The organism is Gordonia sp. PvP123 (assembly GCF_040547295.1).
In the GTDB taxonomy this organism is placed as follows: Bacteria; Actinomycetota; Actinomycetes; order Mycobacteriales; family Mycobacteriaceae; genus Gordonia; species Gordonia terrae.
The window spans coordinates 459,973-515,775 of sequence record NZ_JBEPPN010000002.1; the positions used below are offsets into that span (position 1 = coordinate 459,973).

Here is a 55,803-nt window from a genome sequence, read left to right on the forward strand (position 1 = left end):
GCCAGCCCGAGGCCTCGAGATGCCTTCGGACGCGGGCGATGTCGTCCTCGTGGGGGAGGTCTTGGGTGATCGCGGTGATCTTGACCCCGGCGTCGATCTTCGAGATCGGTTCGGGCGGCGGCGGTGCGTCCCCTCGATCGCGGATGAGGTCGGCGGATACGCTCTCCGCCTCTTCCTCGCTCAGCTGACGACGCAGGAGCGCGAACAACGGGACGTAGTCCTCGCGGGGCACCCCGTCGGGGTAGCCGACCCGCAGCCAATCCACGATCCGCTTCAAAAACTGGCCTCGGTCCGCCACGGCGCCTCTACTTGTAACCGAACGGGAAGATCTTCACGTCGAGGTAGTAGTAGATGGTCTGGCGGGTGATCCACAGCAGCGCGGTGACGATGACGAGTGCGACAACCGCGAAGATCACGTAACCGAGCAGTCGCAGGGAGGCACTGCCGTTCGAGATGGTGCCGTCCGCGCCGACGCCGGGCGCACCTTGGGCATGACAACGCAGGCCCACGGCGAACAGCGCGGGGAGTCCGGCGCCGAAAACCAGGCCCACCAGCAAGACCTTGATGATCGATTCGACGATGTCCATCGGTGTTCGAGTCCTTTCGGGATGCGTCGGTGACCGTCAGGCGATCGTGGTGGGCTTGGCCTGATCAGCCGGAATGATCGAGTCGGTGGTGTCGTCCCATTCGGCGTTGACGTTGTGCGAGTCGATCTTGTTCTGCTGCGCGCGCCAGTACAGGTACCCGGACGCGGCGAGCAGGAGGACGAAGATGGCGATGCCGCCCGCGACGTCGCCCAACAGATTGGCGATGAAGTAGCAGAAGGCACCGACGAGTCCCGCGGCCGGCAGCGTCGTCATCCACGCGACGGCCATACGCCCCGCGACCGACCATCGGACCTGCGCACCCTTCTTGCCTACACCCGAACCCAGGATCGAACCCGTCGCCACCTGCGTGGTCGACAGGGCCATCCCGGCCGCACTCGAGGTGAGGATGATCGCGGCCGACGAAGCCTCGGCCGCCATGCCCTGGGGTGAGCTGATCTCGACGAGACCCTTGCCCAACGTCCGGATGATGCGCCACCCGCCGAGGTAGGTCCCGATCGCAATGGCTGCGGCACAGGAGAAGACGACCCAGAAGGGCAGGCCGTGGCTCACCGTCGAGGCGTCGAGGTGGCCGGTGACGATGAGTGCCATCGCGATGACCCCCATCGTCTTCTGTGCGTCACCGGTTCCGTGAGCAAGCGACACCAGGGACGCGCTCGCGATCTGGCCGTACCGGAACCCGGCCTCTTTGCGGTTCGCGTCGATACGACGGGTGATCGCGAAGACGAGCCACGTGCCGCAGGCCGCCACGATGCACGCGATGACGGGCGCGAACAGCGCGGGAACGATGATCTTCGAGAGCACACCGTGCCAGTTGATGCCGGAGAGGCCGATCGCCGCGATACCGGAACCGATGAGCCCGCCGAACAGTGCATGGGACGACGAGGACGGTAGGCCGAACAGCCAGGTGAACAGATTCCAGAGAATGCCGCCGATGAGTCCGGCGAAGATGATCAGCAGGGCGGTGGTCGGAGTGAGTCCGGTGACGACGTCGCCCGACGTCTGCTGGATGTTGAGGACGTCCTTGGTGATGGTGGCGGCCACCTCCACGGACAAGAACGCGCCGACGAGGTTGAGGACGGCGGATATCCCCACGGCAACCTTGGGTTTGAGAGCTCCGGTGGCGATCGAGGTGGCCATCGCGTTGCCGGTGTCGTGGAATCCGTTGGTGAAGTCGAAGCCGAGTGCCGTGATCACCAACAGCACGAGGAGGAGCATCTCACCGGTCATTGCCCAATCATGCTGCCGGACCGCCGGTTTCACCTAGAAAGCGAATGCCGGAATTGCCGGTTTCGTCCTGGGGCTTTGCCGGTGCAGCGTCAGGTGTTCACCAAGAATTCACCAAACGGCGTCGACGGGTGGCGGTCGGTGGCTTCGAGGCTCATCCGATCTCGCGCTCGATCGGGGTCTCGACAGCCAGTTGTAGCGCACCCTCGGCGAACCGGGAGACCGGTCCGATCGCGGCATCCAGCGCCTCGTCGTAGCCGTCGCGCGCCTCGCCCCAGAGCCGGCCCGACGAACCGTCTCGCGTCACCCCGATCACGGCGATGAGCTCACCGGTGGTCGGGATGCAGACCGCCCAGACGAACCTCGTCTCCGACTCCCAGCCGTGATGTGCCGCAGTGACATACGCGGTGGGGTCGTCGACCTGGAGACGAGACAACGCCGGGACGTCGGTGATCCGCTCGTCCGCACGAAGCGCACGTAGATACCACGTCCCGGCGTTGATCTCGACTGGCTGCATTGTGTTTTCTGCCCGTTGTCCTTGCCCTTCGAGGCTCGTCGCTTGCGCTCCTCGCACCTCAGGGAGCAGAGGGGGCTCGTCGCTTGCGCTCCTCGCACCTCAGGGAGCAGAGGGGGCTCGTCGCTTGCGCTCCTCGCACCTCAGGGGGCAGGAAGGGTCACTTCAGCTCGAGCAGCACCGTGCCCTGGGTGACGGCGGCGCCGGCCTCGATGGTGAGGCCGGTGACGACGCCGTCCTTGTGGGCGGTGACCGGGTTCTCCATCTTCATGGCCTCGAGCACGACGACCAGATCGCCGGCAGCGACTTCCTGGCCCTCTTCGACGGCGACCTTGACGACGGTGCCCTGCATCGGAGCGGCCACGGCGTCACCGGAAACGGCTGCGCCGCCGCCCTTCTTGCGCGAGCGTGCCTTCGGCTTCTTGCGGACGACGCCGTTGGCCGAGCCGCCGCCGCCACCGAGCGCGAGATCGCCGGGCAGCGACACCTCGACGCGACGGCCGCCGACCTCGACGACGACGTTCTGCCGCGGTGCGGCCTCGTCCTCGTCGATCGGCTTGCCGCCGGTGTACGGCTCGATCGGGTTGTCCCAGTCGGTCTCGATCCACTTGGTGTAGATGTCGAACTTCTCGCCGTCGCCGATGAAGGCGGGGTTGGAGACGATGTGCCGGTGGAACGGGATGACCGTCGCCAGGCCTTCGACCTGGAACTCGGCGAGCGCGCGACGCGACCGCTCGAGAGCCTGCTCGCGGGTCTCGCCGGTGACGATCAGCTTCGCCAGCATCGAGTCGAACTGTCCGCCGATGACGTCACCCTCGACGACACCGGAGTCGACGCGCACGCCGGGGCCGGTCGGCTCCTTGTAGACCGAGATCGGCCCGGGGGCGGGCAGGAAGTTGCGACCCGCGTCCTCGCCGTTGATCCGGAACTCGAACGAGTGGCCGCGCGGGGTCGGGTCCTCGGTGAACTCCAGCTTCTCGCCGTTGGCGATCCGGAACTGCTGACGCACGAGGTCGATGCCCGCGGTCTCCTCCGTGACCGGGTGCTCGACCTGCAGGCGCGTGTTGACCTCGAGGAACGAGACCAGGCCGTCGCTGCCGACCAGGAACTCGACGGTGCCGGCACCGTAGTAACCGGCCTCGCGGCAGATGGCCTTCGCGGACTCGTGGATCTTGGACCGCTGCTCGGTGGTGAGGAACGGCGCGGGGGCCTCCTCGACCAGCTTCTGGAAACGACGCTGCAGCGAGCAGTCGCGGGTGCCTGCGACGATGACGTTGCCGTGCTGGTCGGCGATGACCTGGGCCTCGACGTGGCGGGCCTTGTCGAGGTAGCGCTCGACGAAGCACTCGCCGCGACCGAACGCGGCGACGGCCTCGCGGGTGGCCGACTCGAACAGGTGCGGGATCTCCTCGATGGTGTACGCCACCTTCATCCCGCGTCCACCGCCGCCGAACGCCGCCTTGATGGCGACCGGCACGCCGTGCTCCTGGGCGAAGGCCACGACCTCGTCGGCGTCCTTGACCGGGTCCTTGGTGCCAGGGGCCATCGGGGCGTCGGCCTTCAGCGCGATGTGGCGCGCGGTGACCTTGTCGCCGAGGTCGCGGATCGACTGCGGTGACGGACCGATCCAGATGAGTCCGGCGTCGATGACGGCCTGGGCGAAGTCGCCGTTCTCCGACAGGAAGCCGTACCCGGGGTGGATCGCGTCCGCGCCGGACTTCTTCGCCGCGTCGAGGATCTTGTCGAAGACCAGGTATGACTCCGCCGAGGTCTGCCCGCCCAGTGCGAAGGCCTCGTCGGCGAGCTTGACGAACTGCGCGTTCGCGTCGGGCTCGGCGTAGACGGCAACGCTCGCGATGCCTGCATCCCGGGCGGCGCGGATCACGCGGACAGCGATCTCGCCGCGATTGGCGATGAGGACCTTGCTGATTGCGGACGGGGTGTTCGCAGAGGTACTGGGCACTTGTTCTCCTGGGCCTTACTCGTACTCGGGTGCTCACGACGCGGTAGCGCACGCGACACGGTTGTCGGACGTCGGTCAAGTCTGGTGGTACGCCGTCACCGGCCGGGATGAGGACGGCGAGGGCGATGCGACACCTTCGAGGTGCAGGTGTCGCGACCTTCCGGGCAATACCCTAGCCCACCGAGCAATCGTTCGGTGGAGCCCTGGGTCACAACGCCGGAGAGAATGTGCTCGCCTCACCGAGGTCGCGGATCAGTTCGGCGAAACCGTGCAGGTAGGCGTGGACGGGACCGGCGGAGGCATCGATGTCGCGAGCGGAAGCACCCGGACCTCCGGGCTCGGAAAATGTGACGATTCCCTCACGTTGTGCCTCCAGGAGCGTCCCCGACGACGGGCGGGCGGCAGCCCGGCCTGACGGGACGCTTGGTGTCGGGACGTCGGTCGCCGAGGCGGCGACGCCCAGATCGCGCGGCCGGGACTCCCGCGGGAAGCGGGCGGAGTACCGCAGGCCCGACGGCGTGCGATTGATCCAGATGTACACCTCGTCGGGGGAGTAGCTGTGACTCCGGATGACTTTCGCGCGCCCGGCGTCGGCCGCACCGGCGCCCGGGGCGTAGCGGGTGTCGATGAACGAGATCACGAACCTGGGTCCGCCCTTGTGACCGATCAGGTCGGCCACGCGCAGGAACGGCAACGACGCCCCCTGACGACCGCGTTTGAGCGCGGCGGTCGACCGGGCGACGGTCTGGTCGAACGTGGGGGAGTCGGACATGTCCACACAGAAGGGGGCGACCCCCACGAACCAGCCGAGCGACGTCAGCCAGCGGGCATCGTTGCGGGTGTGCCGAGGCAGCACGCAGCGGAACTCCCGGTCGCCGGTCAGTTCGTGATGAACCACTGCGAAGGCCGCGAGCACCCCCGCGGTCAGGGTGCCACCCGCCTCCGAGCAGATCGCGGTGAACCGGTTGGCCGTCTCGTCATCGGCGATGACACCCCACAGTGACTCCTGGGGTTGTGCGGGGTCCGCGGCGCTCTCGTCCGGGGTGGGCTCTGCTGGTCGGGCGGGCTCGGTCGTGAGCAGGCCGGGCATGTCACCGGCCCCGGCGGCCAGGAACTCCGACCACAGGCCGACGGCCGGGTGGTCGCGGCCGGTCTGGTCGGCGATCCGGCGTTCCTCGGCGCTGAAGTCGACATAGCTGCCCACCTCCGGCAGATTCGCGCCACGATGCTCTCGCGCCGCGCGGTACAGCGAGACCAGTTCCTGCTGCGCCATGATCAGGGAGTATCCGTCCACCAGCGAATGGTCGGCGGCGAAGAGCAGGGTGAACGACCGCTCGCGACCGACGGTCGCGAACCGGTACGCCGGCCAATGCAGCGGCGCGGTGGCGCGATCGAACGAACCGGCCAGCTGCTCGACGAGCGGGCCGGACTCGGCATACCAGCCGATCCGGCCCATCTTCAGTTTCACACTGCCCGGTGCGGTGGTGAGTCGCTGCAGTCCGGATCCCTTGATCACGACGTGACTCCGTAGGACCTCGTGCCGATCGATCCACTGGGTCAGCACCGAGCGGATGGCCGGGATCGACAGCGGCTCGTCGAACTCGATGCTCAGCCCGAGCCACGCCTCGCGTCCACCCTCACGACGGTTGCGGATCCGGAACTCGAACGCGTCGCGGAGATGCTGCTCGTGGTTGTGCGAGGTCAACCGGGGGTCGTAATCCCAGGTGCCCAGCCCGCCCGGCACATACGGGGTCCATTCGACGAGGCCGCCGGGCTCGATGGGTTCGTCGCGGATCTGGATGAATTTCATGCCCCGGAGAGGTCGGGCACCTGGTGACGCACCTGGGCCTTGATCCGGCCCAGCATTCCCGCCATCCCCCGCAGACGGAGCGGGCTCACCGCGCTCCCGAGTCCGAGGTCGTAGTAGAAATCCGATGGCACGTCGAGGATTTCGCGCGCCGACGCAGTGTCGAGTCCCTGGTGCAGGATCGCGGCGAACCCGCGGGTCGTCGGCGCCTCGCGCGGCGCACTGAAATGCAACCGCACCGACGCCGGGTCGGCGGCGTCCACCGACAGGAACACCGGCGACTGGCACTCGGGTACCGGTTCCATCGCATCCTGCTCGAGATGCGCAGGCAGATCGGGCAATTCGCCGGCGAACTCGAGCAGGAGCGTGATCTTGTCGGAGTCGCCGAGCGCACCGAAGTCGTCGACGATCTCGGCCAGGGCTGGGGGCAGGCTCATCGTGCGGTCGGGCTCACTCGCTGCCGGGTACGGCGCCCGGCTCGTCGCCGACGGCGATCGGAACCCGCACGGCATTGCCCCACTCGGTCCACGAGCCGTCGTAGTTGCGGACCGCGGAGTGACCGAGCAGGTGCGTGAGCACGAACCACGTGTGGCTCGACCGCTCGCCGATACGGCAATAGGCGATGGTGGGTGTCTGCGGATCGAGATCGGCGTAGATCTCGTCGAGCTCGGCGCGGCTGCGGAAACGGCCGTCGGGCGCCGCGGACTTCGCCCAGGGGATGGAGATGGCGGTGGGGATGTGCCCGCCGCGCAGCGCGCCCTCCTCCGGGTAATCCGGCATGTGGGTGCGCTCGCCCGTGTACTCCTGCGGCGAACGGACGTCGACCAGCGGCTCGGTGCCCAGGGCCTCCAGGACCTGCGGTGCGAACGCCCGGATCGCGGTGTCGTCGCGCTCAACGACCGGGTAGTCCGACCGGGGATAGTCGGGAACGTCGAAGGAGGTGTCGCGGTCCTCGGCCATCCAGGCGTCGCGTCCGCCGTCGAGCAACCGGACGTCCTCGTGACCGAACAGGGTGAACACCCACAGCGCGTAGGCAGCCCACCAGTTGCTCTTGTCGCCGTAGATCACGACGGTGTCGTCGCGCTCGATTCCCTTGCTGCGCATCAACTCCGCGAACTGCTCGCCGTTGATGTAATCGCGCGTGACCGGATCGTTGAGATGCAGGTGCCAGTCGATCTTCTGGGCCGTCGGGATGTGGCCGATGTCGTAGAGCAACACATCCTCGTCGGACTCGATGATCTTGAGTCCCTTGGCGCCGAGATGCGCCGAGAGCCACTGGGTCGTCACCAGCCGTTCGGGGTGGGCGTATTCGGCGAAGGCCGGATTCGGGTCGGTGTCAACGCTCACGGTGCTCTCCAGCTCGCTGTTCGGACGTTCCTCGTGGATCACGCGGACCATCTGCGGTCCCGCTGATAAAGGGTAGGGCATCGGCCGGAGCGTGCTTCGATCAGACGACAAACCGCAGGTGAAGCGGGGCATCGCCTGCTAGGTTCGCCGAATGATCGATCGACGTGGCCCCCTCGCGGTGCGGTGGGCGGTCTCCCTGGCCGCGGTGGCGGCGCTGACCGTCGGAAGCGGATGTTCGCTGATCCCGTCCGACGATTCGGGGCGGGTTCCGGGGTCGTCCGCGTCGACGAGCGCCACCCCGAGTCCGACGCCGTCACGCCCGCCGGGTTCCGCGGGTTCGGATTCCTCTCGGCCGTCCGACGCCGACCCGGCCCAGTGCCGCCCCGACGACTGTCCGAAGCTGCCGACGCCGACCGCGGAACTCATGACGAGCGGGGTGACCCCGGCCAACGTCGACACCGCGGTCCCCGAGTACCTCACGACGCTCCTCGACGACCTCGACCAGACGTGGGGCGGATGGTTCGACGAGCTCGGCTGGGGGGATCCCGCGCCAGGCCGGGTGCTCATCGGGTCGGGCACCTCGTTCACCACCGAATGCATTGTCGGTGACGAGGATTCGCGCCCCGTGCCGATTCCCTCCGACGAGGCGAACGCGTTCTTCTGCGGCGCGGACACCGAGCCGAACGGGCAGGGCACCCCCACCGAGGGCAGCGTCGTACTGCCGGTCGAGACCTTCGCGGCCATCTGGGACGGCAACGTCTTCGGGGTCCCGTCGCCGATCGTCGGCGACTTCACCGCCGCGATCGTCGTCGCGCACGAATACGGCCACAACGTGGTGTTCCGGATGGCCGAGGCCTTCGACATCCCGGACCGCCGACTCCCGGCCGGCAAGAACAGCGAGCTCATCGCCGATTGCCTGGCCGCGAACTGGGGTGCCACCGCCTACCAGCGGGATGCGCTCGGCGCCAAGGAGATCCTGCAGGTCGCGAGCCTGCTGCCGATCATCGGCGACACCGGGGGCGCCTCCGGACACGGGTCGGCGCGCGAGCGCGCGGTGGCCCTGACGGTCGGCCTCACCGGCCCGCAGTTCAACCGCCAGGGACAGCCCGTGGACTGCATCAAGCGGTACTGGCCGGAGTTCTTCGAGGCGGAGTGATTTCGACAAGCTCAATCAGCGGTGGGGTGCGCTCGATCAGCGGTGGGGTGCGCTCGATCAGCGGTGGGGTGCGCTCGCTCAGCGGTGCCAGAAGTCGGTCACCGACAGGCCGACGTCGCGCAGGAGGGTGCGGACCAACGGCAGCCCGATGCCGATGACCGACGACGGATCACCCTCGATGCGCTCGACCAGCCAGCCGCCGAGGCCGTCGAGGGTGAAGGCGCCCGCGACCTGCAACGGTTCGCCGCTGGCGACGTACCGGTGGATGACGTCGTCGTCGGCGTCGGCGAAGTGGATCGTGGTGGAACTCGTGCCGCCGGCGGTGGCGCGCCGGTCCAGCCGGATCAGGTGGTGTCCGGTCAGCAGGTCGGCGCTACGACCGCGCATGTCCGACCACTGCGCGACAGCGCGCTCGGGCGTGTGCGGTTTACCGAGGAGCTGATCGCCCAGGTGGAGCATCGAGTCACAGCCGATGACGACGACAGGATCGCCGGAGTCGGCCAGTTCGGCGATCTCCGGGAGCGCCGCGACCGCCTCGGCCTTGGCGCGGGCCAGTTCGGCGACGACCACACCGGCCGGCGTGGAGCCGGGAAGCCGCGCGAGGAGCGCATGCTCGTCGACGTCCGATACGCGAACGACAGGTTCGACGCCGGCCGCCCGCAGGATGCGGAGCCGGGCCGGCGAGGCCGAGCCGAGCACGAAGATCGGGCCGGTGGGACCCGGCCCGATCTCGGATGAGCGTGTCACCTCAGTAGCGGAGGTTGGTGAAGCTCCCGGGACCGCCCCACTGCGGGCGCAACCGGTCGATGGGCCGGCCCCAGTCGTTGCGCGTCGCGGGCTCGGAGTCGCCGCCGCCCGAGCCGGCCCCGGCGAGGACGGTCACCAGCACGGCGAGGTCCTCGTCGGTCGGCTGGCCGCCGACGACGGTCAGGAACGGATGCTCGGACTTCGTCGACTCTTCGCTCACGGAATTCTCGCTCTCGGGACGACCGGCTGATGTCACAGGGGGATGTTGCCGTGCTTCTTCGGCGGCAGATTGACCATCTTGCGCTCGAGCAGCTTGAGCGCGGTGGCGATCTGTCCTCGGGTGTGGCTCGGCGGGATGACCGCGTCGACGTATCCGCGTGCAGCGGCCACGTACGGGTTGACGAGGGTGTCCTCGTACTCCTCCTGCAGTTGCAGGCGCAGGGCGTCGACGTCCTCGCCCTTGGCGGCGGCGTCCTTGAGCTGACTGCGGTAGACGAACCCGACCGCGCCCGAGGCGCCCATGACCGCGATCTGGGCGGTCGGCCACGCCAGGTTCACGTCGGCACCCATGTGCTTGGAACCCATGACGTCGTAGGCGCCGCCGTAGGCCTTGCGGGTGATGACGGTGATCTTGCCGACCGTGGCCTCGCCGTAGGCGTAGAGCAGCTTGGCGCCGCGGCGGATGATGCCGCGATACTCCTGGTCGGTGCCGGGCAGAAAGCCGGGGACGTCGACCAGGGTGACGATCGGGATGTTGAAGGCGTCGCAGGTGCGGACGAAGCGCGCGGCCTTTTCCGAGGCGTCGATGTCGAGGCAACCCGCGAACTGGGTGGGCTGATTGGCGACGATGCCGACGCTACGGCCGTCGACGCGTCCGTAGCCGATGATGATGTTGGTCGCGTATTCGGCCTGGACCTCGAGGAACTCGTCGTCGTCGAGGATGCGGCGGATCACCTCGTGCATGTCGTACGGCTGGTTCGGCGAATCCGGGATCAGCGTGTCGAGTTCGAGGTCCTCCTCGGTGAGGGTGTCCTCGATGGAACCGGCGGCCGGCTGCGCGACCGGCAGACGCGGTGCGTCCGCCCGGTTGTTGCTCGGCAGGTAGCCGAGCAGCTCCTTGACGTACTCGAGGGCGTCCTCCTCGTCGGAGGCGACATAGTGGGCGGTGCCCGACTTCGACATGTGCGTGTGCGCACCGCCGAGCTCCTCCATCGTCACCTCTTCGCCGGTGACCGTCTTGATGACGTCGGGGCCGGTGATGAACATCTGGCTGGTCTGGTCGACCATCACCACGAAGTCGGTGAGCGCGGGGGAGTAGACGTGACCGCCGGCCGCGGCGCCCATGATCAGCGAGATCTGCGGGATGACGCCGGAGGCGCGCACGTTGCGGTGGAAGATCTCGCCGTACAGACCGAGCGAGACCACGCCCTCCTGGATACGGGCGCCGGCGCCGTCGTTGATGCCGATCAGCGGACGGCCGGTCTTGATCGCGAGATCCATGACCTTGACGATCTTCTCGCCGTAGACCTCGCCGAGGCTGCCGCCGAAGACGGTGGAGTCCTGCGAGAAGACGCAGACCTCGCGGCCGTCGATGGTGCCGTAACCCGAGACGACGCCGTCGCCGAGCGGACGGCGCTCAGCGAGTCCGAAGTTGGTGCTGCGGTGCCGGGCGAGGGCGTCGAGTTCGACGAACGACCCCTCGTCGAGCAGGTGCGTGATGCGCTCCCGCGCGGTCAGCTTGCCCTTGGCGTGGGTCTTCTCGACGGCGGCCTCACCCACCGGGTGCTTCGTCTCGTCGAGACGATTACGCAGATCGGCGAGCTTTCCCGCCGTGGTGTGGATGTCGGGAGCGGCGGCGTCGTCGCGAGAAGCAGTGGTCATGACTGACGATGCTAACTACCCGGGTGTGAGCCACGTCAACCGGATCAACGTGAGATATCCCTCAGGTTTCCGAGCGATCGGTCGGTGGGATGGGCGCACCTCGTCGAAACAGGCGGTACCCGACCGTCCCACCGCGGCGGACAGTAGGTTCGTTGTCCATGAGCCTCGACGCCGATCTGCTCCGTACCCGACTCGCCGACACCCGGTGGCACCGGATCGAGGTGGTCGAGGCGACCGGCTCCACCAACGCCGACCTCGTGTCCCGTGCCGCCGCCGAACCCGTCGGGGGAACTGTCCGCATCACCACCGACCAGACGGCGGGACGCGGACGTCACGCGCGGACATGGACGGCGCCCGCCGGCACACAGCTGGCCATGTCGGCCGCGATCGACGTCGCCGACCACACCGAGGACCTGGGCTGGCTCTCGCTGCTGGCCGGCCTCGCCGCGGTCCAGGGCGTCGACGACGCGATGGGTGTGCGCCCGACGCTCAAATGGCCGAACGATGTGCTGATCGACGGCAAGAAGGTCGCGGGGATCCTCTCGGAGTACACCCGCTCCGAGCACGGCCCGACCGGGCCGGGAGGAGTGGCGGTGATCGGCACCGGACTCAACACCACGATGGCGGCGGGCCAGCTGCCGGTCCCGACCGCGACCTCGCTCGGGCTCGCGACCGGCCGCGACGTGCCGCTGACCGACCTGGCCGCGTCGTACCTACGGGCGCTCTCGGACCTGCTCGACCTCTGGCCGCACGACCTGGACGGGCTGGCGGCGCGATACCGCGACAGCAGCGACACCATCGGCCGCCGCGTTCGTCTGGTCCTACCCGGCGATCGCGAGGTCGTCGGCACCGCGACCGGGGTCGACCATTCCGGCCGGATCGTCGTCGACGCCGATGGTCAGCAGGTGGTGGCCGCGGCGGGCGACGTGACCCATCTGCGGCCGGAGTGACTTCGACTCGGCTCGGCCAGCGGGGGCGGCCGGAGTGACTAGCGCTGCAGGCTCTTGCCGGCCATGGCCGGGATGATCGTCAGGGAGGGCAGGCCGATCACGAGGTGCACGATCGCGGTCTCGATGCCCACCGAGATCTGGTTGTAGGTCAGGATCGGGATGAGCACGGCCGCCACGAGCAGCAGGCCGACGATCCAGCGGTAGAACTGGTCGGGCGATGGGGTGACCATGTGCAGGACGTACCAGAGGGCGCCGGCGGCGAGGGCGCACAGGAAACCGACGACCCCGAACCAGAGCTCGCTGGCGGCGACCGGGTTCCACACGCCGAGCTTGCCCGATTCGTTCACCTTCTCGACGAACGCGGAGATGATCCAGGCCACCAGCCAGGCGGCCAGGCCGGTGACCACACCGGTCATCACCACACCGCCGGCGAACGTGACGGGATTGATGTCCGGGCCGCGACGGGGTTTCGGCGGCCGGCCCTGCCCATAGCCGCCCTGGGGATAACCGCCCTGGCCGGCGTACGGATCTGCCGCGTAGGGATCTCGCGCATACGGGTCGTTCTGGCTGCTGTACGCGCGTGACTCAGGGGTGTAGCCGGACTCGTAGCGCGCGGTCCGCGGGTCACGGGGATCCTGGTAGCTCATGGCATTCTCCTCGCCGACCGGTCGCGAAGCCGATGGTCGGATCTGGTGTCGGGGCCCTGACATGCTCACTGCTCTCCGACGGCGGTGGCCTGTGGTTGGCAGTCTACTCAGGCCGTCCCGCGATCCGGCGGTGTCCGAGCGGCGCGTTCACGCGGGTTGGCCCCGGTCGGGCCGGTGCCGTTTATGCTGGGCCGCATGGCCTATCCGCGGGAGAACCTGGCACCGGGAGAGCGTGTCGTCCTCCATCGACATCCGCACTGGAAGTGCCTGCTGGGTCCGTTCCTGCTGTTCGCGATCGTGACGGCGGCCGCGGGCGTGTTGGTCGGGGTCATCACCGCATCGTCGCTGCGGTCCACACCGCAGACCGTTCTGCTCCTCGTGGTCGCGGTGGTATGGGCTGCGAGCTTCTGCTGGTACTTCATTCGCCCGCTCTTGGCATGGAAGACAACACATTTCGTGCTCACCGATCGGCGGGTGATGTTCCGCAACGGGATCATCACCCGGTCGGGCATCGACATCCCGATCCGCCGGATCAACACGGTCGAGTTCCGGCACGGCCTCGTCGACCGCATGCTGCGCACCGGCACGCTGGTCATCGAATCGGCGTCGGACGAGCCGCTGTCCTTCGACGACATCCCGCAGGTGGAGCGGGTACATGCGCTGCTGTACCACGAGGTACTCGACGTCCACGACGACGAGGATCATCCGTTGGAAGGACGCCGGCGCGACTCCTATGACCAGCCCGCCGCGGGTATCGGTCACCACGTAGACCACTCCGACCGCGCGGCCCGAGACCGATGACCACCGTGCTGCTCGCCGAGGACGACGCCGCGATCGCCGAACCGCTCGCGCGGGCGCTGTCGCGCGAGGGGTACGGCTGCGAGGTCGTCTCGACCGGCGCCGACGCCCTGGAGAAGGCACTCGACACCCGCTATGAGTTGCTCATCCTCGATCTCGGGTTGCCGGTGCTGGACGGCTTGGAGGTGTGCCGGCGCGTGCGGGCCCAGCGGCCCGCGCTCGCGGTGCTGATGCTGACCGCGCGCACCGACGAGGTCGACTTCGTGGTCGGACTCGACGCCGGGGCCGACGACTACGTCGGCAAACCGTTCCGGCTGGCCGAGCTGCTCGCCCGGGTGCGCGCTCTCCTGCGTCGTCGCCAGCCCGGGGACGTGGTGCTCGAGGGCGGCGCCCTGCGCCTCGACGCCCGTGCGCGGCGGGTCCTGGTCAACGGGCACGACCTCACCCTCGCGAACCGCGAGTTCGACCTCCTGCGCTTCCTGATGGAACGTGCCGGCGAGGTCGTGACCCGCGAGGAGATCCTCACCGAGGTGTGGGGTTCGGCCGACCTGCGGTCGTCGAAGACCCTCGACATGCACATCTCCTGGCTGCGCCGGAAGATCGGCGACGACCGCCACGACCGTCCCCGCCACATCGTGACCGTGCGCGGGGTCGGTTTCCGGTTCGACCCGTAGACGCTCATGCGCCGTCGCCTGCTCACGACCATGATCGCAGTCCTGCTGGCGGTCGGTGGTCTGCTGGGCATCCCGCTGAGCGTCGTCGCGTGGTGGTGGGTGGCCGACAACGCGCATCAGGACCTGGACAACCGGCTCAAGATCATCGCCGATCAGCTGATCCGGCAGGAGGGGGCCGACGGCCGGATTCCGCCGGAGTCCCTCGATCGCGAGGCCTTCCAGCTGCTCCTGCCGCCGAACGGCCGCCTGACCGTCACCTTCCCCGATCTGTCGGGGACCCCGCAGCGCACCGTCGTGGGTGCCGAGATCGGCGGTTCCCGACTCTCGGAATCGATCGCGCTGGGTGCCGCGGGAACGCTGACCCTGTCGATCCCGCTGGACGAGGTGCGCAACGACCAGTTCACCGCGGCCTCGATCGTCGCCGTCATCGTCGTCGCGTCCGTGATCGGCGGCACGCTGGTCGCGGCGGTCACCGCGGGACGGATCGTCGATCCGCTCACCGATCTCGCGAACCGCGCGGCGACCATGGGCCGGGGAGATTTCCGGACCCAGTGGAAGATGTACGGGATCACCGAACTCGACCGGGTGTCGCGCGCGCTGGCCGACGCGAACACCGAGCTCGCCCTGCGCCTCGAGCGCGAGCGGGAGGTCGCCGGGGACGCGTCGCACCAGCTGCGCAGCCGGCTCACCGCCATCCAGCTGCGTCTGGAGGAACTGACCCTCCACGACGACCCCGCGGTGATCACCGAGGCCGAAGCCGCGCTCGACCAGGTGGAACGGCTGTCCACCGAACTGGACGAGCTGGTCGAGGCGTCACGCGCCGACGAGCCCGCCCCGGAGTTCGTCGACATGTCCGAGATGCTGACGACCCTGGTCGGAGACTTCCGGCACGCCTTCGAGGCACGGGGCCGGGAGCTGGTCGTGACCTTCGACGGGGTGCCGCATGCACTGACCTCGAATCCGGGCCGGCTGCGCGAGGCGGTCAGCGTGCTCGTCGACAATGCGCTGCAGCACGGCCGCGGGACATGCCGGATCCATGTGGGGACCCTGCCCGCGGGCGATCTGGTGCGCATCACCGTCGCGGATGAGGGCGACGGGGTGGCCGACGAGATCGCCGTCCACATCTTCCGACGGGGATTCTCGGCCGGACACCGACCCGGTGCCGGCCGGAGCGGGGTCGGGCTGTCCCTGGCCCGGGCCCTCATCGAATCCGACGGGGGACGGCTCGAACTCACCGTCCGTCGGCCACCGGTGTTCGCGATCGTCGTGCCCGCCCGGCTGGTCACCGGACGCGAGCACGTCGGGACCGACCGCGGTGATTCCGATCTCGCCGAGGACATCGACGAGAAGACCGGCCGGGCCGCGGAACCACGCGTCAGGCGTGACCGAGTTCCTCATCGTTGAGCTCGGCGAGGGAGGGATGCAGATCGGTCGATCCGGCGTCGCCACCCCGCAGCTGCTCCTCGGGGAAGGCGAACTTCCGCAGCGCCCAGAACCGGAACGCCATCTGCAGGAGGTTGCCGATGATGAAGCCGAGCACGAAGTCGACGACCACGACCTCAGACACGGTGAGGTTCGAGCGCATGTCGAAGACGTTGTTGGCGACGAACAGCGGGGCGGCCTGCAGGATCACGCCGACGCCGCTGATGGCGAAGAACAGCATGGCCTCGTGGTGACGCTCGCGTCCGCCACGGTTCTTGAAGGCCCACTCGCGGTTGAGGATGTAACTGAGGATCGTGGCCAGGACCCCGGAGATGACCTTGGCGATGACCGGTTTCTGTTCGAGCACGGTGAGGCTCAGGCTGTAGAAGATCGCCATGTCGAAGACGAACGTGGTACCGCCGACCATCGCGAACTTGATCAGTTCGTGGTGCCGCATGACGAGCCGACGGACCGGCGCGGGAAGGCGGGCGATCATCTCGTCGATCAATGGCACAAGATCCGAGTGTACGAAACGACAACCGCCGGGCGCTTCCTGGGCGGGGGCGTGCGAATGACGCCGCGCCCATGCCACGATGGTTCGCGTGAATTCACGCGAGCAGGCCGACGGCGCCGTGTCCCCGTCGTCCCAGGTGCCGCCGGTGCCGGACGCCGAACGTACGAACGGCCGGTCGTCGGGGATGCCGACCGTCACCATGATCGGCGGTGGCCAGCTCGCACGGATGACCCACCAGGCGGCCATCGCCCTGGGCCAGTGCCTCCGGGTGCTCGCCGCCTCGGAGTCGGATCCGGCGGCCCAGGTCAGCGCCGACATCGTTCTGGGGTCGCACGACGAACTCGATGATCTGCGCCGGGCCGCGGCCGGGTCCGTCGCCCTGACCTTCGACCACGAGGGCGTCCCCCTGGCGCATCTACGCGCGCTCGAGGCCGAGGGCGTGGCCGTGCTCCCGCCGTCGAAGGCACTGCACTTCGCGCAGGACAAGCTGGCGATGCGTGTCCGGCTGGCCGAACTCGGCCTGCCCGTGCCCGACTTCGCCGACCTGTCCGGCGATCGCGCCGCCGCCCGCGCGCGTCTGATCGAGTTCGGCGAGGCCAACGACTGGGCCATCGTCGTGAAGGCAGTGCGCGGCGGTTACGACGGCCGCGGCGTCTGGCTCGTCGACGGTGCGCAGGACGCACTCGCCGTCTTCGACGACTACCCGGACGACGCGCCGGCGCTGCTCGCCGAACAGAAGGTGCCGATGCGGCGCGAGCTGTCGGCGATGATCGCGCGGTCCCCGTTCGGGCAGGGCGGGGCGTGGCCGGTGGTCGAGACCATCCAGCGCAACGGCCAGTGCGCCGTCGTCCTGGCGCCGGCGCCCGGGCTCGACGGCGAGGTGGCCGCGCGCGCCCAGCAGATGGCGCTGCGACTGGCCGACGAGCTCGGCGTGGTCGGTGTGATGGCGATGGAGCTCTTCGAGACCGTCGACGGCGAACTGGTCGTCAACGAGCTGGCGATGCGGCCGCACAACAGCGGGCACTGGACGATGGACGGGGCGGTGACCTCGCAGTTCGAGCAGCATCTCCGCGCCGTCCTCGACTATCCGCTCGGCAGCACCGCACCGAGCGCCCCGCTGACGGTGATGGCCAACATCCTCGGCGCCCAGGAGGCGCCGGCGATGTCGATGGACGAGCGGATGCACCATCTGATGGCCCGGATGCCCGAGGCCAAGGTGCACCTCTACGGCAAGGGTGAGCGACCCGACCGGAAGATCGGGCACGTGAACATCGTGGGGCGCGAAGGGGATTCGCCCGAGTCGGTACGCGAGCGTGCCGAACGGGCGGCCCAATGGATGTCGCAGGCGACGTGGACCGACGGATGGGATGAACATTCATGAGTGAGACACACGGCCCGCGGGTCGGCCTGATCATGGGCAGCGACTCGGACTGGCCGACGATGAAGGCCGCGGCCGAGGCGCTCGCCGAGTTCGACGTGCCGTTCCAGGTCGGGGTCGTCTCGGCGCACCGCACCCCGCAGCGCATGCTCGACTATGCGGCCGGTGCCGCCGGTCACGGCATCGAGGTGATCATCGCGGGAGCCGGTGGCGCCGCACACCTCCCGGGCATGGTCGCCTCCGCGACCCCGTTGCCCGTGATCGGCGTGCCCGTCCCGCTCCGACACCTCGACGGACTCGATTCGCTGCTGTCGATCGTGCAGATGCCCGCCGGTGTCCCGGTGGCGACCGTCTCGGTCGGCGGGGCCCGCAATGCCGGTCTGCTCGCGGTGCGGATACTGGCGTCGTCGGACGCCGGCCTCCGGGAACGCATGGTCGAATTCCAGAAGGGTCTCGAGCAGATGGTGCTCGACAAGGACGCCGCGTTGCAGCAGGAGCTGTTGGGCGAGTAGGTCTCTCGTCTCGGTCAGGCCGTGGGCTGCAGGCCGAGCTTTTCGGTGAAGAAGTCGATGACCCGGTCGTAGGCCTCGCGGGTGGGCTGTCCCGGTTCGTCGATCAGGTCCTCGGTCAGCACCGAATGTGGCTGTGGCAGCATCGAATCCGGGTTTGCGGACTCGTCGGGTAGTTCGACGCCGATGAAGGCGTCGCCGAGAAGCTCACGAAGGTGGGCGAATCGGGCCTCCGGCACGAGCCGGTCCCCGCGGAACCGCAGACCCATGACCTCCAGGCCCCGTGCGCACCGGGCTTGCACCAGAGCCAGATCCGACTCACTCACGTCGATGGCACGGGCCCGTCCCGGCAACACCGCGAACGGCAGCGAGGGTTGGGACAGGACCGGGGCGAGCATGCGATCGTCGGTGGCCATCGCCAGAGCGAACCCGCCGGTGAAACACATCCCGACCGCGCCGACGCCGGGGCCGCCGCACCGGTCGTGCTCACGGGCGGCCAGCGCGCGCAACCAGGACGCGACCGGGGAGGTCTTGCCGGTCGCCAGGATCGTGAACTCGCGGGTGATGCAGGCCCGGGCGATGGTGCCGAGCATGTTCGTCGCCGAACCGACGGCACCGAGGTTCTCCGGGCGCGGGTCCCGGCCGTCGACACCGAACAGCGATGGGAGGACGGCTGTGGCACCGGCGCCGGCGATCCGGCGCGCCACGTTCGCCACCTTGGGGCTGATCCCCGGCATCTCGGCGATGACGATGACCGCCGGGCCGCTGCCGAGCCGGTGGACTCGGCGGGTGGTCCCGCACATGGTCACGTCCTCGGTGTCGAAGTCCGCGAGCGCATCGTCGGCCATCCGATCACGCCCGATGCAGGGTGCCGAGGAGCGCGGAGTCGAACAGTCGCGCCGGGATGCGCGCCCCACGCGCGATGTCGGGCGAGTCCGACGGCACCACCCGTGGGCCGGTCACCCGGTAGTGCCGGTTCTTCCGGATCAGTCCGAAGCTGCCCGCGGCCTGCACGTTGCGGACCCAGTCGGTGTGCCGCCCGTAGGTGAGGATGATCGTGAGCCGGTCGCCGTCGACCCACGCGAGCACCGGGATGGAGTAGTGCTTGCCGGATTTGCGGCCGACGTGTTCGACCATCGCGTAGGGGGCCAGCCGGGGCGCCCACTGTCGCTGGATGGGGTTCGTCACGCGCTTGTTCAGGCGGGCCACCGCGCGGGGGATTCGCATGTCCCCACTGTGCCCGATCGGCGGCGTGCCCGCCGGAATTCAGGACAGGACCAGCGTGGCCTTCTCCATCTCGGCGATCGCCGAGACCCGTTCCGGCGAGGCCCCCGTGACGTGAACGAGGCTGCCGCCCACCAGTAATGGTGTCAGGAGATGCGCGATCACCAGATCGCCCGTGTGCCACGGCCGGGTGGACACCACGCGCGAGCCCGGTCCGATGCCGTCGCGTTCCGCGACGGCCCGAGCGTCGTCGAGCGCCTCGCCGATCAGGGCGCCCTCGACGGTGGCCGAGGCCGGATGGCGGGACGAGTACTGATCGCCGTGGACGCGGACGACGCTGCCGTAGTCGCCGACACCGGGCGGCAGGTCGCGCAGCGGCAACGCGAACGGATCGAGCGAGGCGACCACGACCTCGTCCGCGTCCGGGTGATCGTCGAGACGGTCACGGCTGGTGAACAGGACCTCCGCACCGTCGTGGGGGTCGAGACGCACCTCGGCGCCCGCCCAGAGCGCGCCCAGCAGAATCCCCGCTGTCTGCCAGTGTTCCGGGAGGTCGACGGCGACGACACCGCCCGCCATGATCCCGATCTCGTCGACCAGGTAGTTCGCCGTCTTCGCGGCCCAGTTGCCCAGCGTGGCGGCGGACAGTTCGGTGCGCTCCCCGGTCGAGTCGTCGTAGTAGGTCAGCAGTGGACGCGAATGGTCGGCGACCGCGGCGAAGACGGCATCGGTGATGGTGTTCGGATTGTTCAGTTCACGCACATCGGCCCCTCGTTGCCCGCGGTGATGGGCGGGCGCTTGTTGCCGACGCGCTCGCTCGCCGGTGTGTTGTCGGTCTGGTCGCCGGTGTCGCTGATGGAGCCGGGACCGGCGTAAGTGTTGGTCAGCACGACTTTGAGCTGGTCGTCGCCCAGGGCGGGATCCGCCACGACCCGGGCGCCGCCCAGATCTTTCGCGAGGAGGCGTGCGGCGTCGCTCTCGTCTTTGGCGTACACGATCGAGTCCTTCGTGTCGGCCTTGCCGCTCGAGGTCGCCCCGACCCGGAAACCCTTGTTGGTCAGGATGTTCGCCACATTCGACGCGAGGCCGTCGATGGTGCCTGCGTTGACCACGTCGACCGTGTAGTCGCCGCGCTGGATGCCCTGGGACTCCTTCGGTGCCAGCAGGTCGCCGGTGAAGGCCTGCACCTCGCGCGGGTCCACCTCGACCACGCTCTGCTGTCCGTCCTCACTCCAGCCCTGCTCGGTCACGATCGGGATGGTCGCGAACTTCACCCGACCGCCGCTGAGATCCTTGAGCTGCTCGGCGAATCGGATGATGTCCCAGTCGTCGTCGATGACCACCGAGCGCGAGACCGCGTTCTGCAGCTCCGACAACTTGCCCGGGTCAGTCAGTGTGTTCGCGGAGATGATCTTCTGCGTGAGCGACGCCATGAACGCCTGCTGTCGCGTGATGCGGTCCAGATCGCCTCGGGGGAGCCCGTGACGCTGGCGTACGAAGCTCAGGGCCTTCGGGCCGTCGAGGGTTTGACGACCGGCGCGGAACCGCGCGCCGGTGAAGGGATCGCGGACCGCCTGGTTCAGGCAGACGTCGATGCCGCCGGCGGCGTTCGTCAGCAGCACGAAGCCCAGCAGGCCGACCTCCGCGTAATGGTCCACCTGCACGCCGGTCAGATTGGCGACCGTGTCCACCAACGCTTTCCGGCCCGCGAGCGTGCCCTCGGACTCGGCCTCACCCTCGGACTTGCCCTCGCCGGCCGCCCGCGCCCGGACGCTCTCGCGAGTCGTGCCGTAGGCGGCGTTGATCTTGCTCATGCCGATTCCGGGTACGTCGACGTAGGAGTCGCGGGGGATCGAGATCGCTGTCGCCGACGAGCCGTCGTCGGGGATGCGGATGAGCAGGATGGTGTCGGTGTTGGTCGCGACCTCGTCCCCGGAGCGCAGGAGCTTGAGCTCCTCCGGGGAGAGTGGGTTGCCCTTGGCGTCGGTTCGCGAGTCGGTGCCCACCAGGAGGATGTCGACGGCCCCGTCGGCGGCGCCGCCGAGGTCGAGTCCGCCGAGCTGGGTGATCCGGGTCTGCAGGTCCGACATGGTGTTCCAGGCGTAGCCGGTGCACAACAGGACCGCGACCGATGCGACGGCGATGAGCGCGCGACCCCACCCGGCGCCGGCAGCCCAGCCGCCGGTTCGGGGTCGGCGGCCCGGCGGGGTGGTCGGCGGGGTGGTCGCTGCTGCCGACTTGGCCGAGGTCGCTGCCTTCGCCGGCGTCGTCTTCGTGGCGGATGTCGCTGCCTTGGGCGATGTCGCCGGCTTGTCCCGCGTGCGGCGGCGGCCGGCCTTCGGTTCGGCCGCCTCCGTACGGGGTGTCTGTTCACGCTTCTTCTTCGCACCCGGAGCCGGGCGCGTGTGGATCTCGCCGGAGGTCCGTCGGACGGGCCGCGGCTCACCGGGACGACGCGGTCGGTTCGGTACGGGTTCCACCGACTCGGGTGCCGCCCGGCGGTCGCCGGACGTCCGGCGACCGGTGGTTCGCGGATCGGCGGCAGCCCGGCGCCGCGGGTCGCGGGGGTCGGCGGCGCGACGCCGCGGGTCCGGCGGTGGCTGCCGGCGCGCGCGGGGCGGGGGAGTGCCGGGTTCACCGGGACGCTGGTCGGAGCCGCGGGGGACCCCGCGGCCGTCGGGTCCACCGTCGTGCGGGGGCCGCACCGGGCGTCGCCGGGCACCGGGCTGCTCCGGGCCGCGCCGATCGCCGGGCATCGGCTGACGCCCATCCGGACCCGGCCCCGCCGGACGGCGCGTCTGCGAACGCCGGCGCGGGCCGTCGGGTGGTGAATCCACTGGTGAACGGTCCCTTTCGAGGTCGACACATCGCGACGGGACGTCGACGCGACAGGGGTCACGCCTGAGGATGCCGATGCTGATGTGCAGGACGAGTCAGGTGTTGTGTGCTCTCGTCAGGCTACTGAAGTGATTCCGGAATTCGAGAACGCAACGCCGGGCGGGCGAGTAGCCGTCGTCACGTACGCGATCCGGGCCGGGTGGAGGACGTTCCCCGGGTCCGGCACGATGGGGCCCATGCGTGTCACGCCGAGCAACCCCACCGTGTACATCGTCGGCGCCGGCGGACAACTCGGAACGGCCCTGCAGGATCGCTCGGCGGGGGTTCCCGACACCGTCGTGCGACCGCTCACCTCGGCCGACATCGACATCGCCGACCCGACCTCGGTGGCCGCCGCGCTCGGCGACCTCGCCCCCGACGACGTGGTGGTGAACTGCGCGGCCTACACCGACGTCGACGGCGCCGAGTCCGACACCGAGGGCGCGCGCCGCGTCAACACCGCCGGGCCCGAGGTCCTCGCCGCCCGGACCGCCGATGCCGGCGCGTGGCTGATCCACGTCTCCACCGACTACGTGTTCCCCGGAACCACCGACGAGGGAGGCCGGCCGTCGGCGGGCGACGGATACGAACCCGACGACGTCTCCGGCACCCCGGCCACCGTGTACGGCCGCACCAAACTGGACGGCGAGCGCGCCGCTCTGTCGGCGGACCCGCGGACCACCGTCGTGCGGACGGCGTGGGTCTACACCGGCGGACCCGACAGCCGCGACTTCGTCGGCACGATGCGACGGCTCGAACAGTCGCGGGAGACGGTCTCGGTCGTCGACGACCAGCTCGGGTCACCCACCTACTCGTACGACCTCGCCGACGGACTCTGGGAACTCGTCGCCGGCGGGGCGCGGCCCGAGGTCGCCGGCGCCGTCCTGCATGCGACGAATTCGGGCAGCGCCACCTGGTTCGCCGTCGCACGCGGGGTGTTCGAGGAGATCGGAGCGGGGCCCGACCGGGTCCGGCCCACGACGACTGCCGAGTTCCCGCGCCCGGCGCCGCGCCCGGCCTACTCGGTGCTGTCCGGACGGTCCTGGACGGCGGCCGGACTCACCGCGCTCCGTCCGTGGCGACACGCGCTGCACGCGGCGATCGCCGCGTCGGACGCCGGCACCGGTTCGTTACCCTGAGCGGCGTGTCTGTTCAGCCAGCCGTGGTGACGGTGACCTATTTCTCCGGCGATCACCTCGTGACCTTCCTGCGTAGTCTCGCCGCGGTCACCGACGTCATGCCGCAGGTCGTCATCGCCGACAACGGTTCGGAGGACGGCGCGCCGGAACGGGCCGAGCAGGAGTACGACACGGTCACCCTCGTCCGGACCGGCGGCAACATCGGATACGGCGGCGCGATGAACCGCGGTGTCGCCGAGATCGACCCCGATGTCGAGTTCATCCTCATCTCCAACCCCGATGTCGAGTGGAAGCCGGGTGCCATCGAGGAGCTGATGGCCGCGGCGCAACGGTGGCCGCGCGCGGGCTCGCTCGGTCCGCTGATCCGCGAACCCGACGGGTCGATCTACCCGTCGGCCCGCCGGGTCCCGGACCTCGTGTCGGGCACCGGACACGCGATCCTCGGCACGGTCTGGAAGTCCAATCCGTGGACCGCCGCCTACCGTGCCGACGACGAGACCCCCTCGGAACGTGCGGTGGGGTGGCTGTCGGGTTCGTGTCTGCTCGTTCGGCGCGAGGCGTTCGACGCCATCGGTGGCTTCGACGCCCGCTACTTCATGTACATGGAGGACGTCGACCTCGGCGACCGGCTCGGCAAGGCGGGCTGGCAGAACGTGTACGTGCCCACCGCGGAGGTCGTACACACCAAGGGGCACAGCGCAGGTCGGCATCCGGAGAAGATGCTGCCCGCGCACCATCGAAGTGCCTACCGGTTCCAGGCGGACCGCAACCCGGGGCCCTGGCGCGCGCCGCTGCGACTGGCCCTGCGGATCGGGTTGGGCGTGCGATCCCGGCTGGCCGTTCGTGCGGCACGCCGCGCGTCGGCGAGCGAAAACGACGGCTGAGTGTTGAAGTGAACACCGAACGTCAGTGAACACCGAAGGCCGGAGTGGCCTCCGGTCACCTCGAGGAAGGAACCGATCCAGTGGACAACTACACCGTGCGTGAGTCGGTGGAAAGACAGTCCGTGGGGGGATCGGACGACATCAGGGAGGACGTCGAGGCCGTCATCCTCGTGGGCGGCAAGGGAACCCGTCTGCGTCCGCTCACCTTGTCGGCGCCCAAGCCGATGCTGCCGACGGCCGGACTGCCCTTCCTCACCCACCTGCTGTCGCGTATCCGCGCGGCGGGGATCCGCGACATCGTGCTCAGCACCTCGTTCAAGGCCGAGGTCTTCAGCGAGTACTACGGCGACGGTTCGAAATTGGGCCTGCGCATGCGTTACGTCACCGAGGACGAGCCGCTGGGCACCGGTGGCGGCATCCGCAACGTGCTCGACGAACTGACCGCGAGCACGATCGTGGTGTTCAACGGCGACGTCCTCGGTGGCACCGATGTCGGTGACGTCATCGACAGTCATCGTGCCGCCGACGCCGACGTCACCATCCATCTCGTGCGCGTCAGCGACCCGCGCGCGTTCGGTTGCGTGCCCACCGACGGCGACGGTCGCGTCACCGCGTTCCTGGAGAAGACGCAGGACCCGCCGACCGACCAGATCAACGCCGGCACATACGTGTTCAAGCGTGAGGTGATCGAGTCCATCCCGTCCGGGCTGCCGGTCTCGGTCGAACGTGAGGTGTTCCCCCGACTGCTCGCGGAGGGCGCGCACGTCCATGCGCATGTCGACCACGCCTACTGGCGGGACATGGGCACGCCCGAGGACTTCGTCCGCGGCTCGGCCGACCTCGTCCGCGGGATCGCGCCGTCACCGGCCCTGGGTGACCGTCGCGGCGAATCCCTCGTCCACGAGGGTGCGGGCGTCGGCCCGGGTGCCCTGCTCATCGGCGGAACCGTGGTCGGTCGGGGCGCCGAGATCGGCCCGCGTGCCCGTCTCGACGGCGCGGTCATCTTCGACGGCGCGGTGATCGAGGCCGGCGCGGTCGTGGAACGGTCGATCATCGGCTTCGGTGCCCGCATCGGGCCGCGCGCGCTGGTCCGGGACACCGTCATCGGCGACGGCGCCGACATCGGCGCGCGCTGCGAGTTGTTGCGCGGTGCGCGGGTGTGGCCGGGTATCGAGATCCCCGACAACGGGGTCCGGTTCTCGACGGACGTCTAGTCCGGCCGATGAGTCCGCCTAGCGGATCTTCGCGGCGGCGAGCACTCCGGGCCCCAACGGGATGACCACCGGCAACAGCTGTTCGTCGTCGGCGATCAGCAGTGCCGCCTCCCGGGCGGCCGCCGTCGGCGGCTCGGTACGGGCGGGATCGCCGACCGTGCCGTCGGCGGTGGCGTTGTGGACGACCACCACCCCACCCGGGCGGAGCATCCGGACCGCCTCACGGACGAATCGGGGCAGGTCGAGCAGGGGCCCGTCGACGAAGACCAGATCGTAGGACGCGTCGGACAACCGCGGCAGGACCTCGACGGGGGTGCCGTTGATGAGCCGGGTACGACCGGGGGCGATGTCGGCGCCGGCGAAGGACGCCCGTGCGGCCCGGTGGTGTTCGGGTTCGGGATCGATGGTGGTCAGCACGCCCTCGGTCGACATGCCGTTGAGCAACCAGAGGCCGCTCACCCCGGTGCCGGTCCCGATCTCCACGACGGCATGTGCGTCGGCTGTCCGGGCGAGCAGGGCGAGCAAGGCGCCGACCGCCGGGGAGACCGGCGTCGCGCCCAGTTCCTCGGCGCGGGCGCGGGCGGCGATGACGGCGTCGTCCTCGACGATGGCCGACTCGGCGTAGGCGATCAGGTCGGGGCGCGCGGACGGCGTTGACTCGGTCACGCGTCGAGGTTAGTCCGAGCCCGCGGCCGAACCGGACGCGGCACGCCAGACCTGCACGAATCTGCTCGCAACCGGACGGCCGACGCATCCTCAGGCAACACTCAGGCGCCTCATACGGCGGCCACACTCGGATAGGAGAGGGTGAGAGCTGTTCCGGTTGGGACAGTTCCCGGGAGGTCGGAGTGAACGCCCGGCAGTTCGGGAATACCCAACCGGAGTCACCTGTTCGACTTCGGTGAGTGCTTGGGTCACCGGGTGCGTGTTCACGAGAGAGGAACCGACCACCGACCATGATCGATCCCCGCGAATCCGCCGATGCCGTGCCCGCGGGCACCGCAGGTTTCGACGCCACCGGCGATGAACTGCTCATGCCGTCCTGGGACGACCTGGTACGCGAACACGCCGACCGCGTCTACCGTCTGGCCTATCGCCTGTCGGGCAATCAGCACGACGCCGAGGACCTCACGCAGGAGACCTTCATCCGGGTCTTCCGCTCGCTGTCGAGCTACCGTCCCGGCACCTTCGAGGGCTGGTTGCACCGCATCACCACCAACCTGTTCCTCGACATGGTCCGCCGCCGCAGCAAGATCCGCATGGAGGCGCTGCCCGAGGAGTACGACCGCGTGCCGGCCGACACCCCCGATCCGCAGCAGATCTTCGACGCGACGAATCTCGACCCCGACCTGCAGCGCGCCCTGGACACGCTGGCGCCCGACTTCCGCGCCGCCGTGGTCCTGTGTGACATCGAAGGGCTGTCCTACGAGGAGATCTCGGCGACGCTCGGCGTCAAGCTGGGTACCGTGCGCAGCCGCATCCACCGCGGCCGGCAGAGCATCCGCGACGCCCTCGCGGCACAGGGCCACACGAGCAGCCGCTCGGTCGCGATCGGCTCGCATTCCTGAGTTCGGTGTAGCGCCGCCGCGCGTTCCGGGAACCCTGCTCCGCCCAGCTTCGTTGTGAGTCTCGGATAAGCTCAGATGTTGCCTGTGCCGCTGCGCACAATGCCGACGACGTCCCCGGTCCGCCGAGGAGTGCGCGTTCGGCGGACGGCATCGGATGCCGCCGGTCGGTACCGTGGCAGAAGAGCAGCAGGCCCAGTGGCAACACAGGATTCATCGTGCGGCGGTTTCGTCGTGGAGAGGGGTGAACGACGATGATGGACGGCGATCGCGGGCGTCCGACCGGGAGTGGTGGTGTCGAACCACCTACCCCCAACCTCCGTCGTCGGCGGTCTTCCTGGACTCCCAGCAGGTGGAACACCTGGAGTCCGGCTCCCTCGTCATTCCTGCCCAATCGGGGCTACCGTGCGCCGGGAACGGCCGGCGGGCGCGGCTTCGCACCCACCGAGCACCTGGCCCCCGAGGCGGTCGCGGCCTTCGTCGACGGTGAACTCGGCATGTCCGCGCACGCGCGCGCAGCCCACCACCTCGCGCTGTGCCACGAGTGCGTGGCGGCCGTGGAGGCGCAGTCCCTGGCCCGCACCCGTCTGCGCGAGTCCGGCCGCGTGTCGATCCCGGACTCCCTGCTCGGTCAGCTCTCCCAGATACCCACCCGCGAGATCGACATGACCTCCGGACGACCCCGCCCGACGGAGTTCGGGCCGACGGTGTCGCCCGACGCGCCGACCGACGGCATCCCCGCGGCCCGTGGCCGCGCCTTCCGCCGCCGGGGCCGGTGAACGTGGCCCCCAACGCCGATTCTCCCGACGCCGATTCTCCCGATCCCGGTGACGCGCAGTTCGCGCGTCGGGCCGAACCGCCCGAGTCGCAACGGCTGACGCCGTCGAGGCCGCGGCACGCACCCGTCTCGCCGTCGACCGCGCAGGTGTTCGGCCGGCCGTCGGGTGTGCGTGGTTCGTTCGCCACCTCAACGGACGGTCGGTCGCCCGAGCCCCAGGTCGCGGCCCCGGACCCGGTCCTCGCCGAGGCCTTCGGTCGGCCGGCGGGGTCGACCGAGACCCTGCAGCGGGATCCGCTCGCGACCTACGGTCAGACCGAACAGCCCCGGACGCCGGACGACCCGTGGCGCGACCCGGAGAGTCCGGCCCGGCTCGACGCACCTGCGCTGGTCACCGGGGCACCGGAGACCCCCACCGACGCCGGTCCGAAACTCGGCGTTCGCGACATCCTGCTCGGCAAGCGCCTCAGCTGGGTGGCCCTGGCGACGCTCGCGGTGATCGCCTTGCTCATCGGACTCGTCGGCGGCCTGACGGGCCGGTACACCGCGGAAGTGGCCGCGCCGCTCACCAGCGACACGGTCGAGCTGTCCACCGACGACACCGGCGGCGACGCCGGGCCGCGGTCGTCGGTTGCCGAGGTGGCCCGCGCCGTGGAGAAGTCGGTCGTCGCGATCGACGTCCGCGCCGCCGGTGCCTATGCGACCGGGTCGGGATTCGTCATCGACAAAGAGGGTTACATCCTCACCAACAATCACGTGATCTCGATGGCCGCGAACGACAAGAGCGCCAAACTCGAGGTCGTCTTCTTCGATCGCCAGCGCGTGCCGGCGCGGATCGTCGGACGCGATCCCAAGACGGACCTGGCGGTGCTGAAGGTCGACAATGTCGAGAACCCGACGGTGTCGGTCCTCGGCAGTTCCGGCGACCTCCAGATCGGTGAAGAGGTCGTCGCCTTCGGATCGCCGCTCGGACTCAACCGAACCGTGACGAGCGGCATCGTCAGCGCGACCGATCGTGCCGTGGCGCTGACCCCCGATGCGGAGTCCGACACCGACGCGGTGATCGACGCCATCCAGACCGACGCCGCGATCAACCCGGGCAACTCCGGAGGCCCCCTGGTCAACGCCGAGGCCCAGGTGGTCGGGATCAACACCGCGGGACGCCTCGGCGCAGGCGGCGGCAACATCGGGCTCGGATTCGCGATCCCGATCGACGAGGCCAAGCCCATCGCGGAAGCGCTGATCCGCGACGGCCGCGTCAACCATCCGCAGATCGGGGTCAACGCGAGTTCGGTCCGCAACGAACGGGTCCTCGGAGCGCAGGTCCGCAACGTCGTGGCCGGCAGTCCTGCCGAACGGGCGGGGGTCCGCGAGAACGACGTGATCACCTCGTTCAACAACCGCCCCATCGAGAGCGCCGACGAGTTGAACGTCGCGATCCGGACCGCGAACATCGGTGAATCCGTCCCGTTCCAGTACTGGCGGGCGGGTCGGACGTTCAGCGGTACCATCACACCGGCGAGCGACTAACCACACCAGCGCACAAGTCAGGACGAGGCACATGTTCAGCAGCATCGGATGGGGCGAGATCGCGATCCTGGTGGTCGCGGCGCTGGTCATCCTCGGCCCCGAACGCCTCCCCGGTGCCGTCTCGTGGACGATGCAGTCGCTCAAGAAGGTCCGCGATTACGCGACCGGTGCGAGCGCTCAGCTCAAGGACGAGCTCGGTCCCGAGTTCGACGATCTGCGCAAACCGCTGGCCGATCTGAACGAGCTGCGGGGTATGACGCCGCGGTCCATCGTCACGAAACATCTTCTCGACGGCGACGATTCGCTGTTCCGTCTGAACGAGAGCGCGACGACGGTCAATCGGAACACCACCCCGGCGGCGCCGGAGATCAAGCCGGTCTCGGCGCCGCTGTCGTTCGAGAAGCAGGATTCCGCCGACAGGTCCGACTCCGCAACGGGCAACCGCGCCGCCCCGGACCGCACGCCGCGCACGGGGTCGCGTCCCGCCGCAGCGGACTGGGACGCGACCTAGGCGAACCCGGTCAGGCGTTCCGGATGGTGTCGAGTCCCAGACTCATCCCGGCCAGACCGCGCTTGCGCGCCGCCAGCTTGCCGGCGATCGCGCGCAGTGCGGACCCCGAGGCCGATTCCGGCGCCGACAGCACGACCGGGACCCCGGCATCGCCACCTTCGCGCAGGGCGGTCTCGAGCGGCACCTGACCGAGCAGGTCGACCTGAGCGCCCACGGCACGCGTGAGGCGTTGTGCCACCTGTTCACCGCCGCCGGACCCGAACGGTTCCATGCGGCTGCCATCGGGCAGTTCCAGCCACGACATGTTCTCCACGACACCGAGGATCTTCTGGCGCGTCTGCAGGGCGATGGCCCCGGCGCGCTCGGCGACCTCGGCCGCGGCCTGCTGCGGGGTCGTCACGACCAGGATCTCCGCACCCGGGATGAGCTGGGCGATGGAGATGGCGACGTCGCCGGTGCCCGGCGGCAGGTCGAGGAGCAACACGTCGAGGTCGCCCCAGTACACATCCGCGAGGAACTGCTGGAGAGCGCGATGGAGCATCGGGCCACGCCACGTCACCGGGGTGTTCCCGTCGGTGAACTGTCCGATGGAGATGAAGCGGACCCCGTGGTTGATCGGCGGCATGATCATGCGCTCCACCTGGGTGGGCTTGGCGTCGCTGCCGAGCATGCGGGGAACCGAGTGACCGTAGATGTCGGCATCGAGGACGCCGACGCTGAGCCCGCGCTCGGCGAGTGCTGTCGCGAGGTTGACGGTGACACTCGACTTGCCGACGCCGCCCTTGCCCGACGCCACCGCATAGACGCGGGTGAGCGAACCGGGTTGGGCGAACGGGATGACCGGTTCGGCCTTGTCCCCCCGGAGCTTCTTGCGTAGTTCGGTGCGCTGCTCGTCGTCCATCACGTCGAGTTCGACGCGGATCGCGCCGACGCCCGGGACGTCGGCCACGGCTGTCTCCACGCGTTGCGAGATCTCGGTGCGCATCGGGCAGCCCGACGTCGTGAGGTACACGCCGACGTCGACACTCGCGTCGTCGTTGACGGTGACCGACTTGACCATCCCGATGTCGGTGATCGGCTTGCCGATCTCGGGATCCTTGACCTTGCCCAGAGCGGCGCGAACTGCCGATTCCGTGGGCGCGACTCCTGTTGTCATCTGGTCCAGACTACCGGCGGCGCCGACGACGCCCGGCGGAGGTCCTCCGATCGTGTGTCAGCGAACCGGAACCGGCGCGCCGGAAGCGCCCGGCCGGTTCGGTCCGGCGTTGCCCGCCGGGGCCTGCTTGGTGGCCGGAGCGTCCTTCTTGGTCGGCGGGGGTGCGGGCTGGCCCGGGAACAGCGGCGGGATCGACGGCAGGCAGACGATGATGCACGGCTGCGGCGGCGGGCTCGGCCGACGCGAGGAGGACGACGAGGACGACTCGGACCCGGGTGTGCTCGGCTTGCTGGACTTGCTCGAACTGCTCGACGGCTTGCGCTTCATCTCCGGGATGGGGTTCGTCGGCATCACGCCCGTCGCATACGCCCCGGCCCAGCCGAGCACGTTCGCGACGTACTCCATCGAGCGGTTGTAGCGCAGCACCGCCGAGACCCGGGTGCGCTCGTTCATGATGTCGGTGACACCGGCGCACAGGTACCGGCCGGCCGAGTAGGTGGCGTCGAAGATGTTGTTCGGGTCGGGTTTCCCGTCCCCGTTGGCGTCGGAGCCCCACGCGGCCCATGTGCTCGGGATGAACTGCATCGGGCCCATGGCGCGGTCGTGTCCGGCGTCGCCGTCGATGCGCCCGCCGTCGGTGTCTTTGATGACGGCGTTGCCGGCCAGGGAGCCGTCGAGGACCGGGCCGGCGATCGGATTGATGGTCGTACCGTACTGATCGACCGAGCCGTTGCTCGCGTGATTGGACTCGATCCGGCCGATGCCGGCGAGCAGGAACCACGGGAGCTTGCACTGCGGGCTCTCGGCCGCGACGCGGTTCGCGGCCAGCTTGTAGGCCTGGAGGACCACGCCGGGGATTCCCAACGGACCCGACGGGAGATCGGCGGCGAGCCGGAACTGTGGTGCCGGCAGGGCGGTCGCGGGCTTCTCCGGCGGAGGTGCGAAGCCGAGCAGGGCGACCGGTGAGCCGGCGACGACCTCGGCCAGCACCGCGGGGGCAGCCGGTTCGGAGACGGGTGCGGCGACGGTGCCACCGGAGGCGCTCGATGTCGCGGTGCCCAGCACCAGCGCACCGACCAGGCCACCACCCACGGCGAGAGTCGCGGCGCGGCGGGGGAAAGAGGACGGACGACGCGGTCCGCGGCGGCGGCGGACGATGTCGAGGGGCCTCATCGACGGCTCCCGTCGCCCGACACGGCCCCGGGACGCTGCCCGGTCATGTCCACTCCGTTGTCAACACACACATCTGCCCCCGAGAACGCGGCGATCACCACCCGCGGCCCGGTTCGAGAGCCGCTCGCATGGATGCACCGGACGAATCCGTCGTGTCGTGGTCGACACCGGGATCCGGTCCGAACTGTGACCCACCATACATATGGGTCTGACGTCCCAGACACGAACTCCACTTTTGGTGTCAGTGAACCCATCGCGCCGACGGGCTCCGGGTGTTACGTCGGGGCCGGTGCACTCCGGAGATCAGCGCGAGCGGTCGCGCGGACCCGTACCGGCGGGCGGCTCGTCGTCGGACGTGGCGCCGAGTCGTTCGGTGAGTTCGTCGAGCAGGTCGTCGAGTTCCTTGCGCAGGTAGTCGCGCGTCACGGTGTCACCGACCGCGAGCCGGACGGCGGCGAGCTCACGTGCGAGGAACTCGGTGTCCGCCTTCGTCTGGGCGGACCGCAGCCGGTCCTCCTCGAGCGAGACTCGGTCACGGTTCTCCTGCCGGTTCTGGGCCAGGAGGATCAGCGGGGCCGCGTACGCCGCCTGGGTGGAGAACGCGAGGTTGAGCAGGATGAACGGGTACGGGTCCCATCTGATCGACACCGCGACCAGGTTGAGCGCGATCCACACGATCACGACGACCGTCTGGATCGCCAGATAGCGCCCGGTGCCCAGGAACCTGGCGACCCGCTCGCTGTACATCCCGACGACGTCGGAGTCGAGATTGAACGAGATCGTGCGACGGGTGCTGGGGGTGTCGAGTTTGCGTCCCGGTTCGCTCATCGGATGACGTCTCCGACGGGCTCGACGGCGTCCTCGGGCTCGGTCTCGCGCCAGTCGCGCGGCAGGATCTCGTCGAGGAGGTCGTCGACACTCACCGCGCCGAGCAGGTGCCCGGCCTCGTCCACGACGGGTCCGCAGACCAGGTTGTAGGTCGCGAAGTATCTCGTCATCGTCTCCAGGGAGTCCTCGGGGTGGAGTTGGACGAGGTCGGTGTCCAGGATGCCGCCGACGAGATGGGCGGGGGGCTCCCGGAGCAGGGCCTGCAGGTGTACGCACCCGAGGTATTTCCCGGTCGGCGTCGCCGTCGGCGGGCGGACGACGAACACCAGGCTCGCCGCGGCGGGCGTGAGGTCGGGATTGCGGACGCGGGCGAGCGCCTCGGCGATGGTGGTCGACGGGGTCACCACGATGGGCTCGGAGGTCATCACACCGCCGGCGGTGTCGGGGGAGTGCAGGAGCAGGCGCCGGAGCGGTTCGGACTCGACGGGGTCCATCTCCTCCAGGAACGCCTCGGCCTCGGTGTCGGGCAGTTCGCCGAGCAGATCGGCCGCGTCGTCGGGGTCCATCGCCTCGAGGATGTCGACGGCGCGGTCGCGACCGAGCGCGGCGAGCACCTCTTTCTGGTCGTCGGGCGGTAATTCCTGCAGCACGTCGGCGAGCCGTTCGTCATCCAGGGCCGAGGCGATCTCGTCGCGCCGTTTCGCGGGCAGTTCGCGCAGGGCGTTGGCGACGTCGGCCGGCCGCATGCCCTCGAACTGCAACAACGCCTGTGCCACTCCCTGTCCCGGGAGGTTCAATGCGCTCTGGGTGATGCCCTGCACGCTGGACCACTCCACGACCTGGGTCTCGTGGCGGCGTCGGAGACCGCGGCGGCCTGCGCGGATCGCGACGCGGGAGACGACCCAGTCGCGGGTCCGGGTCTTCTCGATGCCGAGATCGATCACCGTCACGTCGGCGTCGGCGAGTTCGGGGAGGTCCGGATCGACGACCCGGACGTGGGTGTCGAGAACCTGCCCGATGGCCAGCGCCTCGCCGGGCCGCAGGTGGAGCCGGCGGAGGCTGACGGTGCCGGTGTTGAGGGCAACGGCCTGCGGCTCGATCGCCGTCACGCGCAGCATGGGAACGAAAATCCTACGCCGGGTGGTCAATTCGACCGCCAGACCGAGGACGCGCGGTTGTTGTCCGGACATGCGGATCGAGATCACCACGTCGCGGACGCGACCGATCGATTCACCGTCGGGACCAAGGACGGCCAACCCGACTAATCTGGCCACGAACACCTTGCTCACCGACGACATGGGAGTAAGGGTAGTGCCATCGGTTCCGTGGAGGCCGACGGCAGACACCGAACGCCCACCGGTGGGAGACGAGTCTCACGGTCGAGTCCCACCGCAGCAGTCGCACAACAGGGAAGGCCCCGACATGACCAATCCCATGCGCCCGAGCCGCGAGACGCCGGGCCTGCCCACCCCGCCGAAGGGCTGGCCGATCGGTTCCTACGGAACCTACGCCGAGGCCCAACGCGCGGTGGATTTCCTCTCCGACGAGAACTTCACCGTGCAGGACGTCACCATCGTGGGCGTCGATCTCATGCAGGTCGAACGAGTCATCGGCCGGTTGACATGGGGCAAGGTGATCGGCGGCGGGCTGGTGTCCGGTGCCTGGCTCGGCTTCTTCTTCGGCTGCCTGGTGGCGCTCGTGTTCACCGGTTCGCCCATCGCGCCCATCCTCGTGGGCATCGTCGGCGGCATGGTCTTCGGTGTGATCTCCGCGACCATTCCGTACGCGGCCACGCGCGGCCAGCGTGATTTCGCCTCGACGATGCAACTCGTCGCGGGACGCTATGACGTGCTGTGCGACCCGAAAAGCGCAGAGAGGGCACGCGACATGCTCACCCGTCTGACCTTCTGAGCCGACGTCTCCCGCTCGGACACGGTGGGATCACAATCGCTCGCGGAGTGGCACGCCCATGCCGAATGTGTTGCATGTCACGAATCCTCACGTATAGCGTTGCACTTCGGACGCTCACGGCGGAGCACCTGGTGCGCCCGCCGCGTACGACATCGAGGAGGCTGCGTGCGGAGCAGGGTCAGGACTGACGGATCTACCAGACGCGTGAGACGGAAGGTCCTCGCCGCGGCGGTGGCAGCGGCGGCCATGCTGCCCGTGCTGTCCGCATGCGGCTCGGGATATGAAGCGGGCGTACTCAATTTCTATCCGCCGGCCGACGGCGCGGACACCTTCGCCGAGATCGGCGACAAGTGCTCGGCCGATTCCGGCGGGGCGTACAAGGTCGTGACGACTCCGCTGCCCAAGGGTGCCGACGATCAGCGTCTGCAGCTCGCACGACGCCTCGCGGGCAACGACAGCGGCCTGGACCTGATGGGTATGGACGTCGTGTGGACCGCCGAATTCGCCGACGCGGGCTGGATGGTGCCGGTGCCCGACGACATGGCGGCGGAGATCTCGGCACGCACCCTGGGCGGCCCGCTCGACACCGCGGTGTGGAAGACCGACGACGACGAGCGTGAACGGCTCTACGCCATCCCGTTCTCCACCAACACCCAATTGCTGTGGTACCGGCCGGATGTCCTCGCCGAGGACGTCGACCGACGCCGCCCGGCGTCGACGTGGAACGGCATGCTCGAGGACGCGCTCGTCAGCGGACGCAACGGCGGCCCGACCTACATCATGGTGCAGGGCAGGCAATACGAGGGCCTGATGGTGTGGTTCAACTCGGTGCTCGCGAGTGCCGGCGGCCAGATCGTCGATCCGCAGGACCCCGACAAGGTCACCCTGAACGACACCCCTGAACACCGCGCCGCCACGGTGCGCGCCCTGGAGACCCTCAAGCGCGTGGCGACCGCACCGGGGGCCGATCCCTCGCTGACCAACTCCGACGAGGGCGCCGCGCGACTCGGGATGGAGAGCGGAGAGGCTCTGTATCAGGTCAACTGGCCGTTCGTCTTCGCCGGCATGCGCGAGAACGCCGTCGCCGGAAGCGTCGCCTTCCTCGACCTCACCCAGTACGCGAACCTCTACGCCGACACCGCGAACCCGCCGACGGCGGCGCAGGTCGTCCCGCTGAACCGGGAGATGCGGCGGGTCTTCGACTTCGCGCCCTACCCGGGCTTCGAGGGACTCCCCACGAAGACGACCCTGGGCGGCATCAACATCGCCGTCGCCAGCACCTCGAAGCAGCAGGATCTCGCCTTCCAGGCCGCGGAGTGCATCACCAGCGAGGCGGGGCAGAAGGCGTTCTCGTTCAGCGCCGGACCGCCGCCGGTCATCGAATCCATCTACGACGACGCCGATTTCCGGCTCGCCTACCCGATGGCCGATGAGATCAAGCGGCAGCTCGAACCCGAACACGCCGCGCTGCGCCCGAAGTCGCCCGATTACCAGGCGATCTCGACGCTGCTGCAGGCCAAGTTGAGTCCGGTCGGCGCCTGGGAGCCGGAGGCTCTCGTCGACGAGCTCGCCGAAGCGGTCCAGAAGGCCATCGACGGGGAAGGGCTGATCCCGTGAGCGACAACACGACACCCGGAGACGACGAACGGACCGGCGACCGGCCGCGCCGTGATGTTTCGGGCGAGGACACGCGGTTCCGCGCCGGACGTCATGCGCTGCCGGACGACGCCCCGCCGCAGACCGGCCCGATCCCAATCGTCGGTGACACGCCGCCGGTGCAATCCGACCAGGTGTGGACCCCGCCGCCGGGCGGACGGCACGACGCCGCGCCGGTGAGCGGTCCGGCGGGCGCACCCGCTCCGGCCGCCGGTCCGGCTGCCGGTCCGGCTGCTGCCACGACGGCGGTCGCCGAGCGTCCGCGAGCCGACGACGCACCGGCCGCACCGCGCAAGCGCAGCGAGGGCAAGGCCGCCGAGCGTCGACTGGCCTTCTGGCTCGTCGCGCCGGCCGCGCTCATGATGATCCTGGTCACCGGTTACCCGATCGTGTACGCGGTCTGGTTGTCGCTGAACAAGATGAGCCTCTCGGCCCCCGGCGAACGGGAATTCGTGTGGTTCGCCAACTACGCGACCGTCCTCACCGACAACTACTGGTGGACCGCCTTCGGTGTCACGGTCGGCATCACGGTCGTGTCGGTGATCATCGAGCTCGTGCTCGGCATGGCCATCGCGCTCGTGATGCACCGAACGATCTTCGGGCGCGGCACGATTCGTACCGTCGTCCTCATCCCGTACGGCATCGTGACGGTGGCAGCGGCGTTCTCGTGGTACTACGCCTGGACACCCGGCACCGGATATCTCGCGAATCTGCTGCCCGACGGCAGTGCTCCCTTGACCGAGCAATGGCCCTCACTGGCGATCATCGTCCTGGCCGAGGTCTGGAAGACGACCCCGTTCATGGCCCTGCTGCTGCTGGCCGGACTCGCGCTCGTGCCGGACGACCTCCTCAAGGCGGCCCAGGTGGACGGTGCCGGAGCGTGGACGAGGCTGTGGCGCATCATCCTCCCGCTGATGAAGCCGGCGATCCTGGTGGCGCTGCTGTTCCGCACACTCGACGCGTTCCGCGTGTTCGACAACATCTATGTCCTCACCAGCGGGTCCAACAACACCTACTCGGTGTCGATGCTGGGTTACGACAATCTGTTCGGCGCCTTCAATCTCGGCGTCGGTTCGGCGATCTCGATCCTGATCTTTATCTGCGTCGCGATCATCGCGTTCGTGTTCATCAAGGGGTTCGGCACCGCCGCACCGGGTTCCGACGACGAGGGGAGGTAAGCCGTTGAATACGAGCGGAAAGTCCAAGGCCTGGTGGTCGATCGCCAACATCCTGGTGATCCTGTACGCGCTCATCCCACTGCTGTGGATCATCAGTCTGTCGTTCAAACCGGCAGGTAGCGTGACCGACGGGCGATTCTGGCCCAGTGAGTTCACACTCGACAACTACAAGAACATCTTCGAGACGAGCGCGTTCACCTCGGCGTTGATCAACTCGATCGGCGTCGGACTCATCACGACGGTCATCGCGGTGATCCTCGGGACGATGGCGGCCTATGCGGTGGCGCGTCTGGACTTCCCGGGCAAGAAGCTCCTGATCGGCGCCGCCCTGCTGATCGCGATGTTCCCCCAGATCTCGCTGGTGACCCCGTTGTTCAACATCGAGCGACGACTCGGGTTGTTCGACACCTGGCCCGGCCTGATCCTGCCCTACATCACGTTCGCGCTGCCGCTGGCGATCTACACCCTGTCCGCGTTCTTCCGCGAGATCCCGTGGGAGCTGGAGAAGGCCGCCAAGATGGACGGCGCCACGCCGTGGCAGGCCTTCCGCAAGGTCATCGCACCCCTCGCGGCGCCCGGCGTCGTGACCGCGGCGATCCTGGTGTTCATCTTCGCCTGGAACGACCTGCTCCTGGCGTTGTCCCTGACGTCGACCGAACGGGCGATCACCGCACCGGTGGCGATCGCGAACTTCACCGGCAGTTCGCAATTCGAGGAACCGACCGGGTCGATCTCGGCCGCCGCGGTGGTCATCACCATCCCCATCATCATCTTCGTGCTCTTCTTCCAACGTCGAATCGTGGCCGGCCTGACCTCCGGCGCCGTGAAGGGATAACCCATGGCAGACATCGTTCTGGACAACGTCTCCAAGCAGTATCCCGACGGCTCGACGGCCGTACACGGGGTCGACATCGAGATCGCCGACGGCGAATTCGTGATCCTGGTGGGACCGTCGGGCTGCGGCAAGTCGACGACGCTCAACATGATCGCGGGACTCGAGGACATCTCGGGCGGTGAACTGCGGATCGGCGGCGAGCGCGTCAACGAGCGCGCGCCGAAGGACCGCGACATCGCGATGGTGTTCCAGAGTTACGCGCTGTACCCCCACATGTCGGTCCGCGAGAACATCGCCTTCCCGCTGACCCTCGCGAAGATGCCGAAGGATCAGGTGGCCGCGAAGGTCGACGAGGCCGCGCGCATCCTCGACCTCGGGCAGTACCTCGACCGCAAGCCCGCCAACCTCTCCGGTGGTCAGCGGCAGCGCGTCGCGATGGGACGCGCGATCGTGCGGTCGCCCAAGGCGTTCCTGATGGACGAGCCACTGTCGAACCTGGATGCGAAGCTGCGCGTGCAGATGCGCACCGAGATCTCGCAGCTGCAGCAGCGTCTGGGCACCACCACGGTCTACGTGACCCACGACCAGACCGAGGCCATGACCCTCGGCGACCGCGTGGTCGTCCTGCGCGGCGGGTACGTGCAGCAGATCGGCACACCGCAGGAGCTGTACAACAATCCGACCAATGTGTTCGTGGCCGGCTTCATCGGTTCGCCCGCGATGAACTTCCTGTCCGGTCGCCTCGGCTCCGACGGCATCGAGACCGCGATCGGCACGATCTCGCTCGACGACCACCGTGCGGTGGTGTCGCGTGCCGGCGACGTCGGCAGCGGCGGGGATGTGCTGATCGGCATCCGCCCGGAGCATCTCGAGGACGCGTCGCTCGTCGATTCGACGACCCGCGGTCAGGGGGCGACGTTCACCGCGAACATCGATGTCCTCGAGTCGATGGGGTCGGACATCTACGCCTACTTCAGCGTTGGCTCGAGCCGGGCGTCGAGCGATGCCCTCGCGGAGCTGTCCGCCGACTCCGGAACCGATCTCGGCGGCAATCAGCTCATCGCACGACTGTCCCCGGACTCGAAGGTCACCCGCGGCAGTTCGGCCGAACTGTTCTACGACGCCTCGAAGATCGCGGTGTTCGATCAGAGCTCGGGAGCATCGCTGCGGGTTCGCTGAGCCGCGTCCTCCCGGCGGTGGGTCACCGCTTGCGCCGCCGGGAGTGGTCGAGCAGCTCGTCGAAGACGTGCTCGTCCCAGATGTGCCTGCGCACGAGGCGATAACGCTCGCAGGCGACCCACATGTACAGCTCGGCGTCGCTCTCGAGGTCGGGTCGGATACCCGCGCGCCGGGCCATCCGCACGACCGGCAGGAACTCCTCACCGAACCAGCGCCGGGCGGTCTCGGCGCGGCTGAGGAACTCGCCGATCTCCTGGCTCAGACGGAATCCCCAGGCCTCGACGTTCTCGGCGAGTTCGGCGTAGTCGAACGGGAAGCTGAGCCGGATGGCGTCGGCCTGGGCGCCCTCGAGCGGTACGCGCGACAAGAACAGCCGACGATGGTCCTTGAGGACCAGATCGGATGTCCCGGTGATGCCCTCGGGAGAGATGCGCGTGTGGATGAGGGTGACGTACGCGTCGATCGTGGCCCAGTTCCGCGCGATCGCGATGGACACGCGGTGATGGCCGTCGATGACGAAGTGCATGGACCCGATCCGGTAGAGCTGCACCGGTGGCACCGACTCGCCGCGTCGTTGCGCTGCGGCCAGGCGCTGCCAGCGTTCACGCCCACGCGACGAGGTGGGCCGGAAGTAACGGTCGAAGTCCTTCGTCCGGTCGACGCTGCCGACGATCGAGGACACCTCGACCACCTGGAGCCCGAGTGAGGTCTCGCCGGTTCGGCCGAGCGCGGCGACCACTTCGTCGAACGGCAGGATGGTGTTCACGTCGGCCGGCTGACGCATGAACCACTGCGCGAGACGGGCTCGTTCGGCCTGGCGCCGCAGCCGGGCGAAATCGTTCTCGGCGTCGGCGTCGGGAAAACCGGTGTCACGCGCCATATCTGCGCCTCACGATCTCGACGTCCCGGGTCACGGGATCGATGTCGAACTGACAGAACCCGACGACGTTCATCGACGTCGTCGACGACCCGATGGGCAGATCCGCCGGCCGTTCGCCGTAGGGATGGACATGCCCGTGGATCAGCAGCGCGGGCTGCAGCGACCGCACCAGGGGGTGGAAACAGTCGAAACCCCGGTGGGGGAGATCGTCCCGGTCGCCGACGCCGCGCGCCGGGCTGTGGGTGAGCAGGATGTCGGCGCCCCGTGGCGGCGACAGGGCGGCGGTGCACCGCAGGCGGAGCGAGCGCAGTCGCTGCTGGGTGTCGGTGTACTGGTTGGTGCCCCCGTTGTACCGGCGGCTGCCGCCCAGACCGCTGATGCGCAGCCCGGCGACCGAGACGGTCCGACCATCGGCGTTGACCGCACCGCAGGGGCCGGGGTCCTCGACCGGGAGGCCTGCGCGGGTCCAGCCGGTCCGGCCGCGCCGGTACCCGCGTAGGTCGCGGTCGTGGTTGCCGGGGACGAACACGCACGGCGAGTCGCACAGCGACGACAGGATCTCGAGGTATTCGAACGGCAGGTCGCCGGCGCCGAGGATGAGGTCGGGACGGGATTCGATCCCCACGCCGAAGGTGAGGGAATCCACCACCTCGTCGGCGACCGCCAGAACCCGGACCATTGCTCCAGGCTAGAGGAGCGCCCCGGACCCGCGCGCCGGAGTCGGTAGCCTGTCGGGTGTGAGCGAAGCCGTGACAGAGGTCGTCGGACGATTCCTGGAAGACCGGCTGGGGGAGACGCCGCAGCGGGCGTCGGTGACGTTCCTGGGCGTCGAGCCGATCGACGTCCTGCGGTTCGCGGCCGCCGCCGATACCGGTGATCGCCCCACGGTGGTCTACGTGACGTCGGGGTGTGCGCGGCATCCGATGTCCGATCCCACCGACCTGCACGCCGATCCGGTCCGCGGACCCCGTGCCGAGCTCGTCGTGCGCATGTCGTCGGGGACACCGCTGCCGGGCCTGCACAAACGGATGGCGACGCTGGCGGCCGCGCCGGCCGTCGAGGGCCTGATCATCGCCGCCGACGCACTCGTCGATCTCGGCGAACCCCTCTGGGACGGTTCCCCGTTCACCGCGGTACTGCTCGAGGCCGACGAACTCGGCATCGTCGAACTTCCCGAACCGATGGACCCGGTCACCATGCTCCGCGCCATCCCGATCACCGCCAACGAGGCCGCCTGGGTGCGGCTGAAGGGAGCCGACGCGCTGCGGGAGGCGTGGCGGGAGGCGGGTATCGACGTGACCAGGCCCGACCGGGCGTCGGCAACTCCGGCCTGAGACGTCTCGAGGAGTTCCGGCCTGCTCGTGAATCGCGGGCGAACACATCCGTTCCGAGGTTTCGGAACGTATGACAGAGGGAACGTCTGAGCATCGAGAGCACGGCTGGTCTGAGAAGGTGAGGGCGCATGGAGTCACGGGGAGCAGGGACCATCGGCACGACAGACGGGCGGTGCCACGCGTGACCCTCACATCATCGTCGCTGCCCACGACGACCGCTCCCCGGCCCGAGCTCGATGTCTATCTGCCGCAGCAGGACACCCAGTTGCTGATCGACACCCTGCGCTCCCGCGGCGTTGCGGGAGCCCGCGTCCTCGACCTGTGCACCGGCAGCGGCGCCATCGCCATCGCGGCGGCCCGGGCGGGTGCGACCGAGGTGACCGCGGTGGACGCGTCCGCCGAGGCGGTTGCGTATGCGCGACAGGCGGCGGCCGAGGCCGGGGTGCGCATCGAGGTGGCCCACGGCGACCTCCGCCGTCACCGGGGCCGGTACGACGTCGTCACCTGTAACCCGCCGTACGTACCGACCCCGCCGGAATCCGAGGCGGCCCTGCATCCGGCCGGACCTTCGCACGCATGGGACGCCGGCCTCGACGGCCGGGCCGTCCTCGACCCGCTGTGCGCGCACGTTCCGGACCTGCTGGTGCCCGGCGGCATTTTCGTGCTCGTCCATTCGGAATTCGCCGACGAAGAGGCCTCGCTGCGTGCCCTCCGTGCCGGTGGCCTGACCGCCGAGGTGGTGGCCGAACGGGTCATCCCGTTCGGCCCGGTTCTCTCGGCGCGTGCGGGCTGGATGGAGGAGATCGGGATGCTCGAGCGCAACCGCCGCATCGAGCGACTGGTCGCGATCGTCGCGGTCGCGCCCGGCGAATACGGTTCGGCGGGTGGGTCGGCGTGAGCGGCGAGGTCAAGCGCAACGCGGTGCGGGTGATCCGCGGTGGTCCGGTGCTGGTCTCCGGACCCGTCGACATCGAACTCCCGGACGGCGCAAAGGTCGAATCGGACCGGTTCATGGTCGCCGTGTGCGCCTGCGGGCGCAGCAAGACCTACCCGCTGTGCGACACCAGCCACCGCAAGAAGCGTCGCCGGACGGACTGACGCCCCGGACGAGCGGGCGTCCCCGGACCGCGGTGTCTCGCCGCGCGCGGTGTCGGGTGTCAGATGCCGGGGAAGGCGCTCTCGCCGCGCTCCCAGGCGGACAGGACATGACGGTCGAGCGCGTCCTCGACGAACAGGAAGGCGCGGATCCCGAAGATCACGTCGGCCTCGGTGTCCGGTTCGCTGCGGATGAGATCGCCGACGACGTCAGTGCGCAGGATCTGCTCGTGAACCGCGTCGGCCTCGACGTGTTCGCGGTAGAAACGTCGGCAGGCCTCCGGCGCGTCGAGCTGCTCCAGGCCGGCGAGCAGGCGCTGGGATCCGGGGGGCGAGGTGATCTCGGTGGCCGCCAGATGACCGACCGCGGCACCCCGGTACCGGCGATGGAGTCCGAACAGTGACATCAGGTTGACCGGCGTCAGCGCGACGCCGGGCACGGTGTCGAGGTACCCGAGGTAATCGGCGCGGAGATCGGAGGCCCGCAGCAGGTCGGCGAAGAGTTCCTGATGGACGGCGTCGCCGCGGCCACCGCCGAACTCGTCGAACTCGACCGCGACGAAGGCGGCTTTCGCGTGGCCCCGGAGACGCGGGATCGCCCACGCGTGCGGGTCGGCCTCTTTCAGGTGATAGAGCGAGCGCATCGCGAACAGCTGGCGGTACTGCTCCCACGTGCCGGCGTCGCGGAGTCGGTACGAGGCACCGTCGCCGTCGGGATTCTCGATGCAGAGCTCGTCCATCTCGTGGTCGGCGGAGTCCTCGGCGGCCGCCGCCGGCACGTCGCGGTGCAGGGCAGCGAGGAACGACCGCTCGAGCGCCGCCCGGATCGTGAGCAGCGCGGGATTCCATTCCCACTCGGTGTCGGCATCGACGAAGCCCACGTAGTGCATCTCGTAGCAGAGGTAGAGGGCGAGCTGCAGATCATCGCCGTACGGGTCGGCGTCGTCGACCGGCAACTCGGGGATCGACGCTGATGCGGGGTCACCCCGGAGGAGATCGATGACGGTGGCCGACAGAGGTCCGCGCGCACCCGGCAACAGCGGTCGCCGGAAGGTCGTGTCGTGCTCCGTCGAAACGTCGACCATCGGGTCAGCTGACACCTTGTGCGTCCTCCTGTCGTCTCCGGGCGTCCGGCACGGCCGAGCGCGGACTCTCCCGGATAACCGATTCGGGCACGGGACAAACCTCGGCGCTGGCGAGACGGTCGTGATCGTCGTCCCAGCATAGGCCCCGCGATCGGATCAGCTGATCTCCGCGCGCAGCGACTTGTCGAGCGAGACGCGGACCAGCGCGGCCGCCAGGGCCTCCGGACGTCCGTCCGCGAGGTCGGCGAGCCGTCCCGGATCGTCGGGTAGCCCGAGGTCGCGGGCCGCGGCCAGTGCGCGTGTGTCGAAATACGGTGTCGCCCACTCCCACACCGACTGGACCTCGCGCAGGAAGATGTCGGCCCCGACCGGGCCGATACCGGTGAACCCCTGGAGCAGTTCTGCCGCGCGGCCGGGGTCGGAGCCGGCATCGTCGGCGAGACGACGCAGATCACCGTGATACTCGTCGAGGACCCGCTGAGCTGCCTCGCCGAGGCGGGTGGCCGTGCTCTCGTCGTACCGGACGTAGTGGCCCCGACCCAGCGCGTCGACGAGGCTCTGCCACTCGGCTCGGGCCATCTTCTCCGGCGTGCGATAACCGGCCGCGAACAGTTCGCGTGCGGCCGCGACGGCGATGTCCGCGGAGATCCTGGTGCTGAGGAGCAGGGCGAGGACCAGCAGCTCGAACAGCGGGGATGGGGTGTTCTTCAGTGTGATGCCTGCGTCGTCGGCATAGGTACGGCCGGCCCGGTCGAGCAGGATGCGCGCCGTGTCGCGGGCGTGGTTCGTGCGGGTCATCGCGAACGACTACCCGTCGTGTCGGCTGGGCAATCCTCCGGTCGGGCGTCTGGTCACGCGGGGGTGATCACAACCAGTGACTGCGACGGAAGACCACGAACAGGCCGGCGCAGAGCGCGACCAGGCAGCCGAGTACCACGGGATAACCCCATTCCTGGTGGAGCTCGGGCATGTGGTCGAAGTTCATGCCGTAGATGCCGGCGACCATGGTGGGTACCGCCGCGATCGCGACCCAGGCCGAGATCTTGCGCATGTCGGTCGACTGCTGGATGCCGACCTTGGCCGCCGCGGCCTGCAGGAGCGAGGTCAGCAGTTCGTCGTACTCGAGAACGCGATCGATGACGGTGGTGAGATGGTCGCTGACATCCCGGAACTGCCGTCGGATCTCTTTGGGCACCAATGGGTTACCGCTCGCTGTCAAACTCTGCAGCGGTGTCGCGAGCGGTGTCACCGCGCGCCGTAGTTCGAGCACTTCGCGGCGCAGGAGATAGACCGGGTCGATGTCGAGCGAGTGACCCTGTCGGCCGAAGACGACCTCCTCGATGGCCGCGACGTCGACGTCCATCCGCTCGGTGACCGCAAGGTAGCTGTCGACCACCTTGTCGGCGACAGCGTGCAGGACCGCGGTCGGGCCGAGGGCGAGGCGATCGGGATGGGTTTCCAGGCGGCGCCGGAGCTCCGACAGTTCGGTGTGCTCGCCGTGCCGGACGGTCAGGACGAAATCCGGTCCGGCGAAGACCATGATCTCGCCGGTCTCGACGACCTCGCTCGCCTTGGCCATCGTCTCGTGCTCGACGTACTGCACGGTCCGCAACACCAGGAACTGGGTGTCGTCGTACACCTCGAGTTTGGGTCGTTGATGTGCGTGTACCGCGTCCTCGACCACGAGCTCGTGCAACCCGAACGTGGCACCGACATCGGCCATCTGCGCGTCGTCGGGGGCATGGAGACCGACCCACACGAAGCCCTCGCCTGCAGCGCGCACCCGAGCAAGACCCTCGGTGTAGCTGACGCGCCCCGGCTGCCGGTGACCGTCGATGTAGACGGCGCAGTCCACGATCGCACGCGCCACCGGGACGCGGATCTGCGGGAGCGGTCGGCGGTCGCGGCGCGGTGACAACCCGCGCGGACCGGGCCGGGGGAGCGAGGGCACGGCTGCCGATCTTACCCGGGCGCCTCGTTCGATCCCCAGGCTCCGCTGCAGATACGGTGGCGGGGTGCCTGAACGTCTTGTCCGCAAACGTCTCGTCACGGTGGCCGGCCTCCTCGTCGTCCTGGCGGTGGTGCTCGCCGGCTGCGCCGACGACCCGTCGACCCCGCCGCGCGGGCTGGTGATCGGATCGTCGGACGAACCGGCGATGCGGGTGATGGCCGAGGTGTACGCGGGGGCGCTGCGCAACGCGGGCTCGGTGGTGTCCGACGACCAGCTCCGCGGGGACATGCCGACGCTGCTGGACGAGATGGATCGAGCCGAACTCGATCTCTTCCCGGGCTTCACCGGGGAATTGCTGACGATGCTCTCCCCGTCGTCGTCCGCGATCGGCGCCGAAGCCGTCTACCGCGACCTCAATCGCTCACTGCCGCAGGGAGTTTCGGTGGGGGACGAGACTCCGGTGTCGGCGGCCCCACAGATCTTCGTGTCGACGACCCTCGCCGGGGACGTCGGCGCCACCGGTCTCGCCGACTGTGCCCGGCTGCCCGCGGGCCTGCCGGTCGCCGCTCTCGGTCAACCGGACGCGGCCACCATGCGGGCCTTCGCCGATGCGGGGTGCGCGTTCGGTCCGGTCGAACTCGTCGCTTCCTCCGAGGACGTGCTCCGCCGCGCGGCAGGCGGCACGGCGGTCGGCCTGCTGACGCCGCTCGAGATCGCCGGGGAAGACGCCGACGGCACGTCATCGGAGGTGCAGGCGCTCCGGACGTCGCAGGGGGGCGGCGACACCGCGGACAGCCCCGGCACCCCGGCCACCGACGCCCGGCCCGCGGGCGCCGAGCAGGCCGATCAGACCGGTCCGCGGGCGGAAGTACTCGTACCGGTGTTCCGGTCCGCGGCGCTGAACCGCGACCAGGTCAAGGCGATGAACAAGGTGGCAGGTGAGATCACCACCGCCGACCTCGCCACCATGTCCGCAGAGGTCGACGGCGGGTCGGACCCACGCGAGGTCGCCCTCGCCTGGCTGGGCGAACACGGCCTGTAGACACGACAGCGCCGGGACGCCAACACGCCCCGACCGCGTGTTGGTGCCCCGGCGTCGCCGTGATTCTTCGGCCCGCTCGCTCCGCTCCCGGCGCCGCCGTGCGCCCGGCTGGTGTCAGCCGGCCTTCGACAGCGCCCAGCCGGTCAGCTTCGCCGACACCCACTGGTACTTCGACGCGACGAGGCGCACTGCGAGATCGAGGACCTTGGCGTCGGTGCCGACCAGGATGCGCGCCTTGTTCTTGCGCACGCCCTCGATGATCACGTCCGCGGCGTCCTCGCTCGTCATACGGGCGAGGTAGCGATCGAACAGTGCGGCCGTGGCCTTCTGGTCGTGGTCGCCGGACACGGTCGCGTTGCGGGCGATCGCGGTCTTGATGCCGCCGGGGTGCACACAGGACACCTGCACCGGATGCTTGGCGACGATCATCTCCTGGCGCAGCGCCTCGGTGAACCCACGCACCGCGAACTTCGCGGAGTTGTAGGCGGCCTGCCCCGGTTCGGCGAGCAATCCGAACAGCGACGACGTGTTCACGACGTGCCCGTCGCCGGAGGCGATCAGGTGCGGCAGAAACGCTTTGGTGCCGTTGACGACTCCCCAGTAGTCGACGTCCATCACCCGTTCGATGTCCTTGAACTCGGTGCGCTCGATCTCGCCGTGGTGAGCGATACCCGCGTTGTTGAACACGACGTTGACCACGCCGAAGTGCTCGGCAACGGTGTCGGCGTAGGTGAGCACGGCTTCGCGCTCGGCGACGTTGAGCAGCTGCGAGTGGACCTCTGCGCCCGCCTCCTTCACCAGCTTCTCGGTGACGGCCAGACCGTCGGGGGTGACATCGGAGATGGCCAGCCGCGCACCGCGACGTGCCAGCTTGACCGCGATGTCACGGCCCATTCCCGAACCGGCCCCGGTGATCACGACGACCTTGCCGCGAAAGTCCTTCATGTCTTGTCTCCTGTGGTGGGTTCGGTCGGTCAGGCGTTGGCGGTGGCGGGCGCGGCGACGTCCTCGCCCGCGGCGGAACCGGCCGGTGCCGCAGGTGCGACGGGGCGCCGGGCGCCGCGGGTCACATCGTAGGCGGCGACGTCGAAGGACCGGGTCGTCTGCCGGAAGGCGAAGGTGAAGCCGGGCCACAGCGTCGTGATGTTGCCATTGGCGTCCTGGTACCAGGAGGCACATCCGCCGTTCACCCACACGCTGTTGCGCAACTTGTGCTGGATGCCGGCGTTGAACTCCTGCTGAGCGGAGAGTTTCACCTCGGTCCGGGTGATCCCCTGGGCACGAGAGGTTTTCAGGTAGTCGACGAGGTAGTTGAGCTGCGACTCGATCATGTACACCATCGAGGTGTGGCCCAGTCCGGTCGACGGACCGACCATCAGCATCATGTTCGGGAAGCCGTGGACGAACGAACCCTTGTAGCCCTGCATGCCGATCTCGTTCCACACCTGCGCGAGGCTGCGGCCGTCCTTGCCGATGATCTTCTCGAACACCGGGGAGTCGGTGACGTGGAATCCGGTGGCGACGACGATCACGTCGACCTCGCGCACGGTGCCGTCCCGCGACACGATCCCGGTCGGCGTGATCCGGTCGATGCCGTCGGTCACGAGGTCGACGTTGGGTCGGGCGAGGGCCGGGTACCAGTCGTTGGAGCGCAGGATTCGCTTGCAGCCCACCTGGAACGTCGGGGTGGCCTTGCGGCGCAGTTCGGCGTCGCGGCCGATACCGCGCAGGATGTTGGCGCGGCAGAGTAACTCGACGGGCTTGAGCGCCTTGGGCGAGTAGGTGAGGCCGAATGCGACGACCTCGTTGGCGGCGTAGATCCCGCCGCGGACCGCGGACTGGTAACCCGGGACGTTCTTGTAGGCCCAGTGTTCGACCGAGCTGTACGCCCGCTCGGTGCGCGGGACGATCCACGGTGCGGTGCGCTGGTAGACGTCCAGCCGGCCGGCGACCTTGGCGACCTCGGGGACCAGCTGGATGGCCGATGCGCCGGTACCGATCACCGCGACGCGCTGGCCGCCGAAGTCGTGGTCGTTGTCCCAGCGGGCGGAGTGCACGATCTTGCCCTCGAAGGACTCGATGCCCTCGATGTCCGGGAGGTTGGGCTCACACAGCGGGCCGACACCGCCGACGAGGACCCGCGCGCGCACCTGGTCGGTCTTCCCGTCCTGCAGCGTGTCGATGATCCACCGGCCCTCGTCCTCGTTCCACTCGGTCCGGGTCACCTCGGTGCCGAAGCGGGCCTTGGCGGCGATGCCGAACCTGTCGGCGACCCCGTTGATGTAGTCGTGGATCTCGGGCTGGTGCGAGTACGACCGCGACCAGGTGGGGTTCTTCGCGAACGAGAAGGAGTAGAGCTGCGAGGGCACGTCGCACGCAGCGCCGGGGTAGGTGTTGTCACGCCAGGTCCCGCCGAAGTCGCGGCCGCGATCGAGGAGGACGAAGTCGTCGAAGCCGTTCTGCTTGAGGCGGACCGCGGCGCCCAGACCCGAGAAGCCGGCACCGATGATGGCGATCTCTACATCGTTCGTTGTCATGGTGTCACCATAGGGTGGTACTGAACACGTGTCAATAGCTATTGAACAAGACTCAATAGGAGTAGGCTGGCCGGGTGGCCAGAGGACGAGGAAGTGAACCGTGTCGGTGGTGAACGCCAAAGGGGTGAACGCCAAAGGGGTGAACGCCAAGGTGATCAACGACAAGTCGATCGACGCCGAGGGCGATGACCGGCGCACCCCGCACAAGCGCACGCGGATGAGTCCCGAGGCGCGACGCGACCAGCTGATCGAATACGGCCTCGCCATGGTCGGGGACCGGCCGCTCGAGGAGATCACCATCGATGCGATCGCCGATGCCGCCGGGGTGTCCCGGGCGCTGCTGTTCCACTATTTCGCCTCCAAGCAGGAGTTCCACGTCGCGATTGCGCAGGCGCAGGCGGACCGGATGCTCGCCCGCACCGAGCCCGATGCGTCCCTGGGCGATCCGATAGCGATCCTCTCGGCCTCGATGGCCGCGTTCGTCGACTACGTGAGCGAGAACCGCACCGCCTACACCGCGTTGATCCGTGGTGCCTCCAGCTCCGACGCGGCGATGCGGGAGGTCTTCGACCGGACCCGAGAGGTGATGGTCGCCCGGGTGCTCGACCACGCGCCGGTTTTCGGGGTCGAGGTGACCCCGGTCGTGGTGATGAGCGTGCACGGCTGGATCGCCTTCGTCGAGGAGACGACGATCCGCTGGCTCACCGCCGAGACGCCCGATGCCGGGACGATCACCCGGGACGAACTGCTCGCCCTGATCACCGCCGCGCTGCCGGCCCTCGCGGCGGCGACCATCGGGTAGGGGTTCAGAGGCCGACGACCCGCGCGGTGTCGGACCCGCCGCCGGGTTCGATGCCGTCGGCGTCCGCGAGGTCGACGCCGGTGCGCAAGGTCCGGATCAGTTCGTCGGTGAACGCGCGGATGGTGCGGTGGGCGGTCAGCGTGTCGGGGTGCCGGGCGCGGAGCGCCAGCCCGTCGCCGGTGCGCGAGATCCAGAACTGCGCATCGTCGGCGGTGGTCGCGTTCGAGATGTGGTGGGCGTCGATGACCCGATGGCGGTCCGCGCCGGGGAGCAGCCGGTAGTCGACGTAGGACACCATGAAGATGTCCGACCGGGTGCGGCGCAGTCCGCCCATCGCCTCGATGACCTGCGGAACGGGTACTTCGCCGAGCGTCACGGCCCGGCGCAGCTCGGGCCCGGTGCGCCGGATCGTCTCGATCAGGTCACCGGTACTCACGACCCGTAGTGGCGCATTGGTGGTGAACCACCCGATGGCAGTGCGCCACTTCTCTTCCCGACGTGTGTGCATCGGGAACAGCAGCGGCAGTTCGGGTTCGCCGCCGCAGCGTCGTACCGCGTCGGCCATCGCGGCCAGGGTTCCGCCGAACACGCTGGCGCCGTTGCGTCGGCACAGCTCGGCGAACAGCTCCGTCGCCGCCGGCCCGAGCAGCGTGCGCACCTCGGTGGCCTGTGCCGCGACGGCGCCGGGTTCGACCCCGAGGTCCAGGGGAAAGGTGGGCAGGGCGCCGTCCCGGTCGTCGAAGAAGCGGAGCCAGGCGCGCATCCGGGGATCGGTCGGTGCGACCGTGGACGCCTGTGACTCGGCGGCGCAGAAGTCGACGAAGCTCCCGCTCATCGCGGTCTCCGCGGGATCGAAAGATGCTCCGTGGCAGCGATATCCCTCATACAGGCGATGCAGGTCGTCGATCACGATGGAGATCGAGTAGGCATCCACGTGGCAGTGGTCGAAGCCGCAGATGATCGTCGACGCGTCGGCGCGGTCGATCGCGGCGAACAGGTACGCGGGATGGCCGAAGGGGTGACACGCACGATCGAGCGTGTCGCGAAGCCGTTCGCGCAGAACGGTGTCGGAGGTCGTGTGGATCACGGTGTCGGCGCGGAGTACGAGGTCGTCCGGGTCGTGGGAATGCCGCCGGACCCCCTCCGGACCGGCCGAGAACGACGACCGCAGGGTGCCGTGTCGCGCGACGAGAGCGTGGTAGGCGGACCCGAGCGCCGCGCGGTCCACCCGGCCGCGGACGGTGAACGCGGCGGCCAGCCAGGTGCTCGACTCACCGGCCGAGGCCAGGTGCACGGTCTGGTTGAACGACGGTGGGACATCGGAGATCTCGGACCGGGCGGTCGAGGTGTCCACGGACCAGGACAACAACTCGCCCGCAGGCGGGCAGTAGCGATCGATGGTGGTGACGTGCACTCGTCCTCACGCTCCTCTGCGCAGGGCCGCGGCCGCGGCCGGGTCGGATGGCCCTGATGTCGCCGCCGGCCCACGGATCTGCCGGTCGCCGGCGCGCGCGATGTCGGCGATGACCGCGCGCAGATGGTCGTAGTAGGGGCGCGCCACGGACTCCGCGAACGGGGTGCCCGGGATCTGGCTGCCCAGGTAGAGCTCGTCATGGTCGCGGTTGATCCACGCCGACGCGTTGGCCGTCCGGCCCTCCCCGGTGAACAGCGCACCGCGCCGGAAGGCCTCCCGCGACGCACCGGGGAACCATCGGAAATCGATGTAGGAGAGCAGGTTCGGGGCGGTGATGATCGCATCCGGGGTGGCGCCCGCGGCGGCGATGGCGGCGAGCGCGGCCGCCACCGGCACCGTCGCGAGGTCGCGCGCGTGCCTGCGGGCCGTGTGGGCCGCCGGGATCAGCTCGGCGAAGGTCGACGCTCCGGCCAGGGCGAACGCCACCGGCGCGAAGGTGCAGAACCACCCCTGCGACGTGGCATACCCGTCGAGAGCGGCGCGGGTGTTGAACACCGTCATGCCGTAGTACTCGTCGGCGCCGGCCAGCTCTCGGTCGGTGATCGCGATGGCCGCGTAGATGCCGTCGATGAAACGGCCGCCCGCTGCTCGGCACGCGGCGTCGAAGGCGGTGATCCCGGCGCCGTCGAGGAGCGAGACCTCGACACCGGTCACCTGTGCGGTGTCGCCCGGAGCCAGGCCCAGGTCGAGGGGGAACCGCGGCATCTGCAGGTCGTGCCTGCGGAAGATGTCCTGCCAGGCCCGGGTCTGGGGGGAACCCGCCAGATGCTGCGCGGTCGACTCCGCCTCGGCCGCGGCGTAGGTGAAGTAACCCCCGGCGGCCGGAGCAGGCTCGGCGGGCACCGCATGATCGGGCTCGTCGCCTCCGACCAGTTCCGCATAGATCTGCGCGATCTCGTCGAGCGCCAGGGCCTGTGACGCGCCGTCGGAGAGGGCGTGATCGCACGCCAGGAAGAGGGCGAAACCGCCGGGCCGGCTGATGGCTCCGAAGGCGAATCCGGGAAAGGCGTCGCTGGAGGTCTCGCGGTCGAACCGGTCGATGAGGTACGGGTGCACATCGTCGGCCGTCTCCAGTCGGCGGTCGACCTGCCCCTCGAATTCGACGGCGGCGGGATCGACGAGGTGGGCGGTGACGTCCCCGTCGTGGCATTCGAACCAGGTGCGCAGCACCTCGTGACGCTGTACGAAGCGAGTCAGGGCGGTGCCCAGTGCCGCGGTGTCGAGGTCGCCGTCGATCTCGGTGCCCGATCCCAGGTATCCGCGATGCGTGCGCCCCGCGGCCCGGGCGACCGCTGCACCGCGCACGTGGTTCTCGGCCAGGAAGGTGACGGGTGTCGCGTGGACGACCGCGCTCGCGGCGGCTTCGCGGCAGACCTCGGTCGGATCGAAGCGCACGGCTGTTCCCGGTTGCGGCCGCCAGTTGCCCATCGCCGTGATTCTCATCGGGTTTCCTCCTCGATCATGCGGGTCGGGCGTCGTCCATCGCGGCGGGGCCGGCGAAGGGCGCGCAGGTGTAGGAGGACAGGGGCAGGGCGGTGCCCTCGGTCGCGAGCGCCTGCAGGATCGACGAGTAGGTCGTGATGAGGTCACGGATGCTCGCGTCCGCCGGATCGTGGCCGGGGTGTCGTGCGGACACCGTGATCCCGCCGGGCACCCGTGCGATCCAGAGGTAGACCTCCCGGTCCGATCGCGACCCGCCGCGCAGGATCTGCGCCCTGGCCGCATCCCACTCGTCCGCCCCGGCGACGTGACGGATGTCCAGATACGACACGACGAACTCCGGTTCTCCTCCGACGCCCAGCAATTCGACGACGCGCTGGTAGGGGAACGACGGCAGGTGCCGGACCGCGTCGATCGCGGACGCCGTGGCGGCCAGGGCGTCGTCGAAGGTGCCCGCGCCGGAGAGGTCGATCTCGAGCGGAGCCAGCCCGACATACCAGCCCACCGATCCCGCGTACCGGGCCTCCGATCGTGTGTGCATCGGCATGGTCAGTCGTAGCGTGTCGCGGCCGGTGAGGGTGCGCAGGGCGACCGCGAGGGCGGCGAACACGGCCGTCTGCGTTCCGTGTCCGCCTGCTCGGGCCGCGGAGCTCACGAAAGTCGCCAGGCGGTCGGTTGCCACGTATTCGGAGATTCCGCGCTGCCGCGGTGTGCGCGCCAGGTCCCGCGTCTGCAGGTGTGGGCGGACCAGCGGGAGGCCGATTCCCGGGGCGTTCGCGGAGTCGTCCAGGAATGTGCGCCATCGCGTGACGGCCGGATGCTCGGCGGTCATGCCGAGCCCCACCGCCCGGTCGTGGACGCTGAAGTCGAGATGACTTCCGACAGCGGTCATCTCGGTAAAGGTGCCCATCCGGGACGAGGTGTACAGGCGACGGATTTCGGTCATGCTCAACAGGATCGAGTACGCATCCATGATCACGTGGTCGGCGGCGAAGGCGACGGTGACGCCGCGCGACGACTCGATGGTGGCCACGAGGCAGTGCGGCCAGCGTGTCGGCGCGAGTCCGGCGTCGAAGGTCTCGATGAGGAACTCGCGGACATCGTCCCCCGAGTCGAAGTCACCGGCGACCTCGGCATCGACGCCGAGATGGGCGCCGCGGTAGGTGCGACGCGCATCGGCGCTCGTCGGGTCGGACGTCGAGTGAAGCGCTTCGTGGCGCGTGAGCCACCGGCGCAGGCAGGTGTCGAAGCGTTCGACGTCCAGATCGTTCTCGATCTCGAAAATCGCTCCCAGCCAGGAGTGTTCGTCCGAGGCGCCGTTGGCCGATCGCTGTATCGACGCCGACTGATCGTAGGTGAACGGGCGTGGATCCGGTTGCCAGCCCGAGGGATCCGTATGTGTGGTCGGCGTCCAGATCGTCACCGTCCCGGCAGGTACGGGGTAGTCGGACAGCTCGGTGAACTTCATGCGCGGTGGTCCATTGCGTCGGTCATCCGTTCCCGGGCCGCGACACCATGCCATGCCGTTCTCGGCATGGCCCCCCGGCCCATGAGTTCTGATCTGTGACAACAGGAATCGCGCATACCACGATGCATGCGCGCGGCCCCGGACGACGCCTTCCGGAGGAACTCTCCGGGACCGAGCGCCGTGTCGACACCGCCTGTGTCTGTAGCGAGCCTAAGTGCATGCGACGGGCGCGTGCAGTGGCACGGGCGCGTGACGTTCATCACCGAGGGGGAGTGTCGGCGTCGACGAGCCGGGCCGAAGAATCAGGGAAGTTGATTGTGTGGCTGCATGTTTCGCTGAACGACCATTGCTCCATGAGGTCGGCGCCGAGTCTGATTGCGTTCATGTAAAGAACTGATGACAAGCCGCCGCCGCGCTCGGGTCGCTGCACCCCGGAATGCGTAGTCAGACGGCATGTCGACGAAAAACGTTGTCGGGCAGCGCCGGATATCGTGATCGGTGCCGTTGCGGCACCCGGAACGCTCACCTACCGTGGGGCCGAAGTCGACCACACGCATCGGGGGTGCCATGTCCACGACCGTCCCGGCCATCGAGGCCCGCGGTCTGACCAAGGAATTCGGCGGCGCACGGGCCGTCGACGCGGTCGATCTCGTTGTACCCGCCGGCGGCGTCTTCGCGCTGCTGGGAACCAACGGCGCGGGTAAGACCACCACCGTGCGCATGCTGGCGACGCTGCTGCGCCCGGACTCCGGCGACGCCCGCATCTTCGGGCACGATGTCGTCGCGGAGGCGACGGCGGTCCGGTCGCTCATCGGGGTCACCGGCCAATACGCCTCCGTCGACGAGGATCTCACCGCCCGCGAGAACCTGATGATCTTCGGCCGACTGATCGGCTCGTCGCGCCGCCGGGCACGCATC

Annotated in this window: 57 protein-coding genes (2 of these 57 cut by a window edge); 25 read left to right on the top strand and 32 right to left on the bottom strand. The window is 69.1% G+C overall.

The window, feature by feature from the left end:
- From ABIC25_RS04945 to ABIC25_RS04980, 8 genes are all read right to left on the bottom strand, one after another.
- Positions 1–298: the 5' portion of a DUF3349 domain-containing protein gene (locus ABIC25_RS04945; RefSeq protein WP_248645157.1), read on the bottom strand. 26 nt of this gene lie to the left of the window's left edge; the window shows 298 of its 324 coding nt (coding positions 1–298); its start codon is at positions 296–298; its stop codon lies beyond the left edge, outside the window.
- A gap of 7 nt (positions 299–305) precedes the next feature.
- Positions 306–587, bottom strand: a complete 282-nt coding sequence (locus tag ABIC25_RS04950; protein WP_354560248.1) for a hypothetical protein — start codon at positions 585–587, stop codon at positions 306–308.
- Positions 588–623: 36 nt separating this feature from the next.
- Entirely contained in the window at positions 624–1,835 is a 1,212-nt protein-coding gene (locus tag ABIC25_RS04955) for an inorganic phosphate transporter (protein ID WP_180819291.1), read from the bottom strand.
- A 151-nt stretch (positions 1,836–1,986) separates the two neighbouring features.
- Complete coding sequence (locus tag ABIC25_RS04960) at positions 1,987–2,349, bottom strand: GNAT family N-acetyltransferase (protein ID WP_101819037.1); 363 nt, start codon at positions 2,347–2,349, stop codon at positions 1,987–1,989.
- A gap of 157 nt (positions 2,350–2,506) precedes the next feature.
- Positions 2,507–4,309, bottom strand: coding sequence for an acetyl/propionyl/methylcrotonyl-CoA carboxylase subunit alpha (locus ABIC25_RS04965; RefSeq protein ID WP_354560249.1), 1,803 nt, complete (start codon positions 4,307–4,309; stop codon positions 2,507–2,509).
- A gap of 208 nt (positions 4,310–4,517) precedes the next feature.
- Positions 4,518–6,119, bottom strand: a complete 1,602-nt coding sequence (locus ABIC25_RS04970; RefSeq protein ID WP_239400377.1) for a condensation domain-containing protein — start codon at positions 6,117–6,119, stop codon at positions 4,518–4,520.
- The gene (locus tag ABIC25_RS04975) at positions 6,116–6,553 is read right to left on the bottom strand and encodes a SufE family protein (protein WP_064571638.1); all 438 of its coding nucleotides are present in this window, start codon (positions 6,551–6,553) and stop codon (positions 6,116–6,118) included. The genes ABIC25_RS04970 and ABIC25_RS04975 overlap by 4 nt, the downstream gene beginning before the upstream one ends.
- Positions 6,554–6,566: 13 nt before the next feature.
- Entirely contained in the window at positions 6,567–7,463 is an 897-nt protein-coding gene (locus ABIC25_RS04980) for a sulfurtransferase (RefSeq protein ID WP_239400375.1), read from the bottom strand.
- Positions 7,464–7,614: 151 nt separating this feature from the next.
- Between ABIC25_RS04980 and ABIC25_RS04985 the strand changes: the two genes are divergently transcribed.
- A complete protein-coding gene (locus ABIC25_RS04985) occupies positions 7,615–8,619 on the top strand; it encodes a neutral zinc metallopeptidase (protein ID WP_354560251.1) in 1,005 nt (334 codons plus the stop codon).
- Between the two features lie 78 nt (positions 8,620–8,697).
- On the opposite strand, the gene ABIC25_RS04990 is transcribed toward ABIC25_RS04985, so the two are convergent.
- Genes ABIC25_RS04990 through ABIC25_RS05000 form a run of 3 tightly spaced genes read right to left on the bottom strand, consistent with a single transcriptional unit; the run spans position 8,698 to position 11,247 of the window.
- A complete protein-coding gene (locus ABIC25_RS04990) occupies positions 8,698–9,366 on the bottom strand; it encodes a Maf family protein (RefSeq protein ID WP_354560253.1) in 669 nt (222 codons plus the stop codon).
- Between the two features lies 1 nt (position 9,367).
- Positions 9,368–9,586 carry an acyl-CoA carboxylase subunit epsilon gene (locus ABIC25_RS04995; RefSeq protein ID WP_354560254.1) on the bottom strand — a complete coding sequence of 73 codons (219 nt, stop codon included), beginning with the start codon at positions 9,584–9,586 and terminating at the stop codon, positions 9,368–9,370.
- Positions 9,587–9,618: 32 nt separating this feature from the next.
- Entirely contained in the window at positions 9,619–11,247 is a 1,629-nt protein-coding gene (locus tag ABIC25_RS05000) for an acyl-CoA carboxylase subunit beta (protein WP_004572226.1), read from the bottom strand.
- A 158-nt stretch (positions 11,248–11,405) separates the two neighbouring features.
- On the opposite strand from ABIC25_RS05000, the gene ABIC25_RS05005 reads away from it, so the two are divergent.
- Entirely contained in the window at positions 11,406–12,197 is a 792-nt protein-coding gene (locus ABIC25_RS05005) for a biotin--[acetyl-CoA-carboxylase] ligase (RefSeq protein WP_354560256.1), read from the top strand.
- A 38-nt stretch (positions 12,198–12,235) separates the two neighbouring features.
- Here the strand turns inward: ABIC25_RS05005 and ABIC25_RS05010 are convergent, their stop codons facing one another.
- Positions 12,236–12,844 (bottom strand): hypothetical protein, encoded by a 609-nt coding sequence (locus tag ABIC25_RS05010; protein WP_354560258.1) that lies wholly within the window; start codon positions 12,842–12,844, stop codon positions 12,236–12,238.
- A 183-nt stretch (positions 12,845–13,027) separates the two neighbouring features.
- Here ABIC25_RS05010 and ABIC25_RS05015 point away from each other — a divergent pair, with 183 nt between their 5' ends.
- The 3 genes from ABIC25_RS05015 to ABIC25_RS05025 are packed head-to-tail and all read left to right on the top strand — an operon-like array spanning position 13,028 to position 15,720.
- Positions 13,028–13,645, top strand: a complete 618-nt coding sequence (locus tag ABIC25_RS05015) for a PH domain-containing protein (RefSeq protein WP_354560340.1) — start codon at positions 13,028–13,030, stop codon at positions 13,643–13,645.
- Entirely contained in the window at positions 13,642–14,316 is a 675-nt protein-coding gene (locus tag ABIC25_RS05020) for a response regulator transcription factor (protein WP_004572230.1), read from the top strand. The genes ABIC25_RS05015 and ABIC25_RS05020 overlap by 4 nt, the downstream gene beginning before the upstream one ends.
- Positions 14,317–14,322: 6 nt before the next feature.
- Positions 14,323–15,720 (top strand): sensor histidine kinase, encoded by a 1,398-nt coding sequence (locus ABIC25_RS05025; RefSeq protein WP_354560259.1) that lies wholly within the window; start codon positions 14,323–14,325, stop codon positions 15,718–15,720.
- Here ABIC25_RS05025 and ABIC25_RS05030 read toward each other — a convergent pair.
- The gene (locus ABIC25_RS05030) at positions 15,692–16,252 is read right to left on the bottom strand and encodes a GtrA family protein (protein ID WP_033205461.1); all 561 of its coding nucleotides are present in this window, start codon (positions 16,250–16,252) and stop codon (positions 15,692–15,694) included. The genes ABIC25_RS05025 and ABIC25_RS05030 overlap by 29 nt on opposite strands.
- A 79-nt stretch (positions 16,253–16,331) precedes the next feature.
- Here ABIC25_RS05030 and ABIC25_RS05035 point away from each other — a divergent pair, with 79 nt between their 5' ends.
- Together ABIC25_RS05035 and purE are read left to right on the top strand one after the other, a co-directional pair.
- A complete protein-coding gene (locus ABIC25_RS05035; RefSeq protein WP_101819030.1) occupies positions 16,332–17,633 on the top strand; it encodes a 5-(carboxyamino)imidazole ribonucleotide synthase in 1,302 nt (433 codons plus the stop codon).
- Entirely contained in the window at positions 17,630–18,142 is a 513-nt protein-coding gene (gene purE / locus ABIC25_RS05040; protein ID WP_004572234.1) for a 5-(carboxyamino)imidazole ribonucleotide mutase, read from the top strand. The genes ABIC25_RS05035 and purE overlap by 4 nt, the downstream gene beginning before the upstream one ends.
- Before the next feature lie 14 nt (positions 18,143–18,156).
- Here the strand turns inward: purE and ABIC25_RS05045 are convergent, their stop codons facing one another.
- The 4 genes from ABIC25_RS05045 to ABIC25_RS05060 are packed head-to-tail and all read right to left on the bottom strand — an operon-like array spanning position 18,157 to position 22,200.
- Positions 18,157–18,987 (bottom strand): dienelactone hydrolase family protein, encoded by an 831-nt coding sequence (locus ABIC25_RS05045; RefSeq protein WP_354560260.1) that lies wholly within the window; start codon positions 18,985–18,987, stop codon positions 18,157–18,159.
- Between the two features lie 4 nt (positions 18,988–18,991).
- Positions 18,992–19,366: a nitroreductase family deazaflavin-dependent oxidoreductase gene (locus ABIC25_RS05050; RefSeq protein WP_248645164.1), complete on the bottom strand. Its 375-nt coding sequence runs from the start codon at positions 19,364–19,366 to the stop codon at positions 18,992–18,994.
- 39 nt (positions 19,367–19,405) lie between these two features.
- The gene (locus ABIC25_RS05055; protein WP_354560262.1) at positions 19,406–20,125 is read right to left on the bottom strand and encodes a TIGR03089 family protein; all 720 of its coding nucleotides are present in this window, start codon (positions 20,123–20,125) and stop codon (positions 19,406–19,408) included.
- On the bottom strand, positions 20,113–22,200 hold the full coding sequence (locus tag ABIC25_RS05060) for an LCP family protein (protein WP_354560264.1): 2,088 nt from the start codon (positions 22,198–22,200) through the stop codon (positions 20,113–20,115). The genes ABIC25_RS05055 and ABIC25_RS05060 overlap by 13 nt, the downstream gene beginning before the upstream one ends.
- A gap of 228 nt (positions 22,201–22,428) precedes the next feature.
- Between ABIC25_RS05060 and rfbD the strand changes: the two genes are divergently transcribed.
- From rfbD to manB, 3 genes are all read left to right on the top strand, one after another.
- The gene (gene rfbD, locus ABIC25_RS05065; protein WP_354560342.1) at positions 22,429–23,379 is read left to right on the top strand and encodes a dTDP-4-dehydrorhamnose reductase; all 951 of its coding nucleotides are present in this window, start codon (positions 22,429–22,431) and stop codon (positions 23,377–23,379) included.
- A gap of 5 nt (positions 23,380–23,384) precedes the next feature.
- Complete coding sequence (locus tag ABIC25_RS05070; RefSeq protein WP_172622050.1) at positions 23,385–24,263, top strand: glycosyltransferase family 2 protein; 879 nt, start codon at positions 23,385–23,387, stop codon at positions 24,261–24,263.
- Positions 24,264–24,343: 80 nt separating this feature from the next.
- On the top strand, positions 24,344–25,477 hold the full coding sequence (gene manB / locus ABIC25_RS05075; protein WP_004020311.1) for a mannose-1-phosphate guanylyltransferase: 1,134 nt from the start codon (positions 24,344–24,346) through the stop codon (positions 25,475–25,477).
- 18 nt (positions 25,478–25,495) lie between these two features.
- On the opposite strand, the gene ABIC25_RS05080 is transcribed toward manB, so the two are convergent.
- The gene (locus tag ABIC25_RS05080; RefSeq protein WP_004020312.1) at positions 25,496–26,143 is read right to left on the bottom strand and encodes an O-methyltransferase; all 648 of its coding nucleotides are present in this window, start codon (positions 26,141–26,143) and stop codon (positions 25,496–25,498) included.
- A gap of 290 nt (positions 26,144–26,433) precedes the next feature.
- Between ABIC25_RS05080 and sigE the strand changes: the two genes are divergently transcribed.
- From sigE to tatB, 4 genes are all read left to right on the top strand, one after another.
- Entirely contained in the window at positions 26,434–27,045 is a 612-nt protein-coding gene (sigE, locus tag ABIC25_RS05085; RefSeq protein WP_354560266.1) for an RNA polymerase sigma factor SigE, read from the top strand.
- A 251-nt stretch (positions 27,046–27,296) separates the two neighbouring features.
- The gene (locus ABIC25_RS05090; protein ID WP_051987056.1) at positions 27,297–27,821 is read left to right on the top strand and encodes a hypothetical protein; all 525 of its coding nucleotides are present in this window, start codon (positions 27,297–27,299) and stop codon (positions 27,819–27,821) included.
- A complete protein-coding gene (locus ABIC25_RS05095) occupies positions 27,818–29,350 on the top strand; it encodes a S1C family serine protease (protein ID WP_354560268.1) in 1,533 nt (510 codons plus the stop codon). Before ABIC25_RS05090 ends, ABIC25_RS05095 begins: the two co-directional genes overlap by 4 nt.
- A 31-nt stretch (positions 29,351–29,381) precedes the next feature.
- A complete protein-coding gene (gene tatB / locus ABIC25_RS05100) occupies positions 29,382–29,861 on the top strand; it encodes a Sec-independent protein translocase protein TatB (RefSeq protein WP_354560270.1) in 480 nt (159 codons plus the stop codon).
- A 10-nt stretch (positions 29,862–29,871) separates the two neighbouring features.
- On the opposite strand, the gene ABIC25_RS05105 is transcribed toward tatB, so the two are convergent.
- From ABIC25_RS05105 to ABIC25_RS05120, 4 genes are all read right to left on the bottom strand, one after another.
- Positions 29,872–31,017 carry an Mrp/NBP35 family ATP-binding protein gene (locus ABIC25_RS05105; protein WP_004020317.1) on the bottom strand — a complete coding sequence of 382 codons (1,146 nt, stop codon included), beginning with the start codon at positions 31,015–31,017 and terminating at the stop codon, positions 29,872–29,874.
- A 57-nt stretch (positions 31,018–31,074) separates the two neighbouring features.
- Complete coding sequence (locus ABIC25_RS05110; RefSeq protein WP_354560272.1) at positions 31,075–32,190, bottom strand: lytic transglycosylase domain-containing protein; 1,116 nt, start codon at positions 32,188–32,190, stop codon at positions 31,075–31,077.
- A gap of 303 nt (positions 32,191–32,493) precedes the next feature.
- Positions 32,494–33,018, bottom strand: a complete 525-nt coding sequence (locus ABIC25_RS05115; RefSeq protein WP_004020319.1) for a DUF1003 domain-containing protein — start codon at positions 33,016–33,018, stop codon at positions 32,494–32,496.
- A complete protein-coding gene (locus ABIC25_RS05120; RefSeq protein ID WP_101819021.1) occupies positions 33,015–34,316 on the bottom strand; it encodes a magnesium transporter MgtE N-terminal domain-containing protein in 1,302 nt (433 codons plus the stop codon). Before ABIC25_RS05120 ends, ABIC25_RS05115 begins: the two co-directional genes overlap by 4 nt.
- 124 nt (positions 34,317–34,440) lie before the next feature.
- On the opposite strand from ABIC25_RS05120, the gene ABIC25_RS05125 reads away from it, so the two are divergent.
- From ABIC25_RS05125 to ABIC25_RS05145, 5 genes are all read left to right on the top strand, one after another.
- Positions 34,441–34,929, top strand: a complete 489-nt coding sequence (locus tag ABIC25_RS05125) for a YflT domain-containing protein (RefSeq protein WP_064571539.1) — start codon at positions 34,441–34,443, stop codon at positions 34,927–34,929.
- A 204-nt stretch (positions 34,930–35,133) separates the two neighbouring features.
- Positions 35,134–36,546, top strand: coding sequence for an extracellular solute-binding protein (locus tag ABIC25_RS05130; RefSeq protein WP_239403688.1), 1,413 nt, complete (start codon positions 35,134–35,136; stop codon positions 36,544–36,546).
- Positions 36,543–37,763 carry a carbohydrate ABC transporter permease gene (locus ABIC25_RS05135; RefSeq protein WP_354560274.1) on the top strand — a complete coding sequence of 407 codons (1,221 nt, stop codon included), beginning with the start codon at positions 36,543–36,545 and terminating at the stop codon, positions 37,761–37,763. Before ABIC25_RS05130 ends, ABIC25_RS05135 begins: the two co-directional genes overlap by 4 nt.
- Positions 37,764–37,767: 4 nt before the next feature.
- Positions 37,768–38,598 carry a carbohydrate ABC transporter permease gene (locus tag ABIC25_RS05140; RefSeq protein ID WP_004020325.1) on the top strand — a complete coding sequence of 277 codons (831 nt, stop codon included), beginning with the start codon at positions 37,768–37,770 and terminating at the stop codon, positions 38,596–38,598.
- Between the two features lie 3 nt (positions 38,599–38,601).
- The gene (locus ABIC25_RS05145) at positions 38,602–39,777 is read left to right on the top strand and encodes an ABC transporter ATP-binding protein (RefSeq protein WP_004020327.1); all 1,176 of its coding nucleotides are present in this window, start codon (positions 38,602–38,604) and stop codon (positions 39,775–39,777) included.
- A gap of 22 nt (positions 39,778–39,799) precedes the next feature.
- On the opposite strand, the gene ABIC25_RS05150 is transcribed toward ABIC25_RS05145, so the two are convergent.
- The gene (locus ABIC25_RS05150; protein ID WP_064571538.1) at positions 39,800–40,657 is read right to left on the bottom strand and encodes a hypothetical protein; all 858 of its coding nucleotides are present in this window, start codon (positions 40,655–40,657) and stop codon (positions 39,800–39,802) included.
- Positions 40,647–41,336 carry a metallophosphoesterase family protein gene (locus ABIC25_RS05155; RefSeq protein ID WP_004020329.1) on the bottom strand — a complete coding sequence of 230 codons (690 nt, stop codon included), beginning with the start codon at positions 41,334–41,336 and terminating at the stop codon, positions 40,647–40,649. The genes ABIC25_RS05150 and ABIC25_RS05155 overlap by 11 nt, the downstream gene beginning before the upstream one ends.
- Before the next feature lie 58 nt (positions 41,337–41,394).
- On the opposite strand from ABIC25_RS05155, the gene ABIC25_RS05160 reads away from it, so the two are divergent.
- The 3 genes from ABIC25_RS05160 (at position 41,395) to ABIC25_RS05170 (ending at position 43,089) form a co-directional block, all read left to right on the top strand.
- Positions 41,395–41,991, top strand: coding sequence for a suppressor of fused domain protein (locus ABIC25_RS05160; protein ID WP_354560276.1), 597 nt, complete (start codon positions 41,395–41,397; stop codon positions 41,989–41,991).
- A gap of 181 nt (positions 41,992–42,172) precedes the next feature.
- Positions 42,173–42,889: a HemK2/MTQ2 family protein methyltransferase gene (locus ABIC25_RS05165; RefSeq protein ID WP_354560277.1), complete on the top strand. Its 717-nt coding sequence runs from the start codon at positions 42,173–42,175 to the stop codon at positions 42,887–42,889.
- Positions 42,886–43,089, top strand: a complete 204-nt coding sequence (locus ABIC25_RS05170; protein WP_354560278.1) for a CDGSH iron-sulfur domain-containing protein — start codon at positions 42,886–42,888, stop codon at positions 43,087–43,089. The genes ABIC25_RS05165 and ABIC25_RS05170 overlap by 4 nt, the downstream gene beginning before the upstream one ends.
- A 59-nt stretch (positions 43,090–43,148) precedes the next feature.
- Here the strand turns inward: ABIC25_RS05170 and ABIC25_RS05175 are convergent, their stop codons facing one another.
- The 3 genes from ABIC25_RS05175 to ABIC25_RS05185 all read right to left on the bottom strand — a co-directional run bounded on the left by ABIC25_RS05175 (position 43,149) and on the right by ABIC25_RS05185 (position 46,122).
- Positions 43,149–44,171: an iron-containing redox enzyme family protein gene (locus ABIC25_RS05175; protein ID WP_354560280.1), complete on the bottom strand. Its 1,023-nt coding sequence runs from the start codon at positions 44,169–44,171 to the stop codon at positions 43,149–43,151.
- Between the two features lie 156 nt (positions 44,172–44,327).
- On the bottom strand, positions 44,328–44,969 hold the full coding sequence (locus tag ABIC25_RS05180) for an HhH-GDP family DNA glycosylase (RefSeq protein ID WP_354560281.1): 642 nt from the start codon (positions 44,967–44,969) through the stop codon (positions 44,328–44,330).
- A gap of 67 nt (positions 44,970–45,036) precedes the next feature.
- Complete coding sequence (locus ABIC25_RS05185; protein WP_101819016.1) at positions 45,037–46,122, bottom strand: magnesium and cobalt transport protein CorA; 1,086 nt, start codon at positions 46,120–46,122, stop codon at positions 45,037–45,039.
- Positions 46,123–46,186: 64 nt separating this feature from the next.
- On the opposite strand from ABIC25_RS05185, the gene ABIC25_RS05190 reads away from it, so the two are divergent.
- A complete protein-coding gene (locus ABIC25_RS05190; protein WP_354560282.1) occupies positions 46,187–47,164 on the top strand; it encodes a type 2 periplasmic-binding domain-containing protein in 978 nt (325 codons plus the stop codon).
- A 114-nt stretch (positions 47,165–47,278) separates the two neighbouring features.
- Here the strand turns inward: ABIC25_RS05190 and ABIC25_RS05195 are convergent, their stop codons facing one another.
- The gene (locus ABIC25_RS05195) at positions 47,279–48,109 is read right to left on the bottom strand and encodes an SDR family NAD(P)-dependent oxidoreductase (RefSeq protein ID WP_101819014.1); all 831 of its coding nucleotides are present in this window, start codon (positions 48,107–48,109) and stop codon (positions 47,279–47,281) included.
- A gap of 29 nt (positions 48,110–48,138) precedes the next feature.
- Complete coding sequence (locus ABIC25_RS05200) at positions 48,139–49,701, bottom strand: flavin-containing monooxygenase (protein ID WP_354560283.1); 1,563 nt, start codon at positions 49,699–49,701, stop codon at positions 48,139–48,141.
- 217 nt (positions 49,702–49,918) lie between these two features.
- Between ABIC25_RS05200 and ABIC25_RS05205 the strand changes: the two genes are divergently transcribed.
- Complete coding sequence (locus tag ABIC25_RS05205) at positions 49,919–50,503, top strand: TetR/AcrR family transcriptional regulator (protein ID WP_231896026.1); 585 nt, start codon at positions 49,919–49,921, stop codon at positions 50,501–50,503.
- 4 nt (positions 50,504–50,507) lie between these two features.
- On the opposite strand, the gene ABIC25_RS05210 is transcribed toward ABIC25_RS05205, so the two are convergent.
- Genes ABIC25_RS05210 through ABIC25_RS05220 form a run of 3 tightly spaced genes read right to left on the bottom strand, consistent with a single transcriptional unit; the run spans position 50,508 to position 54,885 of the window.
- The gene (locus tag ABIC25_RS05210) at positions 50,508–51,917 is read right to left on the bottom strand and encodes a condensation domain-containing protein (protein ID WP_354560284.1); all 1,410 of its coding nucleotides are present in this window, start codon (positions 51,915–51,917) and stop codon (positions 50,508–50,510) included.
- A 6-nt stretch (positions 51,918–51,923) separates the two neighbouring features.
- A complete protein-coding gene (locus ABIC25_RS05215) occupies positions 51,924–53,420 on the bottom strand; it encodes a condensation domain-containing protein (protein ID WP_354560286.1) in 1,497 nt (498 codons plus the stop codon).
- 16 nt (positions 53,421–53,436) lie between these two features.
- A complete protein-coding gene (locus tag ABIC25_RS05220; protein WP_354560288.1) occupies positions 53,437–54,885 on the bottom strand; it encodes a condensation domain-containing protein in 1,449 nt (482 codons plus the stop codon).
- Positions 54,886–55,452: 567 nt separating this feature from the next.
- On the opposite strand from ABIC25_RS05220, the gene ABIC25_RS05225 reads away from it, so the two are divergent.
- A protein-coding gene (locus ABIC25_RS05225) for a daunorubicin resistance protein DrrA family ABC transporter ATP-binding protein (protein ID WP_004021151.1) crosses the window boundary here: on the top strand, positions 55,453–55,803 show its 5' end (the start). It continues 651 nt past the right edge of the window; the window shows 351 of its 1,002 coding nt (coding positions 1–351); its start codon is at positions 55,453–55,455; its stop codon lies beyond the right edge, outside the window.

Excerpts from the sequence above, each read along its gene's own strand:
- ABIC25_RS05155 (WP_004020329.1), bottom strand. The coding sequence starts at position 41,336 with ATGGTCCGGGTTCTGGCGGTCGCCGACGAGGTGGTGGATTCCCTCACC.
- ABIC25_RS05205 (WP_231896026.1), top strand. The coding sequence starts at position 49,919 with ATGAGTCCCGAGGCGCGACGCGACCAGCTGATCGAATACGGCCTCGCC.
- ABIC25_RS05200 (WP_354560283.1), bottom strand. The coding sequence starts at position 49,701 with ATGACAACGAACGATGTAGAGATCGCCATCATCGGTGCCGGCTTCTCG.
- ABIC25_RS05110 (WP_354560272.1), bottom strand. The coding sequence starts at position 32,190 with ATGAGGCCCCTCGACATCGTCCGCCGCCGCCGCGGACCGCGTCGTCCG.
- ABIC25_RS05050 (WP_248645164.1), bottom strand. The coding sequence starts at position 19,366 with ATGCGAATCCCCCGCGCGGTGGCCCGCCTGAACAAGCGCGTGACGAAC.
- ABIC25_RS04960 (WP_101819037.1), bottom strand. The coding sequence starts at position 2,349 with ATGCAGCCAGTCGAGATCAACGCCGGGACGTGGTATCTACGTGCGCTT.
- ABIC25_RS05035 (WP_101819030.1), top strand. The coding sequence starts at position 16,332 with ATGGTTCGCGTGAATTCACGCGAGCAGGCCGACGGCGCCGTGTCCCCG.
- rfbD (WP_354560342.1), top strand. The coding sequence starts at position 22,429 with ATGGGGCCCATGCGTGTCACGCCGAGCAACCCCACCGTGTACATCGTC.
- ABIC25_RS05120 (WP_101819021.1), bottom strand. The coding sequence starts at position 34,316 with ATGTCGTCGGTGAGCAAGGTGTTCGTGGCCAGATTAGTCGGGTTGGCC.
- ABIC25_RS05150 (WP_064571538.1), bottom strand. The coding sequence starts at position 40,657 with ATGGCGCGTGACACCGGTTTTCCCGACGCCGACGCCGAGAACGATTTC.
- ABIC25_RS05000 (WP_004572226.1), bottom strand. The coding sequence starts at position 11,247 with ATGACCACTGCTTCTCGCGACGACGCCGCCGCTCCCGACATCCACACC.
- ABIC25_RS05145 (WP_004020327.1), top strand. The coding sequence starts at position 38,602 with ATGGCAGACATCGTTCTGGACAACGTCTCCAAGCAGTATCCCGACGGC.
- ABIC25_RS04955 (WP_180819291.1), bottom strand. The coding sequence starts at position 1,835 with ATGACCGGTGAGATGCTCCTCCTCGTGCTGTTGGTGATCACGGCACTC.
- ABIC25_RS05195 (WP_101819014.1), bottom strand. The coding sequence starts at position 48,109 with ATGAAGGACTTTCGCGGCAAGGTCGTCGTGATCACCGGGGCCGGTTCG.
- ABIC25_RS05005 (WP_354560256.1), top strand. The coding sequence starts at position 11,406 with ATGAGCCTCGACGCCGATCTGCTCCGTACCCGACTCGCCGACACCCGG.
- ABIC25_RS05105 (WP_004020317.1), bottom strand. The coding sequence starts at position 31,017 with ATGACAACAGGAGTCGCGCCCACGGAATCGGCAGTTCGCGCCGCTCTG.
- ABIC25_RS05115 (WP_004020319.1), bottom strand. The coding sequence starts at position 33,018 with ATGAGCGAACCGGGACGCAAACTCGACACCCCCAGCACCCGTCGCACG.
- ABIC25_RS05090 (WP_051987056.1), top strand. The coding sequence starts at position 27,297 with ATGATGGACGGCGATCGCGGGCGTCCGACCGGGAGTGGTGGTGTCGAA.
- ABIC25_RS05025 (WP_354560259.1), top strand. The coding sequence starts at position 14,323 with ATGCGCCGTCGCCTGCTCACGACCATGATCGCAGTCCTGCTGGCGGTC.
- ABIC25_RS04985 (WP_354560251.1), top strand. The coding sequence starts at position 7,615 with ATGATCGATCGACGTGGCCCCCTCGCGGTGCGGTGGGCGGTCTCCCTG.
- ABIC25_RS05215 (WP_354560286.1), bottom strand. The coding sequence starts at position 53,420 with ATGAGAATCACGGCGATGGGCAACTGGCGGCCGCAACCGGGAACAGCC.
- ABIC25_RS05045 (WP_354560260.1), bottom strand. The coding sequence starts at position 18,987 with ATGGCCGACGATGCGCTCGCGGACTTCGACACCGAGGACGTGACCATG.
- ABIC25_RS04950 (WP_354560248.1), bottom strand. The coding sequence starts at position 587 with ATGGACATCGTCGAATCGATCATCAAGGTCTTGCTGGTGGGCCTGGTT.
- ABIC25_RS05220 (WP_354560288.1), bottom strand. The coding sequence starts at position 54,885 with ATGAAGTTCACCGAGCTGTCCGACTACCCCGTACCTGCCGGGACGGTG.
- ABIC25_RS05175 (WP_354560280.1), bottom strand. The coding sequence starts at position 44,171 with ATGGTCGACGTTTCGACGGAGCACGACACGACCTTCCGGCGACCGCTG.
- purE (WP_004572234.1), top strand. The coding sequence starts at position 17,630 with ATGAGTGAGACACACGGCCCGCGGGTCGGCCTGATCATGGGCAGCGAC.
- ABIC25_RS04970 (WP_239400377.1), bottom strand. The coding sequence starts at position 6,119 with ATGAAATTCATCCAGATCCGCGACGAACCCATCGAGCCCGGCGGCCTC.
- ABIC25_RS05020 (WP_004572230.1), top strand. The coding sequence starts at position 13,642 with ATGACCACCGTGCTGCTCGCCGAGGACGACGCCGCGATCGCCGAACCG.
- ABIC25_RS04975 (WP_064571638.1), bottom strand. The coding sequence starts at position 6,553 with ATGAGCCTGCCCCCAGCCCTGGCCGAGATCGTCGACGACTTCGGTGCG.
- sigE (WP_354560266.1), top strand. The coding sequence starts at position 26,434 with ATGATCGATCCCCGCGAATCCGCCGATGCCGTGCCCGCGGGCACCGCA.
- ABIC25_RS05010 (WP_354560258.1), bottom strand. The coding sequence starts at position 12,844 with ATGAGCTACCAGGATCCCCGTGACCCGCGGACCGCGCGCTACGAGTCC.
- ABIC25_RS05125 (WP_064571539.1), top strand. The coding sequence starts at position 34,441 with ATGACCAATCCCATGCGCCCGAGCCGCGAGACGCCGGGCCTGCCCACC.
- tatB (WP_354560270.1), top strand. The coding sequence starts at position 29,382 with ATGTTCAGCAGCATCGGATGGGGCGAGATCGCGATCCTGGTGGTCGCG.
- ABIC25_RS05180 (WP_354560281.1), bottom strand. The coding sequence starts at position 44,969 with ATGACCCGCACGAACCACGCCCGCGACACGGCGCGCATCCTGCTCGAC.
- ABIC25_RS05015 (WP_354560340.1), top strand. The coding sequence starts at position 13,028 with ATGCTGGGCCGCATGGCCTATCCGCGGGAGAACCTGGCACCGGGAGAG.